The sequence below is a fragment of the Rhodospirillaceae bacterium genome (assembly GCA_028819475.1).
Classification (GTDB): Bacteria; Pseudomonadota; Alphaproteobacteria; order Bin65; family Bin65; genus Bin65.
Genome location: JAPPLJ010000065.1, coordinates 87,803 through 144,812, shown reverse-complemented (window position 1 = coordinate 144,812; position 57,010 = coordinate 87,803). Strand labels below are relative to the sequence as shown.

General features: G+C 66.6%; 52 protein-coding genes and 2 pseudogenes (1 of these 54 only partly in view). 42 read left to right on the top strand and 12 right to left on the bottom strand.

The window, feature by feature from the left end:
• Together OXM58_19975 and tauA are read right to left on the bottom strand one after the other, a co-directional pair.
• On the bottom strand, nt 1-436 hold the 5' portion of the coding sequence (locus OXM58_19975) for a taurine ABC transporter ATP-binding protein (GenBank protein ID MDE0150641.1). Its footprint begins 332 nt before the window's first position; only the first 436 of its 768 coding nucleotides appear in the window; it begins with the start codon at nt 434-436; the stop codon falls past the left edge of the window.
• 196 nt (nt 437-632) lie between these two features.
• Nucleotides 633-1,631, bottom strand: coding sequence for a taurine ABC transporter substrate-binding protein (gene tauA / locus OXM58_19970; protein MDE0150640.1), 999 nt, complete (start codon nt 1,629-1,631; stop codon nt 633-635).
• Nucleotides 1,632-1,850: 219 nt separating this feature from the next.
• Here tauA and OXM58_19965 point away from each other — a divergent pair.
• Nucleotides 1,851-2,012: pseudogene (locus OXM58_19965) on the top strand (helix-turn-helix domain-containing protein).
• A 148-nt stretch (nt 2,013-2,160) separates the two neighbouring features.
• Here OXM58_19965 and OXM58_19960 read toward each other — a convergent pair.
• Together OXM58_19960 and OXM58_19955 are read right to left on the bottom strand one after the other, a co-directional pair.
• Complete coding sequence (locus OXM58_19960) at nt 2,161-2,811, bottom strand: uracil-DNA glycosylase (protein ID MDE0150639.1); 651 nt, start codon at nt 2,809-2,811, stop codon at nt 2,161-2,163.
• Between the two features lie 62 nt (nt 2,812-2,873).
• A complete protein-coding gene (locus tag OXM58_19955) occupies nt 2,874-3,512 on the bottom strand; it encodes an NYN domain-containing protein (protein MDE0150638.1) in 639 nt (212 codons plus the stop codon).
• Nucleotides 3,513-3,599: 87 nt separating this feature from the next.
• Between OXM58_19955 and folK the strand changes: the two genes are divergently transcribed.
• The 9 genes and pseudogenes from folK to OXM58_19910 all read left to right on the top strand — a co-directional run bounded on the left by folK (nt 3,600) and on the right by OXM58_19910 (nt 13,315).
• Nucleotides 3,600-4,160 (top strand): 2-amino-4-hydroxy-6-hydroxymethyldihydropteridine diphosphokinase, encoded by a 561-nt coding sequence (gene folK, locus OXM58_19950; GenBank protein ID MDE0150637.1) that lies wholly within the window; start codon nt 3,600-3,602, stop codon nt 4,158-4,160.
• Nucleotides 4,161-4,373: 213 nt separating this feature from the next.
• A pseudogene (gene rpoZ / locus OXM58_19945) lies at nt 4,374-4,667 on the top strand (DNA-directed RNA polymerase subunit omega).
• A gap of 328 nt (nt 4,668-4,995) precedes the next feature.
• Nucleotides 4,996-7,161: a bifunctional (p)ppGpp synthetase/guanosine-3',5'-bis(diphosphate) 3'-pyrophosphohydrolase gene (locus OXM58_19940; protein MDE0150636.1), complete on the top strand. Its 2,166-nt coding sequence runs from the start codon at nt 4,996-4,998 to the stop codon at nt 7,159-7,161.
• A 24-nt stretch (nt 7,162-7,185) separates the two neighbouring features.
• Complete coding sequence (locus OXM58_19935) at nt 7,186-7,950, top strand: pyridoxine 5'-phosphate synthase (GenBank protein ID MDE0150635.1); 765 nt, start codon at nt 7,186-7,188, stop codon at nt 7,948-7,950.
• Between the two features lie 47 nt (nt 7,951-7,997).
• On the top strand, nt 7,998-8,408 hold the full coding sequence (gene acpS / locus OXM58_19930; GenBank protein MDE0150634.1) for a holo-ACP synthase: 411 nt from the start codon (nt 7,998-8,000) through the stop codon (nt 8,406-8,408).
• Between the two features lie 198 nt (nt 8,409-8,606).
• Nucleotides 8,607-9,425, top strand: a complete 819-nt coding sequence (lepB, locus tag OXM58_19925; protein MDE0150633.1) for a signal peptidase I — start codon at nt 8,607-8,609, stop codon at nt 9,423-9,425.
• Nucleotides 9,426-9,524: 99 nt separating this feature from the next.
• A complete protein-coding gene (gene rnc / locus OXM58_19920) occupies nt 9,525-10,235 on the top strand; it encodes a ribonuclease III (GenBank protein MDE0150632.1) in 711 nt (236 codons plus the stop codon).
• Nucleotides 10,236-10,274: 39 nt separating this feature from the next.
• Nucleotides 10,275-11,210, top strand: coding sequence for a GTPase Era (era, locus tag OXM58_19915; GenBank protein ID MDE0150631.1), 936 nt, complete (start codon nt 10,275-10,277; stop codon nt 11,208-11,210).
• Nucleotides 11,211-11,389: 179 nt separating this feature from the next.
• On the top strand, nt 11,390-13,315 hold the full coding sequence (locus OXM58_19910) for a PhoX family phosphatase (GenBank protein MDE0150630.1): 1,926 nt from the start codon (nt 11,390-11,392) through the stop codon (nt 13,313-13,315).
• Between the two features lie 81 nt (nt 13,316-13,396).
• Here the strand turns inward: OXM58_19910 and OXM58_19905 are convergent, their stop codons facing one another.
• The gene (locus tag OXM58_19905; GenBank protein MDE0150629.1) at nt 13,397-14,710 is read right to left on the bottom strand and encodes an aminotransferase class III-fold pyridoxal phosphate-dependent enzyme; all 1,314 of its coding nucleotides are present in this window, start codon (nt 14,708-14,710) and stop codon (nt 13,397-13,399) included.
• 279 nt (nt 14,711-14,989) lie between these two features.
• On the opposite strand from OXM58_19905, the gene ald reads away from it, so the two are divergent.
• The 7 genes from ald to OXM58_19870 all read left to right on the top strand — a co-directional run bounded on the left by ald (nt 14,990) and on the right by OXM58_19870 (nt 21,980).
• Nucleotides 14,990-16,108 (top strand): alanine dehydrogenase, encoded by a 1,119-nt coding sequence (gene ald, locus OXM58_19900; GenBank protein ID MDE0150628.1) that lies wholly within the window; start codon nt 14,990-14,992, stop codon nt 16,106-16,108.
• Nucleotides 16,109-16,213: 105 nt separating this feature from the next.
• Nucleotides 16,214-16,462 carry a hypothetical protein gene (locus tag OXM58_19895; GenBank protein MDE0150627.1) on the top strand — a complete coding sequence of 83 codons (249 nt, stop codon included), beginning with the start codon at nt 16,214-16,216 and terminating at the stop codon, nt 16,460-16,462.
• A gap of 6 nt (nt 16,463-16,468) precedes the next feature.
• The gene (locus tag OXM58_19890) at nt 16,469-17,191 is read left to right on the top strand and encodes an ABC transporter substrate-binding protein (protein ID MDE0150626.1); all 723 of its coding nucleotides are present in this window, start codon (nt 16,469-16,471) and stop codon (nt 17,189-17,191) included.
• A gap of 86 nt (nt 17,192-17,277) precedes the next feature.
• Nucleotides 17,278-18,165 (top strand): ABC transporter ATP-binding protein, encoded by an 888-nt coding sequence (locus OXM58_19885; protein MDE0150625.1) that lies wholly within the window; start codon nt 17,278-17,280, stop codon nt 18,163-18,165.
• Complete coding sequence (locus OXM58_19880) at nt 18,158-19,024, top strand: ABC transporter permease subunit (GenBank protein ID MDE0150624.1); 867 nt, start codon at nt 18,158-18,160, stop codon at nt 19,022-19,024. Before OXM58_19885 ends, OXM58_19880 begins: the two co-directional genes overlap by 8 nt.
• A gap of 95 nt (nt 19,025-19,119) precedes the next feature.
• Nucleotides 19,120-20,439: a cytochrome P450 gene (locus OXM58_19875; GenBank protein MDE0150623.1), complete on the top strand. Its 1,320-nt coding sequence runs from the start codon at nt 19,120-19,122 to the stop codon at nt 20,437-20,439.
• Between the two features lie 164 nt (nt 20,440-20,603).
• A complete protein-coding gene (locus OXM58_19870; GenBank protein MDE0150622.1) occupies nt 20,604-21,980 on the top strand; it encodes an aspartate aminotransferase family protein in 1,377 nt (458 codons plus the stop codon).
• A 4-nt stretch (nt 21,981-21,984) separates the two neighbouring features.
• Here the strand turns inward: OXM58_19870 and OXM58_19865 are convergent, their stop codons facing one another.
• Nucleotides 21,985-22,296, bottom strand: coding sequence for an NIPSNAP family protein (locus OXM58_19865; GenBank protein ID MDE0150621.1), 312 nt, complete (start codon nt 22,294-22,296; stop codon nt 21,985-21,987).
• A gap of 50 nt (nt 22,297-22,346) precedes the next feature.
• Here OXM58_19865 and wrbA point away from each other — a divergent pair, with 50 nt between their 5' ends.
• From wrbA to OXM58_19815, 10 genes are all read left to right on the top strand, one after another.
• Nucleotides 22,347-22,964 (top strand): NAD(P)H:quinone oxidoreductase, encoded by a 618-nt coding sequence (gene wrbA, locus OXM58_19860; protein ID MDE0150620.1) that lies wholly within the window; start codon nt 22,347-22,349, stop codon nt 22,962-22,964.
• A gap of 77 nt (nt 22,965-23,041) precedes the next feature.
• Complete coding sequence (locus OXM58_19855) at nt 23,042-23,617, top strand: Uma2 family endonuclease (GenBank protein ID MDE0150619.1); 576 nt, start codon at nt 23,042-23,044, stop codon at nt 23,615-23,617.
• A 93-nt stretch (nt 23,618-23,710) separates the two neighbouring features.
• The gene (locus OXM58_19850; GenBank protein MDE0150618.1) at nt 23,711-25,042 is read left to right on the top strand and encodes a Rieske 2Fe-2S domain-containing protein; all 1,332 of its coding nucleotides are present in this window, start codon (nt 23,711-23,713) and stop codon (nt 25,040-25,042) included.
• A 2-nt stretch (nt 25,043-25,044) separates the two neighbouring features.
• Nucleotides 25,045-25,602, top strand: coding sequence for an aromatic-ring-hydroxylating dioxygenase subunit beta (locus OXM58_19845; protein ID MDE0150617.1), 558 nt, complete (start codon nt 25,045-25,047; stop codon nt 25,600-25,602).
• Nucleotides 25,603-25,654: 52 nt separating this feature from the next.
• Nucleotides 25,655-25,942, top strand: coding sequence for a BrnT family toxin (locus tag OXM58_19840; protein MDE0150616.1), 288 nt, complete (start codon nt 25,655-25,657; stop codon nt 25,940-25,942).
• A complete protein-coding gene (locus tag OXM58_19835) occupies nt 25,935-26,171 on the top strand; it encodes a BrnA antitoxin family protein (GenBank protein MDE0150615.1) in 237 nt (78 codons plus the stop codon). The genes OXM58_19840 and OXM58_19835 overlap by 8 nt, the downstream gene beginning before the upstream one ends.
• Before the next feature lie 54 nt (nt 26,172-26,225).
• A complete protein-coding gene (gene glcF / locus OXM58_19830) occupies nt 26,226-27,623 on the top strand; it encodes a glycolate oxidase subunit GlcF (protein MDE0150614.1) in 1,398 nt (465 codons plus the stop codon).
• Between the two features lie 25 nt (nt 27,624-27,648).
• Nucleotides 27,649-29,163 carry an FAD-binding oxidoreductase gene (locus OXM58_19825; GenBank protein MDE0150613.1) on the top strand — a complete coding sequence of 505 codons (1,515 nt, stop codon included), beginning with the start codon at nt 27,649-27,651 and terminating at the stop codon, nt 29,161-29,163.
• Nucleotides 29,164-29,185: 22 nt separating this feature from the next.
• A complete protein-coding gene (locus tag OXM58_19820) occupies nt 29,186-29,878 on the top strand; it encodes an aspartate/glutamate racemase family protein (protein ID MDE0150612.1) in 693 nt (230 codons plus the stop codon).
• Between the two features lie 34 nt (nt 29,879-29,912).
• Complete coding sequence (locus OXM58_19815; GenBank protein MDE0150611.1) at nt 29,913-31,547, top strand: acyl-CoA synthetase; 1,635 nt, start codon at nt 29,913-29,915, stop codon at nt 31,545-31,547.
• An 88-nt stretch (nt 31,548-31,635) separates the two neighbouring features.
• Here the strand turns inward: OXM58_19815 and OXM58_19810 are convergent, their stop codons facing one another.
• Nucleotides 31,636-32,634, bottom strand: coding sequence for an alpha/beta fold hydrolase (locus OXM58_19810; protein ID MDE0150610.1), 999 nt, complete (start codon nt 32,632-32,634; stop codon nt 31,636-31,638).
• Between the two features lie 115 nt (nt 32,635-32,749).
• On the opposite strand from OXM58_19810, the gene OXM58_19805 reads away from it, so the two are divergent.
• Genes OXM58_19805 through OXM58_19795 form a run of 3 tightly spaced genes read left to right on the top strand, consistent with a single transcriptional unit; the run spans nt 32,750 to nt 37,586 of the window.
• A complete protein-coding gene (locus tag OXM58_19805) occupies nt 32,750-33,949 on the top strand; it encodes a CoA transferase (GenBank protein MDE0150609.1) in 1,200 nt (399 codons plus the stop codon).
• A complete protein-coding gene (locus OXM58_19800) occupies nt 33,946-36,360 on the top strand; it encodes a penicillin acylase family protein (protein ID MDE0150608.1) in 2,415 nt (804 codons plus the stop codon). The genes OXM58_19805 and OXM58_19800 overlap by 4 nt, the downstream gene beginning before the upstream one ends.
• Complete coding sequence (locus OXM58_19795) at nt 36,357-37,586, top strand: threonine ammonia-lyase (protein ID MDE0150607.1); 1,230 nt, start codon at nt 36,357-36,359, stop codon at nt 37,584-37,586. Before OXM58_19800 ends, OXM58_19795 begins: the two co-directional genes overlap by 4 nt.
• A 36-nt stretch (nt 37,587-37,622) precedes the next feature.
• Here OXM58_19795 and OXM58_19790 read toward each other — a convergent pair whose 3' ends face one another.
• The 3 genes from OXM58_19790 to OXM58_19780 all read right to left on the bottom strand — a co-directional run bounded on the left by OXM58_19790 (nt 37,623) and on the right by OXM58_19780 (nt 41,437).
• Nucleotides 37,623-38,327 (bottom strand): RlmE family RNA methyltransferase, encoded by a 705-nt coding sequence (locus OXM58_19790; protein ID MDE0150606.1) that lies wholly within the window; start codon nt 38,325-38,327, stop codon nt 37,623-37,625.
• Nucleotides 38,328-38,337: 10 nt separating this feature from the next.
• Nucleotides 38,338-39,750 carry a pyridoxal-phosphate dependent enzyme gene (locus OXM58_19785; protein MDE0150605.1) on the bottom strand — a complete coding sequence of 471 codons (1,413 nt, stop codon included), beginning with the start codon at nt 39,748-39,750 and terminating at the stop codon, nt 38,338-38,340.
• A 655-nt stretch (nt 39,751-40,405) separates the two neighbouring features.
• The gene (locus OXM58_19780) at nt 40,406-41,437 is read right to left on the bottom strand and encodes a LacI family DNA-binding transcriptional regulator (protein ID MDE0150604.1); all 1,032 of its coding nucleotides are present in this window, start codon (nt 41,435-41,437) and stop codon (nt 40,406-40,408) included.
• Nucleotides 41,438-41,565: 128 nt separating this feature from the next.
• Between OXM58_19780 and OXM58_19775 the strand changes: the two genes are divergently transcribed.
• From OXM58_19775 to OXM58_19735, 9 genes are all read left to right on the top strand, one after another.
• Nucleotides 41,566-42,570: a putative sulfate exporter family transporter gene (locus OXM58_19775; GenBank protein ID MDE0150603.1), complete on the top strand. Its 1,005-nt coding sequence runs from the start codon at nt 41,566-41,568 to the stop codon at nt 42,568-42,570.
• A gap of 474 nt (nt 42,571-43,044) precedes the next feature.
• Nucleotides 43,045-44,562 carry a tripartite tricarboxylate transporter permease gene (locus OXM58_19770; protein ID MDE0150602.1) on the top strand — a complete coding sequence of 506 codons (1,518 nt, stop codon included), beginning with the start codon at nt 43,045-43,047 and terminating at the stop codon, nt 44,560-44,562.
• Entirely contained in the window at nt 44,559-45,095 is a 537-nt protein-coding gene (locus OXM58_19765) for a tripartite tricarboxylate transporter TctB family protein (protein MDE0150601.1), read from the top strand. Before OXM58_19770 ends, OXM58_19765 begins: the two co-directional genes overlap by 4 nt.
• A 65-nt stretch (nt 45,096-45,160) precedes the next feature.
• On the top strand, nt 45,161-46,117 hold the full coding sequence (locus OXM58_19760) for a tripartite tricarboxylate transporter substrate binding protein (GenBank protein ID MDE0150600.1): 957 nt from the start codon (nt 45,161-45,163) through the stop codon (nt 46,115-46,117).
• 150 nt (nt 46,118-46,267) lie between these two features.
• The gene (locus OXM58_19755; GenBank protein ID MDE0150599.1) at nt 46,268-47,725 is read left to right on the top strand and encodes an aldehyde dehydrogenase family protein; all 1,458 of its coding nucleotides are present in this window, start codon (nt 46,268-46,270) and stop codon (nt 47,723-47,725) included.
• A gap of 21 nt (nt 47,726-47,746) precedes the next feature.
• A complete protein-coding gene (locus tag OXM58_19750; protein MDE0150598.1) occupies nt 47,747-48,913 on the top strand; it encodes an acetate--CoA ligase family protein in 1,167 nt (388 codons plus the stop codon).
• Nucleotides 48,910-49,788 carry a CoA-binding protein gene (locus tag OXM58_19745; GenBank protein MDE0150597.1) on the top strand — a complete coding sequence of 293 codons (879 nt, stop codon included), beginning with the start codon at nt 48,910-48,912 and terminating at the stop codon, nt 49,786-49,788. The genes OXM58_19750 and OXM58_19745 overlap by 4 nt, the downstream gene beginning before the upstream one ends.
• A 28-nt stretch (nt 49,789-49,816) precedes the next feature.
• Entirely contained in the window at nt 49,817-51,595 is a 1,779-nt protein-coding gene (gene xsc / locus OXM58_19740) for a sulfoacetaldehyde acetyltransferase (protein MDE0150596.1), read from the top strand.
• A gap of 202 nt (nt 51,596-51,797) precedes the next feature.
• Nucleotides 51,798-52,556, top strand: coding sequence for a DUF2182 domain-containing protein (locus OXM58_19735; protein MDE0150595.1), 759 nt, complete (start codon nt 51,798-51,800; stop codon nt 52,554-52,556).
• 3 nt (nt 52,557-52,559) lie between these two features.
• Here the strand turns inward: OXM58_19735 and OXM58_19730 are convergent, their stop codons facing one another.
• A complete protein-coding gene (locus tag OXM58_19730; protein ID MDE0150594.1) occupies nt 52,560-53,207 on the bottom strand; it encodes a DUF1326 domain-containing protein in 648 nt (215 codons plus the stop codon).
• A gap of 83 nt (nt 53,208-53,290) precedes the next feature.
• On the opposite strand from OXM58_19730, the gene pta reads away from it, so the two are divergent.
• On the top strand, nt 53,291-54,247 hold the full coding sequence (pta, locus tag OXM58_19725; protein MDE0150593.1) for a phosphate acetyltransferase: 957 nt from the start codon (nt 53,291-53,293) through the stop codon (nt 54,245-54,247).
• Nucleotides 54,244-54,774 carry a hypothetical protein gene (locus OXM58_19720; protein MDE0150592.1) on the top strand — a complete coding sequence of 177 codons (531 nt, stop codon included), beginning with the start codon at nt 54,244-54,246 and terminating at the stop codon, nt 54,772-54,774. Before pta ends, OXM58_19720 begins: the two co-directional genes overlap by 4 nt.
• Here the strand turns inward: OXM58_19720 and OXM58_19715 are convergent.
• Entirely contained in the window at nt 54,759-55,844 is a 1,086-nt protein-coding gene (locus OXM58_19715; protein MDE0150591.1) for a hypothetical protein, read from the bottom strand. The genes OXM58_19720 and OXM58_19715 overlap by 16 nt on opposite strands.
• A gap of 267 nt (nt 55,845-56,111) precedes the next feature.
• On the opposite strand from OXM58_19715, the gene OXM58_19710 reads away from it, so the two are divergent.
• Nucleotides 56,112-56,966, top strand: a complete 855-nt coding sequence (locus OXM58_19710; GenBank protein MDE0150590.1) for a DNA cytosine methyltransferase — start codon at nt 56,112-56,114, stop codon at nt 56,964-56,966.
• The last annotated feature ends 44 nt before the right edge of the window (nt 56,967-57,010 follow it).

Here is a 57,010-nt window from a genome sequence, read left to right as displayed (position 1 = left end):
CCGGGTCGCAGGTCAGCGCCCGCGCCAACCCGACCCGTTGCTGCATCCCACCGGAAAGCTGGTAGATCGGATAGTTTTCGAAGTCCGACAGGCCGACCAGGGCGAGGTTCTCGCGCGCCCTGATGCGCCGCTCGGCGCTTGCCACGCCCTGAAGCTTGAGCCCGAATTCGGTGTTCTGAATGACGTTGAGCCACGGAAGCAGGGCGTGTTTCTGGAAAACGACGCCGCGATCCCGGCCCGGCCCGCTGATCGGATCGCCCTTGTGCAGGACCTGGCCGGATGTCGGCGGCAGAAACCCGGCGATGACGTTCAGCAACGTGGTCTTGCCGCAGCCCGAAGCGCCGAGCGCGACAACGAATTCGTTTTCCCGGAACTCGAAGTTCACGTCTTCGAGCGCCTTGACGCTTCCCAGCCCTTGCAGGGCGGGAAACACCATGGCGACGTGATTGAGGCTGATGACCGCGGTCATGGGTGCCTGCCGATGTACGGCCGGTCCGGGCGCTCATGCGAAGGACGGTTCGGGAAACGCGCCCTTCCGAGCGGTTGAAGCCGGACGCCGCCATCCCGGCCGGAACCGGCGCCCATCGCCGGTTCCGGCCGAAACGACATTTGTGTGCGGCAGTCCTCGGCGCCTAGCAGCCGCCTTCCAGCGCCATCTTGGCGAATTTCGGGTTCGCCGAATCCGCGTAGCTGTCCAGCACCTTGTCGAGCTTGCCCTGGGCCTTCAGGAACTCCGAGGCCGCCTTCAGCGCGTTCTGCACGCCGCCGCCCAACCAGGTTCCGGAAATCTGCTGCTGGAGCGTCGGGTAGTCGTACAGGGCCAGCACGCCGCCGACCTGGCTCTCGTCGCCGGAGACCGCGGCCGCGATCCCCTTGGCGTTGGCGGTGCCGGGGCCGTACTTGCCGGGGTTGGCGCGATAGTCGGCGTCAGCCGCTGCCACCATCTTCACCCACTGGCAGGCAAATTTCGGATTCTTGTCGGTGAAACCCTTGCGCGCGACCATGGCGTCGAACGTGGCCTTGCCCCAGTTGCTGAGGTCGCCGGAGGTCAGCAGAACCCGCCCCTTCTTCTTCATGCGGCCGAGCGCCGGATCCCAGACGAATCCGCCGTTGATGTCGCCGCGTTCCCACGCCGCAACCATATCCGGCGGAGACATGTCGATGACCTTCAGTTCCTTCGGCGAGATTCCGAACTGCTCCAGGGCGAACATCATGTGGAAATGGGTCGTCGAGCCGAATGGCACGGCAATCGTCTTGCCCTTGAGGTCTTGCGGCGCAGTCACCGACTTGTCGACGACCAGGGCTTCGGCATCGTTGATGTTATCGTAGATGTAGATGACCTGCAGGTCGACGCCCCGGCTGTAGCCCGCCGCCGTCGGCGAGGAACCGTTCAACGAGATATCCACCGAGCCCGACGCCATGGCGTTGATCACCTCGGTTCCCGAAGTGAACTTGACGAACTCTATGCTCTTGCCGCCCAGGCCGTTGGCTCTGAGTTCTTTCATCTTGGCTTTCCAGGGCCCGTAAACGAGCTGATAGCCGACCGTCACGTCGGCGGCCTGCGCGGTTCCGGCAATGCAGAAAGCCGCAGCCGCAAACGCAAGCGCAGTCTTGCGCAGGTGCTTCTTCATGGTCGATTTCTCCCTGATTTCAGTTTGGTCAGACATACGGATCCCGAAGCTGCGTCCCGAACTATTTCCGTTTCTTCCTCCGGACGCGAGGCACTAAAATAAATATAAATTTATTCATAATTCAACACCAGAGAAGTCTGTCATTGAGTGAATCTTAAGGGATTTCCTCAATTTTGGGGATATGATTCAAGCTATCTACTGTGGAGGAGGCCAGCTTGAATGACGCGCCCCTATTCCAATGATCTTCGCGAGCGTGTTGTCCGGGCCCATCTGGCGGGCGCGCCGATCCGGTCGGTAGCGGCGCGATTCGGTATCGGTGTTTCCTGTGTTCCGCGCTGGACGGCGCGCTATCGCAGGACCGGTAGCGTGGCGCCGGGCAAGGCCGTCCGCCATGCCATCCGCAGCGCCGACACCCATCTCCGGTTCCTGCCGGCCCACTCGCCCGACCTCAACCCGATCGAGCTGGCCATTGGACCGGCTAACGATGAGCAGCCGGTCGTACCAGGATCGGGGTCGCTTTCGATCCGGCTCAGTCCAGGCGCGCCCGGATTTCGGCAAACACCGCCCTGAACATTTCAGGCGTCAGACGGCCGGTGTTGGTGTTGTAGCGGGAGCAATGATAGCTGTCGGCGAGAGTCAGCCCGTTTGCCACCGGGTGAAAGGCGCCGTGGCGAAAGGCGAAGGCGGATTTCTTCAGGCCGAGCGCTGCGAGCGTCATGCCGTGAGCGATTCCGCCGAGCGCCAGGATGGTATCCAACTGCGGCATAGCCCGGATTTCTTCTGTCAGAAAAGGCAGGCAAGCCCGGCTTTCGGCGGTCGCCGGGCGGTTCTCCGGCGGCACGCAGCGCACGGCGTTGGTAATCCGGCAATCGGCCAGAACGAGTCCGTCGTCCCGGCGGCGGTCGTAGGTTCCGCTTGCAAAACCGTAGCGGATCAGGGTGTCGTACAGCAGGTCTCCGGCCCAATCCCCCGTGAAGGGCCGGCCGGTCCGGTTGGCGCCGCGCAATCCCGGCGCAAGGCCGACGATCAGGAGCCGGGCGTCGATTCCGCCGAAGGACGGCACCGGCGCGTTGTGCCATGCCGGCTCGCGGATGCGCCATTCGCTTCGGAATGCGGCGAGCCGGGGACACAGGGCGCAATCGCGGCCGGGCGTATCCCCAGGCGTATCCGGGGCCGCCATCGCGAAGACGCTGCTACGGCTTCGAAGGGTCTGCCGACCCGGCTGAGACCGGGACCGGCGCCTCAGCCTTCCCGGTCGAATTCATCGTCGGCAAAGGCTTCGTCACCGTCGCGCTCGTCGCGCTCGAAGCGGTCGCGGCGCGGCGGCGGCCGGTCGCGCGGATCGCGCTGGATGTTCTCGGACAGGTCGGCCAACTCAAGGAAGATATCGGCCTGGCGGCGCAATTCGTCGGCGACCATCGGCGGCGACGTCTTGACGGTGCTGATAACGGTCACGCGCACGCCCTTGCGCTGCACGGCGTCGACCAGGCGGCGGAAATCGCCGTCGCCGGAAAACAGGACGACATGGTCGAGTTTTTCGGAGAGCTCCATCATGTCGATGGCAAGCTCGATGTCCATGTTACCCTTGATCTTGCGCCGGCCCTGGGAGTCCGTGAACTCCTTGGTCGGCTTGGTAACCATGGTGTAGCCGTTGTAGTCGAGCCAATCGACCAGCGGCCGGATCGGCGAATATTCCTGATCCTCGATGAGGGCCGTGTAGTAGAAGGCGCGCACCAGGATGGCGCGGGTGCGGAAGAACTCGAGCAGCCGCTTGTAGTCGATATCGAAGCCGAGGGTCCGGGCCGCCGCGTAGAGGTTGGAACCGTCGATGAAAATCGCAATTTTCTCGTCGGAATAGATGCTGAGGTTGCGAACTGTCATTGCCACGTCCTGTAATTGTTATCGATTATATAGCGTCCCGGCGCCCGGGGTAATCACCTGTCCCGCAGGAAATCACGAGATAGTGCGATGGGCGTAACAGCGCAGCCCGCGGCCGGACCGCACCCGATCTATGTCGCGGTCGGCGGAAATCTTCCGGGCCCCGGCGGCAGCACGGTTGCTCAGACCTTTGCCGAAGCCGCGGCGTGGCTGGGAACGGTCGGCGTCGAACCTGTCGAACGCAGCAGCCTCTATGTCTCGCCCGCGTGGCCGCCCTCGGATCAGCCCGACTACATGAACGCGGTGTGGCGGATCGAACCCGGCCGGTCCTCCGCACCCGGCTCCGCCGGCGCCTTGATGGAGCTTCTGCACGCCGTCGAAAGTCGTTTCGGGCGGCAGCGCGAGGGCGCAACGGCGAACGCTCCCCGCACCCTCGATCTGGATCTGATCGACTACCGGGGGCAGGTGTCTGCCGGCCCACCCATCCTGCCGCATCCGCGAATGGACACTCGCGCTTTCGTCTTGCTGCCGTTGGCGGAGATCGCCCCGGGCTGGCGTCATCCTGTCACCCGCCGGACGGTGGCTGACCTGGTCGCGGCACTGCCGCCCGATCACGGCTGCGTTCGCCTGGACCCCGGGAATCAGGCCTGAGTTCGGATTTTCCCTGCGTCAGCCGGAGCGCTTGCTTCGCGCCTGTGGCAAAATATATTGCGCTGCAATCCTGTCCGGCATCGGCCATTCGCACCGAACCCGAAAACCGGTTCGGTGCCGGGCGGGGAAGATCGCCGAAACCGGTTCCGGGCCGGGACTGCTTCGGAAGGCAGCCGCCGGCGTCCTGGAGCCTCGTTGCCGGGAGACCGCCGCATGGCGCGCGTTACCGTAGAAGACTGCATCCTCAAGGTGCCGAACCGTTTCAATCTCGTGATGTACGCATCGCAGCGCGCACGGGATATCTCGTCAGGTGCGGCGGAGACGCTGGACCGTGACAATGACAAGAATCCGGTGATCGCCCTCAGGGAAATAGCCGAAGATACGCTGTCGTTCGACGAGCTCCAGGAATCGCTCATACTCGGCCTGCAAAAGCAGCAGCCGAGCGACGATCTGGAAGAAGATCTGGAAGTTGCCGAGGCGCTGACCCGGGAGTCGATCGTTCTGGGCGCAACGCCGGTGGACGGCGGTGTCGCCGACCAGCAGGCCGCGAACGCCGCGGTCGCTGACGCCGCAATCGCCGATGCCGGAGAAACCGGTGCGATCCAGGATGCTGCCCCCGAAGCGGTGGCAGAGGCGGATACGGGCATCCTGCTAGGCGGTGAGGAGCTCAAACCGGAGGAACCGGAAGAACCGGAGGGCTGACGCTGGGCCGGACGCGCGTTCCCCGCCGAATTCTCCGGCGCGCCTGCCGGAACGGGCCCTGCCTGTCGCGCGGCAGGCCGGGGGCTTCCGGCCGAAATTTGTTCGGTCCTGTACTGTCGCAGAGCGTTTCGCGATGATGCGGCAATACGAACTTGTCGAGACCGTCAAGCAATACGATCCGTCGGCCGACGAGCAGGCGATAAACCGGGCTTACGTGTTCTCGATGAAGGCGCACGGTGCGCAGAAGCGCGCCAGCGGCGATCCCTATTTCTCCCATCCGGTCGAGGTCGCGGGCATCCTCACCCACTATCGTCTGGACGGTGCCTCGATCATCACGGCGCTGCTCCACGATACCGTCGAAGATACCCGCGCGACCCTGCCGGAAATCGAAGACCTGTTCGGCACGGAGATCGCCAAGCTGGTCGACGGCGTCACAAAGCTGTCCCAGCTCGAAATTACCGGTTCGGAAGCCCGGCAAGCGGAGAATTTCCGCAAGCTGCTGCTCGCCATGTCGGAGGATCTGCGGGTCCTGCTGGTCAAGCTGGCCGACCGGTTGCACAACATGCGCACGCTCGATCACATCCGGGACAGGGAAAAGCGCAAGCGCATCGCCAGCGAAACGCTCGAAATTTACAGCCCGCTTGCCGAGCGTATCGGCATGCGCGAATTGCAGGACGAGCTGGAGGATCTGGCCTTCGCGCATATCAACCCGGATGCGCGGACGTCGATCATGAAGCGGCTCGAGTTCCTTCGGACAGCCGGCGAGTCGCTGGTGCCGCGGATCATCGATTCGCTTTCCAGGACGCTTGAGGACGCCGGCCTGAAGCCGGACGTAGGCGGCCGGGAAAAATCGCCCTATTCGATCTGGCGCAAGATGCAGCGCAAGGATGTCGAGTTCGAACAACTCAGCGACATCATGGCTTTTCGTGTCCAGGTCGGGACGATCGAGGAATGCTATCGGGCGCTCGGCGCAATTCACGGCGCCTGGCGGGTCAGCCCCGGCCGTTTCAAGGATTATATCAGCCTGCCGAAGCCCAACGGCTACCGCTCGATCCACACGGCCGTGATCGGGCCCGACGGCTACCGGATCGAGATCCAGATCCGCACTGGTGAGATGCACAACCTCGCCGAGAACGGGCTGGCGGCCCACTGGTCGTACAAACAGAAGGCCGCGAACGGCAGGGGCGAGGCCGATACGCCGCAATACCGCTGGCTGCGCGAGCTGCTCGACATCATGGAGCAAGCGGAGGGGCCGGATGAGTTTCTGGAGCACACCAAGCTCGAGATGTTCCGGGACCAGGTTTTCTGCTTCACGCCGCGCGGCGACCTGATCGCGCTGCCCCATGGCGCAACGCCGGTCGATTTTGCCTATGCGGTCCATTCCGAGGTCGGCGACCGGTGCACCGGCGTCAAGGTCAACGGCCGGATGGTGCCGCTGCAGACGGGCCTGGTGAACGGCGACCAGGTCGAAGTGCTGACCTCGAAGTCCCAGAAACCGTCGCCGGACTGGTTGCGCTTCGTTGCGACCGGCAAGGCGCGGGCCCGGATCCGGCGTTTCATTCGCATCCAGCACCGGCACGAATACCGCGAGCTGGGCCGCGGCATCCTCGACAAGGCCTTCCGGCAGGAAAACCGGCGCCTGACCAAGAAGGCGATCGCCCGCGCCGTCGAGCTCTTCCAGGTCCAGGACGAGGACGACCTGTTGATCCGCATCGGCGAGGGGCGGCTGTCCGGTCCGGAGGTCGTCAACAAGCTCTTTCCGGCGCATGCCGAAGGGAGCGAGACCGGCAAGGCGCGCAAACAGACGGCCCGCCGAAAGAAAGGGAATGGCGCGGCGTCGGCGGAGACCGGCATCAGTATCCGCGGCCTGATCCCGGGGATGGCCGTTCATTACGCCCGCTGCTGCCATCCGCTGCCCGGCGAACGTATCGTCGGCATCGTCACGACCGGCAAGGGCGTGACGGTCCACACCGTCGACTGCGATACCCTGCAGCGCTTCAACAGCATGCCCAGTCACTGGCTTGACCTGTCCTGGGATGTCGACGGGTCGCCCGAGGAGAGCCACATTGCGCGGATAAAGGTGTTTCTGTCGAACGAGCCCGGCACGCTGGGCGACCTTTCCACCATCATCGGCAAGAATGGCGGTAACATCACCAACCTGCGCATCGCCAACCGGTCCATCGACTTTTTCGAGATCCATCTCGACATCCAGGTTGACGATGTCCGCCACCTGACCGAGATCATCGCGGCATTGCGCGCCAGCCCGATCATCACCTCGGTCGACCGGGCGCGCGGCTAGACGGGAACGAACGGGATATCAGCGATGCGCCATCTGCGGCTCGGCGTGAATATCGATCATGTGGCGACCATCCGGAACGCCCGGGGCGGCCGGCATCCGGACCCGGTGCGCGCTGCCCGGGCTGCGGCAGCGGCCGGCGCCGACGGCATCACCGCCCATCTGCGCGAAGACCGCCGCCATATCGCCGATCCGGATATCGTCCGGCTGGTCGGGGAGATCGACCTGCCGCTCAACCTGGAAATGGCGGCTACCGGGGAGATGCTGGCGATCGCCCTGCGCCACGGCCCCCACGCGGCCTGCATCGTTCCGGAAAAGCGCGAGGAGCGCACGACCGAAGGCGGCCTGAACGTCGTTCAGGGCCACAATCACCTGGCGCCATATGTGCGTGCGCTTCAGAAAGCCGGCATCCGCGTCTCCCTGTTCATAGAGCCGGACCGGGAAGCGCTCGATGCCGCGGTTGCGCTCGGCGCGCCGGTCGTCGAGTTGCACACCGGCTCGTTCTGCGAAGCGGACATCGACGGCGACGCGGCGGCCCGGGCCCGGGAGTTGCGCCGGCTGGAGGAAGCGGCCGCCCATGCCGAACGGCTCGGCCTGGAGTGTCATGCCGGCCACGGACTCACCTTCGATACGGTGGGCGACGTCGCAGCCATTCCGACTCTGGTCGAACTCAATATCGGCCATTTCCTGGTCGGCGAGGCGATATTCGGCGGGTTTGAGAGCGCGATCAAACGGATGCGCAGCCTGATGGACAAGGCCCGCGCCGAGGCGACCGGCGCCCGCAGCGCCTGAACGGCAGTTCCGGTGTCCGGCGGCCCGAAAATGACCCTCCGGGCACCATGATCGTCGGCGTAGGCAGCGACCTCATCGATATTCGCCGGATCCGCAATACGCTGGACCGGTTCGGCGACCGGTTCACCCACCGGTGTTTCACGGATGTCGAACGGGCACGGGCGGACGGCCGCCGCCGGCGCGCGGAGACCTACGCCAAGCGGTTCGCCGCAAAGGAAGCCTGCGCCAAGGCGCTGGGTACGGGTTTCCGGCGCGGCGTCTACTGGCGGGACATGGGCGTTGTGAACCTGCCCGGCGGCAAGCCGACGATGACGCTCACCGGCGGCGCGGCCCGGCGGCTCGCCGAACTGCTGCCCGACGGCATGGAGGGCCGCATCGACGTTTCGATCACCGACGAGCCGCCGCTCGCGCAGGTGATCGTCGTAATTTCCGCGGTGCCGGAGGAGAATGGTTCCTGACCGGGTTTTCCGGACTGCAAGTCGCCTTTTCCCCTGCTGTCGCGGCAGAAGCATGAGCCGACGACCGCCGGTGGACGGTTGTGGGGGCCGGGCAGACGGGGTACAGCGTGCAGGCGCGGCGGCGGCCCGGTTGCGCTTGCGCCGTTTCTCCCCAAATCGGGCTGTAGCCGAGGTTCGAAGGACCCGAGGAGGCGCCCTGTGCGCAAAGCCCAAGCAGCGCAAAAAAAATCTGCCCGAAAGTCCGATACCGGCGGTGCGCTCAAGACGATCCTCTACGCCGTGCTGATCGCATTGGTCGTGCGCACTTTCCTCTACGAGCCCTTCAACATTCCGTCGGATTCGATGTATCCGGGCCTGCACAAGGGCGATTACCTGTTCGTCTCGAAGTTCAGCTACGGCTATTCGAACTATTCGGTTCCGTTCAGCCCCGACATTATCGAAAGCCGGCTCCTGACGGGCGAGCCGGAGCGGGGCGACGTGGCGGTCTTCCGGCAGCCGACCAACACCAAAGTCGATTTCATCAAGCGCGTGGTCGGGCTCCCCGGCGACCGTATCCAGGTGCGCAGCGGCCGCCTGCATATCAACGGCAAGCAGGTCCGCCGCGACGGGCCGCTGACCCGCACCGACATTTCCGGCGGACACGCCCTGAAGGCTTATGACGGTCTGACCGGGAGGGAATGCACGAGCCACAGCGGCCTGCCGGCGCCGGCAAAACTGTATCGCGAAATCCTCCCGTCGGGCCGGTCCTATACGATCTACGAATGCAGCGACCATGTGCCGGGCTCCGACAACACCGGAGTCTATACCGTACCTGCAGGCCACTATTTCATGATGGGGGACAACCGGGACAATTCGAGCGACAGCCGCTTTTCCGGCGTCGGCATGGTACCGTTGCGGAATTTTATCGGCCGGGCGCAGTTCCTGTTCTTCTCGGTGAACGGCTCGGCAAGCATCTGGGAGGTCTGGAAATGGCCGGGCTCGATCAGATGGAGCCGGCTGTTTCAGGGAATTGACTGAACCAAATACATCAAAAACACGATAAACCTTATTGAAAATTAATGAGTATTCGTTTTTCGATTTTCGGATTGTCAACGGGTTCTCGATAAGGCGATTCAGGTGAAAGTCGTCGAACGGCCCATCGCCGGCCTGATTGCGGAACTGGGGTATGAATTCCGGCAGCCGGAGCTGCTGGAGGAAGCATTGACCCACCAGAGCGCCACGGATGGCGAGGGCCGCGGCAAGCGTAACCTGGAGCGGCTGGAATTTCTCGGCGACCGGGTATTGGGCCTGGTCGTCGCGCGGCTGCTGATGGATGAATTTCCGGACGAAAAGGTCGGCCAGCTCGCCCGCCGGCATGCCGCGCTGGTCCGCGCAGAAGCGCTGACCCGCATCGGGCAGCAGCTCGGTCTCGGCGACCATATCAGAATGTCACGCGGCGAGGAGGAGCAGGGCGGACGCACAAAGCCGGGGACGCTGGCGGACTGCTGCGAGGCGGTGGTCGCCGCGCTGTATCTGGACGGCGGACTTGAAGCGGCCGATTGCATGATCCGCCGCTACTGGCTGCCGATGATGCGCGAAGCCGCCAGTCCGCCCCAGGATGCAAAGACCGGTTTGCAGGAGTGGGCGCAGGCCCGGTCGCTGCCGTTGCCGGTCTACACGGTCGTGCGCCGGGAGGGCGCGGCGCACGAGCCGCTCTTCGATGTGGAGTGCGCAGTCAGCGGGCTGCCCCCGGTCCGGGCCGAAGGCCGCTCGAGACGGGCTGCAGAACAGGCTGCAGCCGGCCGGATGATCGATCTCATCGAAAGCCGCGGCTTCGATGGCAGTTAGGGGCGCAGTGCGGCGCAGCCCGTCGCATGGGGGCGGTCCGTGACCGGCCGGGACAGTTCGGTCGGGCCGCGCTGCGGTTTCGTCGCCCTGCTCGGCGCGCCCAACACCGGAAAATCGACGCTGGTCAACGCGCTGACCGGCGCCAAAGTCTCCATCGTATCCCCCAAGGTGCAGACGACGCGGACGCGCGTGCTCGGTATCGTTATGGCCGGGGACGGCCCCGGCGCCGCCCAGGTCGTCCTGGTCGACACGCCGGGCATATTCCTGCCGAAACGCAGGTTGGACCGGGCCATGGTGGCCGCCGCCTGGCAAGGCGCCGCGGATGCCGATCTGGTCGCGCTGATCGTCGATGCACGGAAGTGCGAACGGCAGACCGACACCGATACCGGGCGCATTGTCGAAGGCCTGGTGCGGGAGGACCGCCGGGCGATCCTTCTGCTCAACAAGATCGACCTGCTGAAACGCGACCGGTTGCTTGCGCTTGCCGACCGGATGAGCGGGGAGGGACCGTTCACAGATATTTTCATGATCTCGGCCCTGACCGGAAGCGGCATCGGCGACTTTCTCGCCCATTGCGCCGCCCGCCTGCCGGCCGGGCCGCACCTGTTTCCCGAAGACCAGCTGTCCGACATGCCGGAACGGCTGCTCGCCGCGGAAATCACCCGGGAGAAACTGTATCTCAACCTGTATCGGGAACTGCCCTATGCGCTGACGGTCGAAACCGAGACCTGGGAAGATCGGGGTGATGGCGGCGTGAAGATCGAACAGACGATCTATGTCCAGCGCGATAGCCAGAAGAGCATCGTGCTCGGCAAAGGCGGACAGCAGATCGGGAAGGTCGGTGCGTCGGCGCGCGAGGAACTGGAGCAACTGTTCGGACGCCGCGTCCATCTGTTCCTGTTCGTCAAGGTGCGCGACAAGTGGCAGGACGATCCGGCGCGCTACCGGGACTGGGGGCTGGATTATTCGGCCTGAGGCGGCTTACATGCAGCGGTCGTGCGCTATCGGGGAACTACCGCGCTTCAAGACGGCGTCATGTTTCTATCACACCGGTGAAACATCCGGACATCAGGCGACGGCGGAACCCGGCTCACCGGGCGATCACCGCCGCCGATGCCGAAATCGGCGCCGAATTTCCGATAACGGGAGAAACCATGTCCGAACGCCATGTCGATACCGGCGCGCCCGCTGCCGACGATACCGAACTTTCCTTCGACGCCTTCGATGAAAGCAACGACCCAAGGCCGGAAGAAACCGGTTTCGACCGGGTGGTCGAAGATGCCGTTTCCCGCCGCGGATTTCTCGGCGGTGCGGTTGCCGTCGGAACCGGTGCCTTTCTGACCGGCACTGCGGCGCTGAACGCAGGCGACGCCCGTGCAGCCGGCAGCCGCCTCGCCTTCAGGCCGGTTGCGGCGGGCATCGGCGACACGGTGCGCGTGCCGGATAGCTACAGCTGGCACGTCGTCGTGCGCTGGGGCGATCCCCTGTGGAGCGAGGGCGAGCCATTCGATCCCGAGACCCGCGGCACGGGCGCGTCGCAGGAACTGGCATTCGGTGACAATACCGACGGCATGGCCCTGTTCCTGGCCGGCGGGCGCAGCATCCTGGCGGTCAACAACGAATATACCAACCGCTCCATCATGTACGGCATGCGCGATTCGATGAAGCCGGAAACCGCAGACGACGTGCGCAAGGGCAAGGCGGCCCACGGCGTCTCCGTCATGGAGGTCGCGCAGGCCGGCGGCAAGTGGCAGGTCGTGAAGGACTCGCCCTACAACCGCCGTATCACTGCCGATACGCAGATGGAGATCACCGGTCCGGCGGCCGGCCACGACCTGCTCAAAACCAAAGCGGACCCGGCCGGGCGGCGTTCGCTCGGCACCTGGAACAATTGCGGCAACGGCCGCACTCCCTGGGGCACCTACCTGACCTGCGAGGAGAATTTCAACGGCTACTTCTCGTCGAGCGACAAGGCGCTGGCGCTTTCGCCCGGCTTCAGGCGCTACGGCATCCGGCACAAGGACTGGGGCTATGCCTGGGCGACGGCCGACGAGCGCTTCGATATCGCGAAACATCCGAACGAGCCGAACCGGGCCGGCTATATCGTCGAGATCGATCCGCTCGATCCGAAATCCACGCCGAAGAAGCGCACGGCCCTGGGCCGTTTCAAGCACGAGAACGCCGAGCTGGTGGTCGCCGCTAACGGCCGGATCGTGGTTTATATGGGCGACGACGAGCGCGGCGAGTATCTCTACCGCTACGTCTCGGACGGCGTGTATGCGGCCGGCGGCAAAAACGGCGACCTGCTCGACCGGGGCACGCTCTATGCCGCGCGCTTCAACGCCGACGGCGCCGGCGAGTGGCTGGCGCTGACGCCGCAGACGACCGGCATGGCGTCCCTCGCCGAAATCTGCATCCACACGCGCATGGCGGCCTCCGCCGTCAGGGCGACGACGATGGACCGCCCGGAATGGGTCGCCGCCAATCCGCACAAGGCAGAAGCCTATTGCGCGCTCACCAACAACAAGAACCGCGGCCGGAAGCCGAACGCCGGCGGCGATCCGACGCCGGTCGGCGGCCCGAATCCGCGCGCGGGCAACAAATACGGCCAGATCGTGCGCTGGCGGCCGGCGAATGGCGACCACACTGCCCGGAAATTCAGCTGGGACCTGTATGTGCTCGCCGGCAACCCGGCGGTGCACAAGGACGACCGCAAGGGCTCGGACAACGTCAATCCCGGCAATTTCTTCAACTCTCCGGACGGCTTGGCCTTCGACAACCGGGGCCTGCTCTGGATCCAGACCGACGGCAACTATTCGAACGCGAAGGACTTCGCCGGGATGGGCAACAACCAGATGCTGATCGGCGATCCGGAGACGGGCGAGATCAGGCGCTTCCTGGTCGGGCCGAAGGAGTGCGAGGTTACGGGTCTTGCCTTCAGCGGCGACCGCCGGACCGTCTTCGTCGGCATCCAGCATCCCGGCGAGCGGGGCAACAGCCATTGGCCGGGCGGCGGCGATTCGGTGCCGCGCTCCGCCGTTATTGCGATTAACCGCGACGACGGCGGAGTGATCGGCTGAAACACGGCCGAACTGTCGCGAAAAAAGGAAAGGCGGCCCCGCTGGCCGCCTTCCTTTACGTCTGTCGCATCACTGCGCTGTTCAGGAATACTCCAGCAGCGTGCGGCGCAGGATGTCCATCATCTCGTCGATATCGTCTTTCGTCGAGATAAACGGCGGCGCGATAATGCCGGCGTCGCCGGTGAACTTGACGTGCAGCCCGTTCCAGAACAGGCGTTTCTGCACCTGCGGCCCCAGGGCCCCGGGCTTCGCGCCCGGTTTCAGGTCGAAGCCGGCGATCAGGCCGTAGCCGCGCACGTCGGTGACGATGTCCATCTCCTCCAGGGCGTAGACCGCGTCCTGGAAATGGTCGATCAGCGCGGCGCCCTGCTCGAACAGCCCGCCGTCCCGGTAGAGCGTCTGGGTCGCGATGCCGGCGGCGCAGGCGGCGGGATGGGCGGAATAGGTGTAGCCGTGGAAGAACTCGATGGCGCCGTCCGGCGACGCATCGACCACCGTGTCGTAGATATCGTCCTTGACCGCAACGGCGCCCATCGGCTGGCAGCCGTTGGTGAGCGCCTTTGCCATCGTCATGATGTCCGGCGTCACGCCGAAGGCCTCGGCCGCAAACGGCGGCCCGAGCCGGCCGAAGCCCGTGATGACCTCGTCGAACACCAGCAGAATGCCGTTGGCGTCGCAGATCTCGCGCAGCCGCTCCAGGTATCCCTTCGGCGGCACGAGCACGCCCGTCGACCCGGCGACCGGCTCGACGAAACAGGCGGCGATCGTGTAGCCGCCATAGGTATCGCAGAAGCGCTGCAGGTCGTTGGCGAGGTCTTCGCCGTTCTCCGCCTGGCCGCGGGTGAACCGGTCCTCCGGCCGCCAGGTGTGCCGCATGTTCACGACATAGGGCATGCAGACAGAGAAGATGTCCCGGTTCTTGACCATGCCGGACAGCGACACGCCGCCCATGTTGACGCCGTGATAGGCGCGCTCGCGCGAGACGAAACGCTGGCGCCGGTGGTCGCCGCGGGCGCCGTGATACGCCATGCAGATTTTCAGCGCTGTATCGATCGACTCCGAGCCCGAATTGGTGAAAAAGACGTGGTTGATCGGCTCCGGCGTAATCGCCGAGACCATCCTGGCGAGCTGAAACGAGCCCGAATGGCCGAGATTGAACGGCGCGGTGTAGTCGTTCTTCAGCAGCTGTTCGTGGACGGCGTCGGCGATCTCGCGCCGGCCGTGGCCGGCCGGCACGCAGAACAGGCCGGACGAACCGTCGAGCACCGTGCCGCCACGGTGATCGACCAGGCGGATACCGCTGCTCTTCTCCACCAGCCGCGGTTCTTCCTTGAACTCGCGGTTCGGCGTGAACGGCATCCAGTGTTCTTCGAGCGAATTCGCCGTGAAATCCATATCCAAACCCTCCAGCGGGGAAATTTCCAGCCGCTTCCGGCGGCCCCGAAAACACATCACCCGCTGCCCCCGGCATTTGCAGGCGGCGCGGATCGCTGTCGAGAGCCTATAGAGACATATCGATGAACCTCGGAAAAGACCAAAATCCCCTCGAAAGCCATCAGCGATTTTGCGCATCGCGAGTATGTTATTAGGAAGTCGCCGCGGTTCGGGGTTATCGACCGGGGTGAGGGGAATGCATCGATTTTGCCGGGGACGGCCGCTGCGGAGCGAAGTGACATGCTGATTGGCGTTCCGAAGGAAACGAAGATTCACGAATACCGGGTCGGGTTGATTCCGGGCAATGTCCGCGAACTCGTCGCGCACGGTCATCAGGCCGTCGTCGAGAGCGGGGCCGGTGCGGCAATCGGCATGACCGATGCGCACTATGAGGAGGCCGGCGCGTCGATCGTGTCTTCGGCCGCCGCGGTCTTCGCCGAAGCCGAAATGATCGTGAAGGTGAAGGAACCGCTGGCGCCGGAACGCGCGATGCTGCGGGCCGGGCAGATCCTGTTCACCTATCTGCATCTTGCGCCCGATCCCGAGCAGACCGACGATCTGATCGAGAGCGGCGCGACCTGCATCGCCTATGAGACCGTGACGTCGCCGTCCGGCGGCCTGCCGTTGCTCGCACCGATGTCGGAAGTCGCAGGGCGCATGGCGGTCCAGGCGGGCGCCTATTACCTGGAGAAGACCCATCACGGCCTGGGTATCCTTCTCGGCGGTGTGCCGGGCGTCGATCCGGGCAAGGTCGTGGTGATCGGCGGCGGCGTCGTCGGGACCCACGCCATCCACATCGCCCTTGGCATGGGCGCCGACGTTTGGGTGCTGGACCGTAACGTCGACCAACTGCGGCGGCTCTGGCGCCAATTCGGCCGGCCGCTGAACACCGTATTCTCGACCCGTGACGCCATCGAGCGGCACTGCATGGCGGCGGACCTGGTGATCGGCGGCGTGCTGGTGCCAGGCGCTGCGGCGCCGAAACTGGTGTCCGCCGAGCTCGTAAGTCGGATGAAGCCCGGTTCGGTCGTCGTCGATGTCGCGATCGACCAGGGCGGCTGTTTCGAGACATCCAGGCCGACGACCCATGACGACCCGGTCTATGTCGTGGACGACGTGGTGCACTATTGCGTCGCCAACATGCCGGGCGGCGTCCCGCGCACCTCGGCCCAAGCGTTGAACAACGCCACGCTGCCCTATACGCTGGCCATCGCCGACAAGGGCTGGCGCCAGGCACTGGCCGACGATCCGCACCTGATGAATGGGTTGAACGTCCATGCCGGCAGCATTACCCATGCTGCAGTCGCCGAAAGTCTCGGCTACGAATTTCGCGATCCGGAGGAAGCGATCGCGCACTAACCAGCCGGAAGCGAAACCGGGCGGGGGGCTTCCCGAGACCCGGAACAATTGGGACAGGACACCGCGAGGGTGTTCGGGACTTCACCATCTAGGAAGGGTAACACCATGAAACTTCTCCACAACCTCGCTCTGGGCGCAGCGGTGCTGGCCGTCGCGGCTCCTGCCGCGCACGCCCAGCTCAAGGAAATCACCGTGGCTTATTTCCAGGAATGGCCGACGGCCAATCAGGTCGCCCAGCTGGACAAAACCTACGACAAGGAAATGGGCGTGAAGGTCAACTGGCGCGCCTTCGGCAACGGCAACGAAATGTCCGCCGCCATGGCGTCCGGCAAAGTCCAGATCGCCTACAGCTAGGGCCTCGTGCCGTTCGTGGTCGCGGTCTCGAAGGGCCTGAAGCTGAAACTGATCGGCGTCGCCGTGTCCTATGCCGAGGCCGACAATTGCGTGGTCAGCAAGGCTTCGGGCATTACCAAGGCCAATGCCAAGCAACTCGAGGGCAAGAAGGTCGGCACGCCGATCGGCAACGTGACCCACTACAAGCTGCTACGCATGCTGGACCATCTCGGCGTCGACGCCACGAAGGTGAACATGGTGCAGATGAACGGCGCCGATGCTGCCGTCGCGTTCGCCCGCGGCGACATCGTCATGGGCTGTGCCTTCGGCGGCCCGATGCTGCGCATGAAGGAACGGGGCGAATACCTGATGACGGCGAAGGAGCAGGAAGCCATCGGCATCCGCGTTTTCGACGTGATCTCGGCCAACGAGGACTTCATCAAGAAGCACCCGAAACTGGTCCAGAAATTCATGGACGTGACGGACGCCGCCAACGGCGCATACGGCAAGGACCCGAAAGCGGCACTGCCGAAGATCGCCAAGGCTGCCGGCATGGACAACGATGCGACGGCCAACATGATCCGGATGTTCTCTTTCCCGTCCAACAAGGCGCAGGCCTCGGCGGCCTGGATGGGCGGCACCGTCCAGAAATTCATGAAGGAAGTCGCCGATTTCTTCGTGCAGCAGAAACAGCTGGAAAAGGCGCTCGCCAGCTATAGCGGCACGGTCGACGCCAGTTTCCTGAAATAACCGCTCAGCGGGCGCGGTCCTTCGGGACCGCGCCTTTTTCTTTACTCCCGCATCGCTCCGGTGCGGCGAGGACAGAGGGAGAGGCCATGAAAGCGCTCTCGATCCAGGACGTTTCGATGGTCTTTACGGTTCCCGGCGGCGACCCGGTGCGCGCGCTCGACCATGTGTCGCTCGACCTTCAGCCCGGGGAACTGATGTCGGTACTTGGACCGTCCGGTTGCGGCAAGACGACCCTGCTTAACATCATCGCCGGATTTCTTTCGCCCACGGCGGGCCGGGTCGTCCTGCAGGACCCGCAGCCCGATGGCGCGGCCTCGGTCGTCACCGGGCCGGGCGCGGACCGCGGTATGATCGCCGATGCCGACGCTTCGGTTGTCACGGGTCCGGGCGCAGAACGCGGCATGGTCTTTCAGCAGGGCGCCCTGTTCGAGTGGCTGACCGTCGAAAAGAACATCGCCTTCGGTCCGAAAATGGCGGGCAAAGCGTCCGCCGATATAAGAGTTACGGTCGAGCATCTGCTTGAGACGGTCGGCCTCCAGGACTTTGCCAAAAAGCCGGTCTACCAACTCTCCGGCGGGATGCAGCAACGCGTGGCGCTGGCCCGCTGCCTGGCGAACGATCCGGAAGTCATTCTTATGGACGAGCCGCTGGGCGCGCTCGATGCGCTGACGCGCGAAAAAATGCAAGGTCTTGTGCTCCAGCTCTGGGACGAGACCCGGAAGACGATCATCCTGATCACCCATTCGGTGGAAGAAGCCCTTTTCCTGGGCGAGCGTCTGATCGTGATGGCGCCGCGGCCGGGACGGATCGAACGGGAGTACCGCCTGCCGTTCGCCAAGCGGGGACTGAACGAAAGTCCGCGGGACATCAAGGCCTCGCCGGACTTTATCGAAAAACGCGAAGAGATCCTTTCCATGATCTGGGAAATGGAAGAGGAGATCATGGGACGCGGAGAGGGAGTGGGCCATGGCTAACAACAATCAGCCGTCGCGCTGGATGATCTGGTTGGGTCTGGCCGACAACAGCTTCACCCGGCAGAAAACCGTCAAGTTCGGCGACGCATCGGCAGTCAATTCCGGGCGCGGTTATGGCATTATCTCGGTTCTTGCCTTCATAGTCCTCTGGTGGTTGGCGACTGTCGGAGACTGGATCAATCCGATCTACTGGCCGGGGCTCGACGCCGTGTTCGAGCGCGTCGGGAAACTGGCGAACGAGGGTTTCCGCAACGTCGCTCTGTGGGACCATATCTGGATCAGCGTCTACCGGGTGCTGTCGGGCGTCGTGTACGGCGCCGTGATCGGCATTCCGCTCGGCTTTGCCATGGGGCTCTGGTCCGTCGCCAAAGGGATTTTCGATCCGATCGTCGAGTTCATCCGTCCCATCCCGCCGCTGGCGCTGATTCCGCTCATCATCCTGTGGTTCGGCATTGACGAATTCGCCAAGATCTTCCTGCTGGCACTGGCCTCGCTGTTCATCATGATCATCGCGGCCCGCGCCGGCGTGAGCAGCGTGCGCGTGTCCAAGGTCCACGCGGCCTATTCCCTGGGTGCGACCAAGTTCCAGGTGCTGACCCGGGTGGTCCTGCCGAACGCGCTTCCGGAAATCTTCACCGGCCTGCGCACGGCTATGGGCGTCTGCTGGGGCACCGTGGTGGCGGCGGAACTGGTCGCAGCCGACCGGGGCATCGGCTCGATGATCATGATCGCCAAGAATTTCCTGAATACGGATATCGTGGTGATCGGCATCGTCATCATCGGTCTGATCGGCTTTGCCATCGAAATCCTGATGCGGATACTCGAACGCCGGCTCATTCCCTGGCGCGGGAAAGGGTAGGCCGAGGCGGCGTCCTGCAAAAAGGAGCAGCGGAAACGGCATCGCCGGGCCGGCAAAACGGCTCCGGCTGATTGCGCAACTGCTGAAGGTGTAAAATGGAAGACAAGCCGGCATTCGGCATGTTCCAGTCCGATCCGGAGGAAGACACCGTACCGGCGGGCGCTGTGTGCCCGGTTACGGCAGCCGGCGAGGCGTTCCTGCCGTTTTCGGACGAATATATCGACAATCCCTACAAGTTCTTCGCCGAGATGCGGGAGGCGGAGCCGGTCTTCTACTGTCCGGAAATGAAATGCTGGGTCGTGATGAAATATGCTGACTGCGTCGGCGTGTTCCGCGATCCGGAGACATTCTCGCCGGCCGTGGCCCGGCATCCGGTGCGCTCGCTCTGCCCGGCGGCGGCCGAGGTGCGCGACCGGCTCGACATCGGGATCGAGCCGTCCCTGGTCGACGAGGAGATCGAGACGCACCGGGCGCACCGCAAGATCTTCGGCGACGCCTTCACGCCCAAGCGGGTGAACGAGGTCGAACCGCGGGTGCGCGAGATCGTAACCCGCTACATCGACCGGTTTGTCGACGACGGCGAGGCCGAACTGGTCGGCCAGATGCTGTACGAGATTCCGGCCCTGGCGATCTTCATCTTCCTCGGGGCGCCGGACGACAAGGCCGTCATGGTCAAGGAGCTCGGCTCCAGGCGCGCCATCGTCAACTGGGGCTTTCCCAGCGACGAGGAACAGGTCGAAATGATGGCCGATATGGGCGCGTCGTGGGATTTCACGGTCGAACTCGTCGATAACGCCCTGAAGAACCCGGGCGACAACTATCTCGGCGACATGGTGCGCCTGTATCGCGAAGACCCGTCGCGCTTCTCGGTCAACTATCTGCGCAACGTCATGTTCCTGATGCAGTTTGCCGGGCACGAGACGACGACCCAGGCGTCGGCCAACGGCCTCAAGAAGCTGCTCAGCGACAGGGAGCCCTGGAAGCGGCTGGTCGCCGATCCCTCTCTGATTCCGAACGCCGTCGAGGAAATCCTGCGCTACGACAGTTCGATCTTCGCCTGGCGGCGGATCGCGACGAAAGACACGGCAATTGCCGGGATGCCGATCCCGAAGGGCGGCAAGGTGCTGATCCTGATGGGCTCCGGCAACCGCGATCCCGAGGTATTCGAGGATCCGGAGACGTTTGATCCGTCGCGCCGGAATGCCCGGCGCCATCTGGGCCTTGGGCACGGCGCGCATTTCTGCATGGGCGCGCCGCTCGCCCGCATGGAGATGAAGGTGATCCTGGAAGAGCTGGTTCGCCGCCTGCCGCATATGCGGCTGAAACCCGATCAGCAATTCAGCTATATCCGGACCCTGTCCTTCCGCGGCGTCCAGAGCCTCGAAGTCGAATGGGACGCGAGCGCCAATCCGTAGGCCGGGCAGTTGCAACGGGCGTATCGACGGCGCGGCGGCATCCGGGCTACAAACCGCCCCCGTAGACATTCAGAACGCGAGGCGAAGGCCGTACACGAGGCGAGGACCGCTGCACCGGAGCGGCGCGCCTGCGGCCGACCATGCCAGGCAGGGGGCCTGATCCGATGCTGGACATCCCGAGTTCGAACTTCCTGAAAGAGAACAACGCCAAACAGGTCTGGCACCCGATGGCCCATCCCAACGAGATGGAGGCCGTCCCGCCGCGGATCATCGTTTCGGGAGAAGGCGTGCGAATCACGGACCTCGACGGCGCCACGGTGGTCGACGCGGTCGCCGGCCTGTGGAACGTCAATCTCGGCTATTCCTGCGAGCCGATAAAGCAGGCGGTCGCCGACCAGCTGGCGCGCCTGCCCTACTATGCCGGCTTCCGCGGCACGACCCATCCCGGCATCATCGAACTGGGTTACCGGCTGGCGGAAATCCTGGCGCCGGAAGACATGCGCCGGTCGATGTTCACCTCGGGCGGCTCGGATTCGGTCGAATCGGCGCTGCGGATCGCCCGGCAGTACTGGAAGGTGCAGGGGAAGCCCGACCGGACCAAGTTCCTGTCCCTCAAGAAAGGCTATCACGGCACCCATTTCGGCGGCGCGTCGGTCAACGGCAACAGCCAGTTCCGCCGGGCCTACGAGCCGCTGATGCCGGGCTGCTTCCACGCTCCGGCGCCATTCGCCTATCGCAATCCCTTCGACGAGACCGATCCCGAGCGCCTGGCCGACCTGTGCCTGGCCGCGCTGGAGGACGAGATAAAGTTCCAGGACCCGGAGACCGTCGCGGCCTTCATCGCCGAACCGGTGCAGGGCGCCGGCGGCGTGATCGTCCCGCCGCCGGGCTACTGGCCGAAGCTGCGCGAACTGCTCGACCGCTACGGCATCCTGCTGATCGCCGACGAGGTGGTCACCGCCTTCGGGCGCACCGGCAACTGGTTCGGCAGCCGCGGCTGGGGCGTGAAGCCAGACATGATGTGCATCGCGAAGGCGATCACCTCCGGCTATTTCCCGCTCGGCGCCTGCGTGGTGAACGCCCGGATCGAGGAGGCGTTCCGGAACAACAAGGACATGCTGGGCGCCATCTTCCACGGCTACACCTATGCCGGCCATCCGGTCGGCTGCGCCGCGGCGCTCGCCTGCCTGGACGAGACCTTCAAGCTGGACCTGCCGGGCAATTCCCAAGGCGAGGGCGATTACCTGCTGGCCCGGCTGCGCGACCTGCAGGCGAAGCACGAAACCGTGGGCAACGTGCGCGGCAAGGGACTGATGCTGGCGCTGGAATTCGTCAGCGACCGGGAGTCGAAGACTCCGGCCGGACTGAAGTATGTCGGCGAGGTTGCAAATCTGGCCTACGAGAACGGCGCCCTGGTCCGGGTGGCCGGAAATGTCATGATCCTGTCGCCGCCGCTGGTCATCGAGCGGGCGGATTCCGACGCCATCGTCGACGCCATCGAGGCCGGGTTGAGCCTCAACAGGCTGGATCCGGCAGCCTGAGCCGTCACGCCGGCAGGAGAAGGCGGCTTTCCTCGCTCTGGATCAGCGGCGCGGCCTCGCGCAGGAAATCGATCCAGCCGGGCGCTTCGAGCAGGGCGGCGCGGCGGGTGTCGCGCGCGGCGTGGTCGGGGTATTCCCACAGCAGGATCACCTGGTTCATCGGGCCGAACTCGGTGCGGTACAGGCCAAGCAGCCCGCCCTGGATCGGCTCCTGGATCGGCAGGCCCTTCTCCCGGTAGAGCGCGACGAAGGCGGCGGCCTTGCCGACATGGGCGGTGTAGATGCGCATTTCGATAATCGTGGCGTTCGCCGGCATGACGTGCTCCCGGTTTCCTTCCGTCGCGTGCTGGGGCATAGACTAGCGCCATGAGCGGCCCCCGCATCCTGGTTTTGTTTCATTCCACCGGCGGCGCGACCTGGAAGATGGCGCAGGCCGTGGCCGAAGGCGCGGCGGCGGCCCGCGCGGCCGTGACGCTGAAACAGGTGCCGGAGATTGCCGAAGCGCCGGCGATCCAGGGCCCGGATTATAGGGAGAAGCGGGCGGCCTTCGCCGACGTGCCGGTCGCCGAACCGGCGGACCTGCTGGCCTGCGACGGGCTGGCGCTCGGCACGCCGGTGCATTTCGGCTCGATGAGCGCGGCGTTGCGGGTCTTCCTCGACCAAACGGGAAAAATGTGGTTCGACGGCGCGCTGATCGGCAAGCCGGCGACCGTTTTCGCCGGGGCCGGCTCCGGCGGCGGACGGGAAAGCGCGATCCTCTCCCTGTGGGCGCTGCTCGGCACCCACGGCATGACCATCGTGCCGCTCGGCCTGCGCGCCGCCGAGGTCATGGACCTGTCCACGGTCCACGGCGGCAGCCCGCTCGGCGCCGGCACGGTAACCCGCGGCGCCGGCGACCGGCCGAGCCCGGCAGAACTGGCAATGGCCCGCGTTCAGGGTGCGGCGCTCGCCGAAACCGCTGCGGCGCTGGCGAGGGGCGGTTGAAGGATCGCTGCGGCGGCCTTACCGTTCCCGGGCTGCCATGCTAGTTTCGATGGCTCGCTTGCCGGGAGACCCTTGCGATGGCCCGATCCCAGGCCGCCCTCGAACGATCCGAACGCCGCGCGACCTACCAGGACGTGCTGGAAGCGCCGGCGCACATGGTCGCCGAGGTCGTCGAAGGGGCGCTCTACACCCATCCGCGACCGGCGATGCCGCATGCGCTGGCGTCCTCTGCATTGGGGGCCAAAATCGGCGATCCTTTCAACTTCGGGAAAGGCGGCCCCGGCGGCTGGTGGATCATCGACGAACCGGAGTTGCATCTCGGCGAGGACATCTTGGTGCCCGACCTCGCCGGCTGGCGGCGCGAGCGGATGCCGGACTTTCCCGAAACGGCCTTCGTCACCCTGGCCCCGGACTGGGTCTGCGAGGTGCTCTCGCGTTCGACGCGCGATCTCGACCGCCACGGCAAGCGCCCGGTCTACGCCCGCGAAGGCGTCGGCTATCTCTGGTTCATCGATCCCGAAGCGCGTGACCTGGAGGCTTTCGAACTCCGCGATGGCGATTGGGTCCTGATCGCCACGGCGCGCAACGACGACCCGGTCTCGATCCCGCCCTTCGACGCGATCAGCTTCCCGCTGGAAGCCCTCTGGCCGTAAGACCGGGCGGGAAACGAGGTCTTTGCGCTTGCCGGACCCTTTCGCGTCCGGCATCTTCATTGCCGGACCGCGACACGGCGAAGGAGGGATGCTGTGCGCAACGGCGATCGCGATATTTCCCGGCTGGTCGAGCCCGACCGGGTCCACCGGCTGTGCTACACCGATCCGGACATCTTCGAGCAGGAGATGGAACGGATCCACGAATCCTTGTGGGTCTATGTCGGCCACAAGAGCCAGGTGAAGGCGCCCGGCGACTACTACACCGCGCAAATCGGCCGCCAGCCGATGATCATGGTGCGCGGCAAGGACGGCGAAATCCGCGTCTTCTACAACCGCTGCCCGCACCGCGGCGCCATGCTGTGCTCGGACCGCAGCGGCAATGCCGGGCATCGCTTCCGCTGCTCCTATCACGCCTGGATGTACAATTTCGACGGCACCATCGCCAGCATCCCGGCGACCAGCGGCTACGACGGCACGCGGATGAACCTCGCCGAGGGCGATGCCGGGCTCAAGCCGGCGGCGCGGGTCGACGAATACCGCGGCTTCTACTTCGCCTCCCTGTCGCCCGACGGGCCGGACCTCGAGACCTTTCTCGGCGGCGCGACGCTGACCTTCGACCAGCTGGTCGACCGGGCGCCGGACGGCGATGTCGAGGTGGTCGGCGACTGTTTCCGCATGATCCAGAAGTCGAACTGGAAGATCTTCCTGGAAAACCAACTCGACGTCTCGCACCCCTCGGCGACCCACGAATCGACCGGCGTCGCGGCCGGCCAGGTCGAGCGCGAGATGGAAAAGCGCGACGGCCGCAAGGCGCCGCTCAGCTACAGCTTCATCTCCGCCTTCAAGACGCCGATCGAGGACTGGGTCAAGTTTGACACGGTCGGCCATCCCTACGGCCACTGCTTCCTCGCCGGCTATATGGGCCTGCGCCCGCAGGACCCGGACACGGTGGAATACGAGACCCTGCTCAAGAAAGCCCACGGCGAGGAGAAGGGTGAGGCCATCCTCTCGACCGACCTGCACCATGTCCTGGTCTATCCCAGCCTGTCGGTGCAGCCGCCGCTCCAGCAGCTGCGCGCGATCCGGCCGCTCGGCGTCGACCGCACGCTGACGGAAATCTGGCATTTCCGGCTCAAGGGCGCGCCGGAAGCGATCTACCGCCGGGCGCTCGACTACTACTATCTGGTCAACTCGCCCTCGACGATGGTGAATGCCGACGACCTGCACAATTTCTGGAAATGCCATCAGGGGCTGTCGACCGAGGGCGGCGACTGGGTCAGCCTGCACCGCAACTACGGCTCGGACAGCGAGCGCGATGGCGTGCTCTACAGCGCCCCCGGCACGATGAGCGAGATGCCGCTGCGCCACATGATGCAGGCCTGGGCCGGCTATATGGGCGCCGGCAACGGGGCAGGGGGCCGCTAGGGATGCCGGACGCCGATGCGAGAGCCGCCGCGGGGGCCGCCGCCCCGCTGACCGCCGCGCAGGTCGATGCCGACACCCAGCGCGCCGTCGAGGCCTTCCTTTACCGCCAGGCGGAAATCCTGGACGACGGCCGGTGGGACGACTGGCTCGCCCTGTTTACGCCGGACGGCCGCTACTGGATGCCGGCCCGCGCCGACCAGGCGCAGGGCGACGGCGTGCCCAACATCTTCTGGGAAGACCTCGACCTGATGCGGGTGCGCATCCGGCGCAACACCCATCCCCACGCCTGGTCCCAGAGTCCGCCCAACCGGCTGAGCCATGTCGTCTCGAACGTCGTGATCGAGAGCGTGGCGGCGAACGGCGACCTGACGGTGCGCTCGAAATTCCATTGCTCGGAATATCTGCGCTACGAGGTTCGCCATTTCGCCGGCAAGTACCGCCACGAACTTGTGCGGGGCGCGGACGGAGAAGGGGAGGGCGCCTACCGCATCCGCCTCCAGCGCGTCGACCTCCTCAACGCCGAAGGTCCGTTCGACTATGTGATCCAGTGGTGGCTGTAGGAGTTGACAACCCAATAAATTCACTACATTTGTATATACGATAAAAATATTGATGTATCGCTTCGAGTGGGATGAAACCAAGAATGTCGCCAATCGGCACAAGCACGGCATCGGTTTCGAGGAAGCTGCGGAAGTCTTCGACGGACCGGTCCTTACTCGCATCGACAACCGGGCAAACGGCGAGATGCGCGAGATCAGCTTTGGCTTTCTCGGAAGCGGAATTGTTGCTGTTGTTGTCCATACCGACCGCGATGGCGTCATCCGGATAATCAGCGCCCGAAAGGCTACTGGACAGGAAAGGATTCGTTTCCGTGCCTATCTCGAAAAAGCGCTTGGCTGAAATAGCGGCGATTCCCGACGCGGAAATCGACACGTCGGACATTCCGGAAATGGATGAAGAGTTTTTTGCGACTGCCCGACTGGTCATGCCGCCAGGTGCTTCGAAGAAAGCGGTATCGCTTCGTGTGGACGAGGACGTGTTCGACTGGTTCAAGGCGCAGGGCAAAGGACATCTGAGCCGGATGAATGCCGTTTTGCGTGCCTACATGCTCGCCAATCGGGGCGGATAAGGCGCACGATTCTGTCGCCCGTGGCAGTTCGGGCGGTAACCCACGCCCCCGCCCATGAAAACCGCCTTCACCGCTGACCAGCTTGCCGAGCCGGAGATTGCCGCGGCGGACGGCATTTTGCGGGTCTGCGTGCATTACGGCTTCTGTACGGCGGTGTGCCCGACCTATGTGCTGACGCGGGACGAGAACGAGGCGCCGCGCGGGCGCATCGACCTGACCCGCGCCATGCTGGAGAAGGGCGGCCGGCCCGATGCGAAGACGGTCCGGCATATCGATTCGTGCCTGTCCTGCAACGCCTGCATGACGACCTGCGCCGTCGACGTCGACTATCTCCATCTCGCCGACATCGCCCGCGCCTATATCGAGGAGAACTACCGGCGGCCGCTCGCCGACCGGCTGCTGCGCCGGCTGGTTGCCCGCACTGTCACCGACCCGGCGCGCTTCGCCCGCATGACCCGGCTTGCAAGGCTCGCCCGGCCGGTTCGGGCGCTGCTGCCGGGCCGCCTGCGCACCCTGGTCGGACTCGCGCCGGCTGCCCTGCCGCGGGCGCAGGATCTTGCCGGCGTCCATCCGGCCGAAGGCGCGCGCCGGATGCGGGTCGCGCTGCTGCAGGGCTGCGTCCAGCAGGCCCTGGCGCCGGAGATCAACGCGGCGACGGTCCGGCTGCTGACCCGCCATGGCGTCAAGGTCGTCGTGCCGCCGGAGGCCGGTTGCTGCGGCGCCTTCACCCTGCATATGGGCAAGGCGGACATGGCGCGCGGGGCGGCGGCGCGGACCGTCGACGCCTGGCACGCCGAACTGGAGGCCGGCGGGCTGGACGCCGTGGTCGTCAACGCCTCGGGCTGCGGGACGGTGGTCAAGGACTACGCCCGGCTGTTCGCCGGCGATCCGATGCGCCGGGAACGGGCTGCCTCCGTAGCCGCCCTCGCCCGGGACGTGACTGAACTGCTGGCGCCGGACGATCTGTGCTTGCCGGAAACCGTGGTGCCGCTCGCCGTCGCGTATCACGACGCCTGCTCGCTCCAGCACGCCCAGAAGATTCGCAGCCGGCCGCGCGCCCTGCTGCGCGCCGCCGGCTTCGATGTGCGCGACGTGCCGGAAGGCCATTTCTGCTGCGGCTCGGCCGGCGCCTACAACATGCTCCAGCCGGAGATGGCGGAGGCCCTGGGGCGGCGAAAGGCGGGCCATATCGAGAGCACCGGCGCGGCGGCGGTTGCGGCGGGCAATCTCGGCTGCCTCGCCCAGCTCGGCCGCTTCACCGGCCTGCCGATGCTCCACACCGCCGAACTGCTCGACTGGGCGACCGGCGGGCCGCTGCCGGAAGCACTGCGCGGCACCCCGCTGCCGGAACCGGTCGCCCGGAAGCAGGCGGCGGCCCCGACCGAAACGCAGGGCACACCGCCGCCCCCGGATGCGTCTTCGGGCGGTTCTCCCGGCACCGCCATCTGGTAGAGTGAGGCTGCGGGAGGAGAACACGATGAGCATGGACGCCTTTCTGAACGACGCTGCGGGCGGCCTCGGCGCGGAGCATGTCAACACCGCGGAAGAGACGCTCGTCCGCTACGGCGAGAATACCATGCCGGGCGGCGACCGGCGGCCGGCCGCGGTGCTCTATCCCGGCTCGACCGACGAGGTCGCGGCGCTGGTGCGGCTCGCCAACCTGCACAAGGTAGCGCTGTTCCCGACCTCGACCGGCAACAATATGGGCCTCGGTACACGCTCGGCGCCGGCCGCGGGCATGGCGGTGCTCGATCTCGGCCGGCGCATGAACCGGATCCTCGAGATCGACGACAGGCTGGGCTTCGCCGCCGTCGAGCCCGGCGTCAGCTTCCAGATGCTGGCCGACGAACTGAAGCGGCGCGGCGGCCAGTGGATGAACTCCACAACCTCGGGCCCGCCCCAGGGCGGCATGATCGGCAACGCCCTCGACAAGGGTGCCGGCTACGGCCCCTATTTCGACCATTTCGGCTTCAGCTGCGGCATGGAGGTGGTGCTCGGCACCGGCGACGTCATCCGCACCGGCGACGGCTCGATCGAAGCCGATAATCTGGTCAACTGGCACGTCTCGAAATATTCCTTCGGCCCGATCCTGGACGGGCTGTTCGCGCAATCGAACTACGGCATCGTCACCCGGCTCGGCGTCTGGCTGCTGCCGCGGCCGCCGGCGATCCGCTCCTTCCATTTCGCCTTCCCGGACGATAGCGACCTCGAGGAAATCGTCGAACTGTGCCGGCCGCTCAAGATGTCGAACTTCGTGCCGACCCTGTTCCGCGTCGCCAACGACCTGTACCTGATCGGCAGCGAGGTCCCGAGTCCGGCCTATGCGGCGTCCGGCGGCAAAGCGTCGATAAGCGACGAGGCGCGCAAGGCGCTGCAAAGCGAGCACGGGCTGGGCGCCTGGACCGTCTCCGGCGCCTTCTACGGCCCGTCGATGGACGCGATGGAGCCGCAGATCGGGCGAGTCGTCGACCATTTCTGCGCCTCCGGCAAGGCGACCTACATCCCCCACGAAGCAGCGCTGGAGAAGCCGTCGCTGGCCTGCGCCGTCGCTTCCTTCTCCGGCGAGCCGACGCTGACCGAGCTCGGCCTGCTGAAATGGCGGCCGGGCGGCGGCAACGCCTGGTTCACGCCGGGCACGCCGATGGACGGCAAGACCGCCAACGAATTCCAGAAGCTGGGCCGCGCCATCTACGAGGCCAATGGGCTCGACTATCAGGTCATGAACGTGGCCGGCCCACGCTTCGCCCGCGGCCTGCACGTCATTTCCTTCAATCGGGAGGACCCGGACGAGTGCGCGCGGGCCGACGCGGCCTACCGGGCGCTCGCCGACGCCTTCTACGCCCGCGGCGTCGCGGTCGGCCGGGCGCCGGTCGACTGGCAGGATTTCCACATGGACAAGCTGATGCCGTCCTTCCGCGACGCCTGCGCCGCGATCAAGCGCGCGCTCGACCCCAACGGCGTCATCGCGCCGGGCCGCTACGGCATCTATTGAGGACTTTTGAGGCAGGGCACCCATGCATATCGGACTGATCGGCGGCATCGGACCGGCCGCGACGGAATTCTACTACCGGCACCTGGTGCGGCGCCACGAAGCGGCGGGCCAGCCCATGGAGCTCACTATCGTCCACGCCCATGTGCACACGCTGGCGGCCAACGCGATTGCCGGCAGGGCCGAAGCGCAGGCCCGGGAGTACGCGGCGCTGACGGCGCGGTTGAAGGGGGCCGGCGCCGAGGCGGTGGCGATCACCTCGATCGGCGGGCATTTCTGTTTCGACGAATTCGAACCGGTCTCGCCGCTGCCGGTGCTCAACGTGGCGCCGGCGATCGCGGCCGGACTGCGCGCGCGCGGTATCCGGAAGATCGGCCTGATCGGCACGGCGGTCGCGATGACCAGCGGCATCTACGGCGCCTTGTCCGATATCGGGACGGTGATCCCGGAAGGCGACGATCTGCAGACGACCAACGACGTCTACATCGCACTGGCCAGGGCCGGCGCGGTCAGCGAAGAGGGACGCGCGACCCTGTTCCGGATCGGCCGCGACCTCGTCGAGCGCCAAGGTGCCGAAGCGGTCCTGCTGGCCGGCACCGACCTGTTCGTCGCGTTCGACGGCCGCGATCCCGGCTATCCGACCATCGACGGCGCGCTCCTCCACGTCGACGCCATCGCCCGCGCCTCGATGTTTGGGCTTGCGGCCTATCCGGGCTAAGTTCGCGGCAGCAGTTTGCCTCAGGGAGGATCGGATGAGCGCAGCCGGCAGGAACCCGTTCGAGACCGATCTCGACAAGAACCCGGCCAATTATATGCCGATGCATCCGAGCCGGTTCCTGGAGCGGGCGGTGGAAACCTATCCCGGCCGGACCGCGATGATCCATGGCGCGCGGCGCTTCACCTATGCCGAGCAGCACGAGCGCTCGGTCAGGCTGGCGAGCGCGCTGGCGAAGCGCGGGATCGGCGTCGGCGATACGGTGGCGTTGATGGGCGCGAACACGCCGGAGAGCCTGGAGGCGCATTTCGGCGTGCCGATGATCGGCGCCGTGCTCAATCCGCTCAACATCCGGCTCGATGCGGCGATCATCGCCTTCATTCTCGATCATGGCGGCGCGAAAGTGCTGCTGACCGACACCGAATTTGCGCCGACAATCGAGGCCGCCCTCGGGCTGGCCAAGGTCAGGCCGCTGGTGATCGATATCGACGACAGCGAGGGGCCCGGCGGCAAACGGCTGGGCGATCTGGACTACGAAGCGCTGATCGCGGAAGGCGACCCGGATTTCGACTGGCCCGGCATCGAGGACGAATGGCAGGCCATCGCGCTGTCCTACACCTCCGGCACCACGGGCGACCCGAAGGGCGTCGTCTTCCACGCCCGCGGCGTCTACATGGAGGCGCTCGGCAACGCGGTGACCTGGGCGATACCGCACCGGCCGGTCTATCTGTGGACCCTGCCGATGTTCCACGCCGCCGGCTGGTGCTTCCCGTGGAGCGTCGCGATCATGGGCGGCACCCATGTCGGCCTGCGCAAGGTCGAGGCGCGGGCGATCTTCCAATCCATCGCCGACAACGGCGTCACCCATATGTGCGGCGCGCCGATCGTGCTCTCCACCCTGATCAACGCGCCTGAGGAGGACCGGGTGCCGTTCGATCAGTCCGTCAAGGTGTACACCGCGGGTTCTGCGCCGGCGCCCGCGGTCCTCGAAGGCATCGCGAAGCTGGGCTTCGACGTGACTCATGTCTATGGCCTTACCGAGGCGTTCGGGCCGAGCGCCCACTGCGCCTGGCAGGAGGACTGGGAGGGCCTTGCCGCCGGCGCGCTGGCCGAGCGGCAGGCGCGCCAGGGCGTCGCCTATCCGACCATGGACGGCGGCATGATCGTGGCGGACCCGGAAACCCTGGAGCCGGTGCCGCGCGACGGGAAGACGATGGGCGAGATCCTCCATCGCGGCAACTCGATCATGAAAGGCTATCTCAAGAACCCGAAGGCGACCGAGGCCGCGTTCAGGGGCGGCTGGTTCCATACCGGCGACCTCGCGGTCTGGCATCCCGACGGCTATGTTCAGATCCGCGACCGTTCCAAGGACATCATCATTTCCGGCGGCGAGAACATCTCCTCCATCGAGGTCGAGGCGGCGCTCTACGCCCATCCCGACATCGCCGAGGCCGCGGTGGTCGCCAAGCCGCACGAGAAATGGGAGGAGACGCCCTGCGCCTTCGTCGGGCTGCGCCCCGGCGCGACGCTGACCGAGGCGGAGGTCATCGAATGGTGCCGCGGCCGGCTGGCGCACTACAAGTGCCCGACCGCCGTCGTGTTCGGCGAACTGCCCAAGACCTCGACCGGCAAGATCCAGAAGTTCAGATTGCGCGAACAGGCGGCGGGGTGAGCCCGGACGCCAGCGCGGAGTCGACTTCCGAGGACGTAGGGGAGGGTTTCAAACCCTCCCCTACAGAATTCGGCCAGTCCTGAAACGCCTACGGCGCGCAGGCGTCGAGCAGGGCGACGATATGCCGGTCGTGCCAGGTCTCCCGGCTGCCCCGGCCGTGGAAGCCGACATGGCCGCCGCTGTCGTGCAGGCAGGGGATCAGGGCCGGCGCGTCCGCCCAGCGGAACCGCTCGTAGGGTTCGGGCGCAATCCAGGGATCGTCGCGCGCGTGGACGATCAGCGTCGGGACGCGGACCGCCGGCATGAAGCGCGTCGCCGAGCATTCGGCATAGTAGCGCTCCGCCGTGCCGAACCCGTAGCGCGGGGCGATGTAGCCGGCATCGTAGTCGCGGATCGTTCGGGCGCAGCGCACCGGTTCGCGCCAGCGCTCGGGCAGGCCGCCCCGCGCCCGGAGCGCGTCCATCTTCATCCGATCGAGCAGGTAGCGCTTGTAGAGCCAGTTGCGCGGGCGGTGGAACCGGCCGCAGGCCGCGGAAAGATCGATCGGTACCGAAACCGCGGCCGCCGCGCAAAGCGATGCGGCCCGGCCTTCCTCGCCAAGGTATTTGAGCAGCATGCTGCCGCCCAACGAATAGCCGACCGCCGCCAGGCCTTTGCGGGCGAACCGGTCAGGGATCTGCCGCAGCACCGCCCGGAAGTCCGCCGTGCGGCCGGCGTGATATTGCTCGTGGCACAGGCCCACGGTCGGGCCGGCGCCGCGCAGGTTGAGGCGGAGGGCCGGATAGCCGGCCTGCAAGAGGGCGCGGGCGCTGGCCCGGACATGGATGCTGTCCTCGCAGCCGGTCAGGCCGTGGATCAGGATGACCAGCGGGCGGTCCGCCGCGTCGTGCGGGACCGCCAGCGTGCCGGTGAGGACATCGCCGGAGCCGTCCGGCATCTCGAAGCGCAGGGTCTCCTCCGGCCAGGGCGACAGGTCGATGCGCTGGAGGACCAGCACGTTGCGCAGGGTCTGCAGGTCGCCGCCCCACCAGGGCGGCCGGGGCCGGAAATTGGCGATTGTGCGTACGGCGGTTGCAGAGCCATCCATGCCGCCTATATGGCACGGCTGCCGCCCGAGTCGAATGCCCGGGTTGACCGGTGCGCGGCGCCGGCTGCCGCCGAAGGGCATGGCGGCCGCTCCCGCTTCGCGTTATGGGAAGCCCATGACGGTACCCCAGGAAAATGACTCCCGGCCCGAAGCTGTGGGTCCTCTTGCCGGCCCGCTCGCCGGCGTCACGGTGATCGACCTGACCCGCGCGCTCGCCGGGCCCTACGGCACCATGCTGCTCGGCGAGCTCGGCGCGCGGATCGTCAAGGTCGAGCCGCCGGGCGGCGACCCGGCGCGCGAGATCGGGCCGCATGTCGCCGGCCGGAGCGCCTATTTCATGTCGCTCAACCGGGGCAAGGAATCGATCGTCCTCGATCTCAAGGATGCCGCCGACCGCCGGGTCTTCGAGGCGATGGTCCGGCGCGCCGACGTGCTCTACGAGAACTACCGCGCCGGCACGATGGAGAAGCTGAGTTACGGCTGGGACGCCCTGAAGGGCCTGAACCCGCGCCTGGTCTACGCCGCGACCAGCGGCTTCGGCCAGACCGGACCCTACCGCCACCGCCCGGCCTACGACATGGTGGTCCAGGCCATGGGCGGCATCATGAGCATCACCGGCCATCCCGGCGGCCCGCCGACCCGGGTCGGCGCCTCGATCGGCGATATCGCGGCCGGCCTGTTCACGGCGCTCGGCGTCGTCTCCGCCCTGCAGCACCGCGACCGGACCGGCGAAGGCATCATGGTCGACGTCGCCATGCTCGACAGCCAGGTCGCCCTGCTGGAGAACGCCGTCGCGCGCTACAGCGCGACCGGCGTCGCGCCCGGTCCGCTCGGTGCGCGGCACCCGTCGGTCGCTCCGTTCGACGCCTACCGCACGGCCGATGGCCACATCGTCGTCGCCGCCGGCCACGAAGACAGGTTCCGGCGCTTCTCCGAGACGGTCGGGCAGCCGCACTGGCCCGACGATCCGCGCTTCACGACCCTGGCCGACCGGCTGGACAATGTCGATGCGTTGAAGACGGAGATCGAGGCCGCTCTCGCAATCGGGACAACCGCGCACTGGCAGGCCCTGCTGGAAGCGGCGGACATCCCCTGCGGGCCGATCAACGCCGTGCCGGACCTGTTCGAAAATGCGCATATCGCGGAACGCAACATGATTGTATCGGTCGACGATCCGGACGCCGGCAGCATGCGGCTCGCCGGCCTGCCGATCAAGATGTCGGCCTACGCGGACCGGCCGGCCCGGCGGCCGGCGCCGCGGCTGAACGAGCATGGCGACCGGTTGCGGGCTGAATTCGACGAGGCTTCCCGATGATCCGTCTGTTTCTGCGCTGGACGCTGCGGATTGCGCTGACGCTGGCCGTCGTGCTGGCGGTTGCCGGCGTCGTCATGTTTTTCTGGTTCCGCACTTCGCTGCCCCGGCTGGACGGTTCGGTGACGGTTGCCGGGATCGAGAAGCCGGTCAGCATCGTGCGCGACGGGCGGGGCATCCCGTATATCTACGCCGAAACCGAAAGCGACGCCTGGTTCGCCCTCGGCTATGTCCATGCCCAGGACCGGCTGTTCCAGATGGAAATGCAGCGCCGCGCCGGGCAGGGGCGGCTGGCGGAAATCATTGGCCCGCCCGGCCTCAGGGCCGACCGGCTTTTCCGCACCCTCGGCCTCTATCGCCGGGCGCAGGACAGTGTGAAACATCTAACGCCCGGCCAGTTGAAAACGCTTGAGGCCTATGCCGCCGGGGTGAACCAGTGGATGAAGACCCGCAAGGGCACGCTGCCGCCGGAATTCAACCTGACCGGCCTGGAATTCGAGCCCTGGAAACCGGCCGACACGCTGGTCTGGGGCAAGCTGATGGCGGTGCGCCTCTCGACCGACTGGCGAGGCGAACTGTTGCGTGCCCGGATCATGCAGAAAGCCGGCAAGGATGCGATCCCGGTGCTCTTCCCGCCCTATCCGGGCGATGCGCCGGTGACGGTCGGGCCGCAGAGGGAAGGCTTGCTGAAGGGCGTGGACTTCGGCGCCCTGTTCGCCGCTTTGCCGTCGGACCTGCACCGCGGCGGCGCCTCCAATGTCTGGGCGCTGCGGCCGGAGCGGACGACCACCGGCGCGGCAATCCTGGCGAGCGATCCGCATCTCGGCATGAACGCGCCGGTGCTCTGGTATCTCGCCCATATCAGCGCGCCGGGCCTGAAGCTGAGCGGTGCCACGGTGCCCGGCGGGCCGCTGCTCATCATGGGCCATAACGGCCATATCGCGTGGGGCGTCACGACCACCTACATCGACACCGACGACGTCATCCTCGAGAAGCTCGATCCGTCCGATCCGAACCGCTACATGGCCGACGGCGATTCCGTGCCGTTCGATATCCGCACGGAGACCGTCAAGGTCCGCTTCAGCGCGGACGTCACGCTCACGATTCGCGAGTCGCGCAACGGACCCGCGCTGGATTTCGACGAAGAGTTGGCGGAATTCGGCCGGAAGAACGGGCGCGTCGCCGTTCTGCGGGCGCCCTGGCTGAGCCGCGCCGACACCAGCGCCGCTGCCTTCGCCGGGATTAACAAGGCGAAGAACTGGACGGAATTCAGAAAAGCCCTGCGCCTGTTCATCGGCCCCGTGCAGAACTTCGTCTATGCCGACACGGCCGGCAACATCGGCTATCTGGTGCCCGGCGCGATCCCGGTGCGCAAGCGGCCCGACGCCGGATATCTGCCCCAGGACGGCGCGGACCCGGAAACCGCGCTCGTTGGGTACATTCCCTACGATTCGCTCCCGCAGAGCCTCAACCCGCCGGACGGCGTGCTGATCAACGCCAACAACCGGATCGCCGGCAGCGACTATCCCTATTTCCTGTCGCAAAGCTGGGGCGACCATTATCGCGCCACGCGGATCGCGCAGATGCTGGCGGCGAAAGAGCGCTTCACGCCGGACGAGGTCGCCCGGATGCAGGCCGACCATGTTTCGCTCGCTGCGCGCGCTACCCTGCCGCTCCTGCTGAAAATCGAACCCGCCGACGACCGGCAGCGGCGTGTGCTGGAGATGTTGAAGGCGTGGGACGGCGCCATGGCGCTGACCCGGCCGGAGCCGCTGATCTACACCGCGTGGGTCCGGGAGTTGAACCGCCGCCTCTACGCCGACGAGCTGGGCGAGGTGGCCAAGCGCTACGTTTCCAACCGGCCGGACGTGGTCACCGGCATCCTGACGAAGCACCACAAATGGTGCGACGATGTCGGGACGGACGCGATCGAGGACTGCCCCGCAATTCTCCGGGCGAGTCTCGCGGCTGCGCTCGACTTCCTGTCCGACCGGCTGGGCGACGATCCGCTGGTCTGGCGCTGGGGCGATCTGCACTACGCCGAAATGCGCCATCAGGCGTTCGGCCCCATTCCGCTGCTCGGCCGCCTGACCACGATCCGGATCGCCGCCAACGGCTCGCGCTTCACGGTGACCAAGGCGCCGGTCAATTTCCGGTCCGGTAATTCCTACGCAACGCGGCAGGGGCCGGGCTTCCGCGGCGTCTACGACTTTTCCGATCTTTCGGAGTCGCGCTTCACGATCAGCAGCGGCCAGTCCGGCAATCCCTATTCCGAATACTACGACAACCTGGTGCAGGAATGGCGCGACGTGCGCCACTGGCGCCTGGCGCCGGACGAGGCCACGGCACGGCAGAACGCCGCCGGCGTGCTGGAACTCAAGCCGCGACCGGACGCGACGGAGAACAGGCAATGACCGTTACCGCGCACGACATCCGCGAGGCGGCCGGGCTCCTGGACGGCCAGATCGTACGCACGCCGACGCTGCATTCCCGAACTCTGTCGGAGATCGCGGGATGCGGGATCTGGCTGAAATTCGAGAACCTGCAATATACGGCGTCGTTCAAGGACCGCGGCGCCTATGTGAAACTCGCGTCGCTCGACGAGGGCGCGCGCAAGGCCGGCGTCATTGCCGCCTCGGCGGGCAACCATGCCCAGGGCGTCGCCTACCACGCACGGCGTCTGGGCATTCCGGCGACTATCGTGATGCCGGCGCAGACGCCGTTCAACAAGGTGCGGCAGACCGAACATTTCGGCGCCAGGATCGTCCTGCATGGCGCCGATCTCGCCGAGAGCTACGACCACGCGCTGGAGATCGCGCCGCGCGAAGGTCTGACCGTCGTCCATCCCTACGACGACCCGAAGATCATTGCAGGGCAGGGAACGGCGGCGCTCGAGATGCTGGAGGACGCGCCGGACCTTGACACGCTTGTCGTGCCGATCGGCGGCGGCGGCCTGATTGGCGGCATGGCGCTGATCGCGTCCGAAATGAAGCCCGGCATCGAACTGTTCGGCGCGGAGGCGGCGCTCTATCCGGCGATGAAACAGTGTCTGGCCGGCGAGGAAATCCGGACCGGCGGCACCACGATTGCCGAAGGCATCGCCGTCAAGCGGCCCGGAGAGATCACTCGCGAAATCGTTCGCCGGCACGTCTCCGAAATTCTGCTGGTCGATGAGCCGGCGCTGGAAGGCGCCGTTCTGATGCTGCTCGAAATCGAAAAGTCGGTGGTCGAGGGCGCCGGCGCGGCCGCGCTGGCCGCCGTCCTCCAGAACCGGGACCGCTTCGCCGGCCGCACTGTCGGCGTCGTCGTCTCCGGCGGCAACATCGATTCGCGCGTGCTCTCCGCCATCCTGATGCGCGGCCTTGTGCGCGATGGACGGCTGGTCCGCCTGCGCATCGACATCCAGGACCAGCCCGGCGTGCTCGGGTCGGTCGCCCGCCTGATCGGCGAGGCCGGCGGCAATATCGTCGAGGTCTATCACCAGCGCCTGTTCCATAACGTGCCGCTGAAACAGGCCGAACTCGACATCGTCGTCGAAACCCGCGACGCGGACCATGTCGATGCGATTCTGAAGTCGCTGTGCGAGGCCGGCCACCCCGCCACCATGCTCAGCAGTGCCACCGGCGCCAAGGTCGATTGACGCCAAAAGGTCGGGCCGCCGCCTCGGCCAAAGCCGTCAGGCCGGCGCCTGCGGCCGGCAGCCCTGGGCAACCAGGTAGGTCTCCGCCGAATCGGCGCGGCTCGCCGGCGGCTTGACGTGGCGCACGGTCTCGAAACCCGCCCGCACGCGCTTGAGCAGGTCGGCGTCCGCGCCGCCGCGGAAAACCTTGGCGACGAAGCCGCCGCCCGGCTTCAGAACCCCTTCCGCGAAGGCAAGCGCGTCTTCGGCCAGAGTTACGATGCGCAGATGGTCGGTCGCCCGATGGCCGGTCGTGGACGGCGACAGGTCGCTCAGGACGAGGTCGGCCCGCGCGCCGCCCAGCGTTTGTTCCAGGCGCACCAGCGTTGCGGCATCCTGAAAATCGCCGAGCAGGATTTCCGCACCGGGCACCGGTTCGATCTCCAGCCGGTCCAGCGCAATAACCCTTCCGCCTGTCTCGGCGGCCCGCGTCCGCTCCAGCGCCACCTGGGTCCAGCCGCCGGGCGCGGCGCCCAGGTCGATCACGATCAGCCCCGGCCGGAGCAGCCGCAACCGGTCGTCGATCTCGATGAGCTTGAAGGCGGCGCGCGAGCGGTAGCCGAGCTGGCGCGCCTCGGCAACGTAGGGGTCGTTCAGCTGGCGGTCGAGCCACCGGGTCGAGGAGGCGGGGCGCCGGCGCGCCGTCTTCACCCGGACCTTCTTCTCGCGGCGGCCGCCGCGGCGCGACGAGTTCCGGGGCATGAGCGCCGGCTCAGGCCGCCGGGCGGTTGCGGCGCAGCCAGTTCAGCAGGTCGGTCCGGGTGACCAGCCCCCAATACTGGCTCTCGTCCCGGATCAACGCGACGAAGCCCTTGTCGAATGTCGCTTTTACGTCGGCGAGGCTTGCGCCCGGCGGCAGGGTTTCAAGTCGTGTCGTCATTGCTCCCGAAACCGGATCGCCGAAATTGCCGTTCATGTCGGGGTTGGCGAGCACCCGCTGCAGCAGGTCCGATTCGTCGATCAGGCCGATGATGCGGTCGTCCTGCACCACGGGAAGCTGGGAGATGTTGAACAGCCGCATCTTGCCGAGGGCGATCGCAAGCGTGGCGTCGGGCGGGACGGTGATGTCCTCGTGCTCGTCGTGCCGGCGGGCGATCAGGTCGCGCAGGTCGCCATAGGTCTTGCGCTCGATGAAGCCTTGGTCCGCCATCCAGTGGTCGTCATACATCTTGGAGAGATACTTGTCGCCGCCGTCCGGAACGATGGCGACGACCCGTTTGGCTTCCGTCTGCCGGCGGCACCAGTCGAGGGCCGCGGCGACGATGGTGCCGGTCGACGAGCCGCCCATGATGCCTTCGGCCTTCAGCAGGTCGCGGGCGGTCAACAGGCTGTCCCGGTCGCTGACGACGATGGCCTCGTCGATCAGCGACATGTCGCCGACCGGCGGCAGTTCGTCCTCGCCGATACCCTCGACGACCCAGGCGCCGGGCTCGGTCAGTTCGCCGGTCTGGACATAGGGCGCGAGCAGCGAGCCCACGGGATCCGCCAGGATCATCTTCAGGCCGGGCGCTACCCTGCGGAAATAGCGGCCCAGCCCGGTCATGGTGCCGGCGGTCCCGATACCGCCGACGATGGCGTCGACATCGCCATTCATCTGGCGCCAGATTTCCGGGCCGGTCGTCGCTTCGTGGACCGCCGGGTTGTCCGGGTTGTAGTGCTGGCGGATGTATAGCGCGCCCGGCGTGCGCGCCTCGATGTCGGCGGCCATGGTCTGATATTGAAGGGGATGGCCCGGCGGCACATCCGTCCGGGTAACGATCACCTCGGCGCCCAGGGCCCGGCACTGCTGGATTTTCTCCCGGCTCATCTTGTCCGGGATGATCAGGATCATCCTGTAGCCCTTGAGCGCGGCGACCAGGGCGAGGCCGATGCCGGTGTTGCCGGAGGTTGCCTCGACGATGGTGCCGCCCGGCTTCAGGCGCCCGTCGCGCTCGGCCGCCTCGACCATGCCGAGCGCGATGCGGTCCTTGATCGACCCGCCGGGGTTGAACAGCTCCAGCTTGGCAAACAGCCGGCAGGGCCCGGTATCCAGGTTGCGCAACTCCACCATCGGCGTGTTGCCGATGGCGGCGAGCATCGAAGCGCCGTTTCCGGCTCCGGTCTGCATATTATCCGGTTCGTTCATGCGGTCCCTTTCGGCGCCGACCGTAGCAGCCGGCCCGCGCCGCCACAATGCGCCGCCCCCTTCGACAGGCTCAGGACAGGCTTTCGATACGCCCCGCCCTTCGATACGCCCCGGCCGGGGGCCGGGGCTACTCAGGGTGAGGGCAAAAAATGTCAGGGTTGAGGAAGACCCAATTTCCCCTCATCCCGAGTAGGCGCGCCAGCGCCGTATCGAGGGACCGGTCGAACCCTGTGTCCGGATCGGCCGATGTGCTCCGCTGCCCGGAGCCTGTCAGGTCTTCACGGCGCCGCCCGCGCAGCGGCGCACGCCCGAAGCCCGTCGAAAGGGCCGGCTCTGCGATTGCCGAAGTGGGCGTCAGAGAAAATAGGAATTTTTACATTTTTTTACGATCACTCATTTTCGTTGTTTTCGCGGAAATCTGCCGTTTTCCAACCGTCCGAAAATAAACAGACCGGTCTAGGCACCGTGTTTTTTCGCCACCGCGCCCGCCGAGCCGGCGGTGTAATTGTTCATATAATGTTCTTTTTCTCCGCTGTCAAGCCCTTCCCGTACGCGGACCGGGAATCGCAGGGCTGGGCTAAATTGCCGCTCTGCGATTCGGGCTTGTCGAAGGGAGCCGGCCTGTCCCGGCGGTGCCGACAGGCACGGAACGGCTCTAGACCGCCTTGCACGTTCCCCGCACGATCAGTTCGAGCGGGCAGCAATGTTCATGGTGGAAGTCCGCCTCCGGCCAGTCGATCATCTCGACCAGGGCGTCGGCGGCGAGCCGGCCGATCCGGCGCGCCGGGATGCGGACGGTGGTGAGGCCCGGCTCGAACGCGTCGGAGCCGCGGAAATCGCCGATACCGATGACGGACAGGTCGTCCGGCACCCGGATGCCGAGGGAGGCTGCGGCGAACAGGGCCCCCTGGGCGATCACGTCGTTGCCGGCGAGGACGGTGGTCGGCCGGCTGCCGATCTGCAGGGTGCGGGCGATCAGCTCCTTCGACAGGAGGATGTCGTAGGGGCAGGCGATGCGCCGGCGGTCCGGCACCGGCAGACCGGCGCGGCGGGCGGCCTCCAGCGCGCCGGTGCGCCGGCCGGCGGCCCGGTCGTTGGACCGCTCCTCGCCGATCGCGAACAGGATGTCGCGATGGCCGAGCGCCAGCAGGTGCTCCGCCGCCATCCGGCCGGCGAGTTCGTTGTCGAAGCCGATGCAGGGCCAGTCCCGATCCGGCCGGTAGTTCCACAGCATCGCCGCCGGAATGCCCTGGCGCTCGATCTGCGCCAGCGTCTCGGGCCGGTGCTCGAGCCCGATCAGCGCCAGCGCGTCGACCCGTTGCTCCGAGAGCGAATGGACCAGCACGGCCTCGCGCGCCAGGTCATAGCCATGGGCCGCGATCAGCATGGTCCGCCCGTGGGTTGCCAGGGCGGAGGAAAAGGCCTGGAGCATTTCCGAGAAGATCGCGTTGTCGATGGTCGGGATGACGAGGCCGATGCAGCCGGTGGCGGCGCCGACCATGCTGCGCATGGCGCGGTTGCGGACGTAGCCGAGTTCGTCGACCGCCTTGCGGATGCGCTCCCGTGTCCGGTACCGAACGATATCGGGATCGTTGAAATAGCGCGAGACGGTGGCGGGCGAGACCTTCGCCAGGTTGGCGACATCGACGATGCCCGGCAGCCGTCCGCGTTTCCCTGGTCGTGCCATGGCGGTTATGAAAACATTTGCAAACGGGTTTGCATTACTACCCTGCCGTTCGCGCAGTCTTCAAGGTTCGTGCAGTCGGCCCGGCAATCGTCGCCGGCGCACCGCCGGCTGATCCTGGAGGTTTTCCGGTGAACCTTTCCCCGGTCCGGCAACGAATTTCGGTCTACGGCCCCGGCGTTCTGCTGTCGGCCGTCCTGGCGATCGCGGCGCAGTTCCTCTCGGACCACTACGGCGCGCCGGCGATGCTGCTCGCCCTGCTGCTGGGCATCGCCTTCGGCTTTCTCGCCGAGGAGGGGCGCTGCGTTCCCGGCATCGACCTGTCGGGCCAGACGATCCTGCGCATCGGCGTGGCGCTGCTCGGGGCGCGCATCAGCGTGGATCTGGTCGTCGGCCTGGGATGGGAACCGATCGCCCTGGTTATCGCAGGGGTTTTCGCCACAATCCTCTTCGGGCTGGCCGGCGCCCGGATGCTGGGCCGGGGCTGGCGCCTTGCGCTGCTCACCGGCGGGGCGGTCGCGATCTGCGGCGCATCGGCCGCCATGGCCATCGCATCAATCCTGCCGAAAAACGAGAATTCGCAGCGCAACCTGACCTTCACGGTCCTGGGCGTGACCGTGCTGAGCACGCTGGCGATGATCGCCTATCCGATCGCCGCCGACCTGCTGGACCTGGGCCAGACGGCGACCGGCGTGTTCTTCGGCGGCACGATCCACGATGTCGCCCAGGTGGTCGGCGCCGGATTTTCCGTATCGGAAACGGCGGGGGAAACCGCGACGGTGGTGAAGCTCATCCGGGTGACCATGCTCGCACCGGTCATCCTGATCTTCGGCCTGTGTCTGGCCGGTTTCGGCGTCGAACGGCAGGCCGGGGAAAGGCCGCCCCTCGTGCCCGGTTTCATCCTCATGTTCTTCGCCCTGGCCGCCGTCAACTCGTTCGACCTGATCCCCGCGGTCGCGCGCGACCTGCTCGCCGATATTTCGCGCTGGGCGCTGCTCACCGCCATCGCCGCGGTCGGCATGAAAACGTCGCTGCGCAAGATCGCCGAGGTCGGCACGAAGGCGATCGTCCTGATCTGCGCCGAGACGCTGTTTCTCGCCGCTTTCATTTGCATCGGAGTGCGCGTCCTGATGTAGCGCACGGCGCTCCCGCTCCCCTTTGGGATTCCTCTGCGAAGGCCGCAAGTATCCGCCAACGGACGCTTTCCTATTCCTCCCCCTCTTCAGAGGGGGAGGCCCGGACAAGAATCGGGGTGGGGGTGCAGTAGCGTCAGGCACGGCCCTACAGGCACGGCACCCCCATCGACCTCGCTGCGCTCGGCCACTTCCCCCTCTGAAGAGGGGGAAGGACAAGTTTGCGGCGGCCTGGCTCTTTTCGCAGAGGAATCCACCAAGGGCAGTCGATCGGCGAACCTGCGGGCAAGGCTCCGGAATCGACGCAGCAATCCGCGAAGCACACGTCAAAATGAAAACGTTTGCAAAACTATTTTCATTCATTAGCGTGGTCCGGAAGCGGATTTCGCAGGGCCCGCCCGCCGCGGGACGGCAAGGCAAATTCCGGGCGCCGCCCGGCGCGCTGCGCGCCGGATTCGAACGAAGCAGGACGCAGGTTTGGAATTTCTCGACCATTTCGGTGCGGTCTTCACATGGTCCTCCATGCTGATCCTGTGCGCCGGCACCATCGGCGGCCTTTTGCTCGGCGCGACCCCCGGCCTGTCGCCGACCATGGCGGTCGCCCTGCTGATCCCCTTCACCTTCCACATGGACCCGGCCCAGGGCCTGATGCTGCTGGGCGCGGCCTATACCTCGACCGTCGCGGGAGGTGCGGTCAGCGCCATTCTGCTCAACATTCCCGGCGCGCCGGCCAACATCGCGACCGCGCTCGACGGCAACATCATGGCGCGCAAGGGCGCCGGTGCGCGCGCCCTGCAGATCTGTTTCATCTCCTCGGCGATCGGCGGCGTGCTCGGCATCCTGGTGCTGATCTTCCTGACGCCGGTGCTGGCGAGCTGGGCGCTGAAATTCGGGCCCTCGCACCTGTTCTGGGTCGCCATCCTCGGCGTGACGATCATCGGCACGCTGGATTCGAAATCCGTGGTCAAGGGGCTGCTCGCCGGCTGCATCGGCCTGTGGATCGCCATGATCGGCTCGGACTCGATCCAGGGCGTCGAGCGCTTCATCTTCACCGAGGAGCTGGAAGGCGGCGTCCATATCATCGCCGCCCTGATCGGCCTGTTCGCCATCCCGCAGGTCATCGAGATGCTGGAAGGCGGCCGCAAGGATCCGCGGCGGACGGTTTTCGAAGTCCGGCGGGCCAATGTCTGGCGTTCGGCGCTGGAGACGGTGTCCAAGGTGAGGGCGCTGGTGATCGGCGGCGTGGTCGGCACGGTCATCGGCCTGATCCCCGGCGCCGGCGGCCAGATCGCCGGCCTCGTCGCCTACGACCAGTCGCGGCGTTTTTCGCGGAACAGCGCGAAATACGGCACCGGTGAGAGCGAGGGCGTCGTCGCGGCCGAAAGCGCGAACAATGCGATGGTCGGGCCGTCGCTGGTGCCGCTGCTCACGCTTTCGGTGCCGGGCAGCCCGACGGCGGCGGTCCTGCTCGGCGGGCTGCTGATCCACGGCATCTTCCCGGGGCCGGACCTGTTCCAGAAACACGCCGCGGTCGCCTTCTCCTTCATCAATTCCATGCTGATCGGCCAGATCCTGATGCTGATCTTCGGCCTGGCGATCGCCGGCCTCGCCGCCAAGGTGATCGAGGTCAAGCCGCCGATCCTGGCCGGCGCCATTCTCGTCCTCGCGGTGTTCGGCAGCTACAGCGTGCAGAATTCGATGGCCGACGTGGCGATCATGCTCGTCCTCGGCATCGGCATGTATTTCCTGGCGCGATACGGCTTCAGCCCGGCGCCGCTGGTGCTCGGGATCATTCTCGGGCCGATCGCAGAGCACAACTATGTCCAGGGCCGGATTATCGGCGAGGCGCAGGACGGCATCGCCCCCTATTTCCTGACCGGCTGGCTGAACATCCTGCTGATCGCCTTCGTCGTGCTGTCGCTGGTCTACAGCATCGTCTCCGAAATCCGCGTAAAGCGGCAGGAGCGGGCCGCTGCCGCGGAGGCTGCATCATGACCGGCAAACCCGAAAACGCGGCCCCGGCCGGCGCCGCGCCCGACAGCGGGCCGGATACCGCGCCCGCGCCGGCGGTCGCCGGCAGAGTGCAGCAGTCGGCTGCCGCCCTGATCATCCTGGCGGTCGCCTGCTGGGTCGCGATCGTCAGCTTCGATGTCGAGGATCCGCAGCCCTACCTGTTCCCGCAGCTTCTTTCCGGGTTCATGGTTGCGCTGTCCCTGATGGCCCTGCTGCGCGCGCTGCGCGGGAAGAACCGCACCGGCGCCGGCATCGGCAGCCGGCAGTTCCTGAACATCGCGGCCGGCCTCGCCATCATGCTGGTCTATGTCTTCGCACTGGCCGATTGGCTCGGCTTCTACAGCGCGGCCTTTCTCGCCATGCTCACCCTGTACAGCCTGTACGATCCGCAGCCGCACGACAGCGTGCGGACATGGGCGGTCAGGCTGGCCGTCACCGTCGGCTTTGTCGCCGTCATCTATGCCGTTTTCGCCCTGGGCCTGAAGGTGCAGACCCCCGAGGGCATCCTGTTCTAGCCGTGCCGCCGGCCCGGCTGTCAACCGGCGTTCGCGCCATCGAATCGAAGTGGAGGAAACCGAAGATGAAGAAAATTGCAATCGCCGCGGCGGCGCTGGCCGTCGCGTTGCCGGCGGGGCACGCCGCCGCCGCCGACTATCCCACCAAGCCGGTCAGCCTGACGATCGCCTACAGCCCGGGCGGCGCGACCGATTTCCAGGCCCGCATCGTGACCATGGTTGCGGCCAACAAGGGCCTGCTGGGCCAGCCGATCGTGATTCTCAACCGGCCGGGCGCCGGCGGCAAGGTGGGCTGGAACCACTTCGCCTCCAAGGCGTCGACCGACGGCTACCAGATGGCGGCCTATAACGTGCCGCATTTCATCGCCCAGTCGATCAAGTTCAAGACCAAGTACAACATCGACAATCTCGAGCCGATCGCCAACTGGGGCGCCGATCCGGCGGTCCTCGTCGTCAACAAGAACAGCAAGTTCAATTCGGTGAAGGACCTGGCGGCCTGGGCCAAGGACAATCCGGGCAAGGTGACGGTCTCGGGCGCCGGCCTGTTCGTCGGCCACCACATCGCCTACCTGCAGATCGAGAAGGCGCTGGGCGTGAAGCTGCGCTACGTCCCCCACAAGGGCGGCGCACCGGCCTTGAAGTCCGTTCTCGGCGGCCAGGTCATGGCGGGCGTCAACAACCTGTCGGACTCCTACCGCAGCCGCTCCAGCCTGAAGATCCTCGGCATCGCCGATCTCCAGCGGGACAAGCAGTTCCTGCCGGACGTGCCGACCTTCAAGGAGCAGGGCTTCGACGTCGACGATTCGTCGGTCAACTTCCGCGGCATCATGGTCCGCAAGGGCACGCCGCAGGCGGTGATCGACAAGCTGGCCGCGATCATGCCCAAGATGTTCGCGAACGCGCGCGTCGCCAAGCAGATGCGCAACGGCGGCTCGCCGATCCGCATCATGGACCGCGCCGCGGTGCAGAAGATGTGGAAAGAGCGTCAGAAGTTCCTGACGGGCCTGCTGAAGGACCTGTAGTCCGCGCCTCCCGGACGCCCGCCGCCGTCCGCCGGATCGGTCTGGACGGCGGCGGGGCCGGGCGAATTGGCGGCCTGGTTTCCGGAGCCGCCCGATTGACAAGCCGGGGAACCGCCTTGCGCGGCGCCTCCGGCATGGACGGAGAACGAGGTGACGGAAGAGTCTGCACCGGCTGCGGTCCTGCCGCTATCGGGCGACGGGGCGCCTCCCGATCGTGACCCCGAAGCGATCGTCGCCGGCTTGGTCGACCGGGCGCGGGCGGCGATGGCCGCCTACGAGAACCACGATCAGGCGCGGGTCGACGAGGCCGTGACGGCGCTCGCCTGGTCGATCTACAAGCCGGAAAACGCCAGAATGCTGGCCGAACTCGCGGTCGAGGACACCGGCCTCGGCAACGTCGAGAGCAAGGTCGTCAAGAACACCCGCAAGACGTTCGGCACCCTGCGCGACCTGATGCGGGTCAAAACGGTCGGCGCGATCGAGGAACTGCCGGAGCGCGGCCTGGTGAAATACGGCAAGCCGGTCGGCGTCGTCGGCGCGGTCTGCCCATCGACCAACCCGGCGGCGACGCCGGTCAACAAGGCCATGATGGCGCTCAAGGGCGGCAACGCCGTCATCGTCGCGCCGTCGCCGGGCGGCCAGAAGACAACGATGGAGACCGTTCGCCTGATGCGCGCGGAGCTGCGCAAGGCCGGCCATCCCGAAGACCTGGTCCAGGTCCTGCCGCCGCCGGTCGACAAGGCCATGACCCAGGCTTTGATGGATATGACCGACCTGGTCGTCGTCACCGGCAGCCAGAACAATGTCCGCCGCGCCATGAAGTCCGGCACGGTGTCCATCGGCGTCGGGCCGGGCAACGTGCCGGTGATTATCGATTCGAGCGCCGATCTGAAGGATGCGGCGCAGAAGATCTGCGCCTCGAAAATCTTCGACAACGCAACGTCCTGCTCGTCGGAAAACGCCGTCATCATCCTGGACGATGTCTATGAGGCGGCCGTGGCCGCGCTGGTCGAAGCCGACGGCTACCGCTGCACCCTGCGCGAGAAAGCGGCGATCGAGGGCGTGCTCTGGCAGGGCGGCGTCCTGAACCGCCGCGTCATCGCCAAGGATGCCGATATCGCCGCCCGGGTCTTCGGCCTGCCCGAGGCCGCAGAGCGCGCGAAATTCTTCATGGTCGAGGAGGCGGAAGTCGGCGGCAAGCACTCCTTTGCCGACGAGAAGCTCTCGCTGGTCCTGACGGTCTACCGGGCGCGGGATTTCGCCGACGCCAAGCGCATCGCTAGGGATATCCTGCACGTTACCGGCCTCGGCCATTCCGTCGGCATCCACACGAAAAACATGGACCGCGCCCGCGATCTGGCGGCATCGACCGACGTCGTGCGCGTACTGGTCAACCAGGCCCACACCTTCGGCAACGGCGGCAGCTTCGACAACGCCATGCCGTTTACCCTGTCGATGGGCGGCGGCACCTGGGCGGGCAACACGATCTCGGAAAACCTCAACTGGTCCCATTTCATCAACGTCACCCACCTTGTGACGACGATCCCGGAAGACCGTCCGGGTGAGGAAGAGATGTTCGGGAACCACTGGGCGAAATACGGGCGCTAGGCACGCCCGCGGCGAAGAAGCATGAATTTCGAGGAACATGCCTCCAAGGCGCTGTTGAAGGGCCGCGGCCTGCCGGTGCCGGACGGCTTCGTGGCGGGGAGCCCGGAAGCGGCGGCCGACGCGGCGCGCGCGCTCGGCGGGCCGTGCGTCGTCAAGGCCCAGGCGCCGACCGGCAAGCGCGGCAAGGCCGGCGGCATCCGGCTCGCGGCGTCACCGGACGAGGCCCGCGCGGCGGCGGCGGACATTCTCGGCATGACCATCGGCGGCCACCGGATCGAGCGCCTCCTTGTCGAGGAGCAGGTGCCGCTCGCCGCCGAACTCTACGCCGCGGTGCTGAGCGACCCGGCAAGCCGGGGGCCGGTCGTGCTGTTCTCGGCGACGGGCGGCATGGAGGTCGAGGAAATGGCCGCTGCGGATCCCGATGCGATGCGCCGGGTCGAGGTCGATATCGCCGCGGGCCTGAGCGCGGGGCGGGCCGCCGCTGCGCTCGCCGGCCTCGACCTGAACGGGCAAGCCGGTGCAGTCGCGGACTTGCTGGCGGGCCTTTACGCCAGCTACCGGGCGCTCGATGCCGAGCTTCTGGAGATCAACCCGCTGGCGCTCACCGGGGACGGGCGGATCGTCTGCCTGGACTGCAAGTTTACGCTGGACGATGCCTCGGCCGGCCGGCAGGCGGTGGCCGCTCAAACCGGATCGCCAGACCCCATGACTGCACTGGAGGCGGAAGCCCACGAGGCCGGCCTGAAATATATCGAACTGGACGGCAGCATCGGCGTGCTGGCCAACGGCGCCGGGCTCACCATGGCGACCATGGACGCGATCACCCACTTCGGCGGCCGGCCGGCGAATTTCCTCGAGATCGGCGGCGAGGCCTATACGAAGGCCGAAACGGCGCTCACCATCCTGCTCGGGAACCCCAACATCCGCGCCCTGCTGGTCAATTTCTGCGGCGCATTCGCCCGCACCGACGTGATGGCGGAGGGCGTGGTCCGGGCGTGGCAGAAGCTCGATCCCGGTATCCCGGTCTTCTTCACCATCCACGGCACCGGCGAAGACGAGGCGATCGCGCTGGTCGAAAGCGAACTGGGCCACCGTCCCTACGACCTGATGGACGATGCGGTGCGGGCGGCGGTCCGGGCGGCGGTCGGCGCGGCCGGTGGCGGCGCGGCGCGGGAGGCGGCGCCATGATCCTGCGCAAGGGCCACCGCATCCTCGTCCAGGGCGTGACCGGCAAGCAGGGCACCTTCTGGACCCGGGCGATGATCGGCTACGGTGCGGCCGTGGTCGGCGGCGTCAACCCGCGCAAGGCCGGAACGGTCCATCTCGGCCTGCCGGTCTACGCCTCGGCCGCGGAAGCCGCCCGCGAAGCGCCGTTCGACGTGGCGCTGATGTTCATTCCGCCGGCGATGGCGAAAGACGCGGCCTTCGACGCCTGCGAGGCCGGCGCCAGGCTGCTGGTCTGCCTGACCGAACACATCCCGGCCCACGACGTAATGGAGATGATGGCTGCGGGCCGGGCGAACGGCACGAGGATCGTCGGGCCGAACACCGCCGGCCTGGTGACGCCCGGCGAGACTTTCGCGGGCATCCTGCCGGCCTTCAACCCGCGGGTGTTCCGGCCCGGCGGCGTCGGCGTGATCTCGCGCTCCGGCAGCCTGGGCACCCTGCTCAGCCTGGTGCTGACCCAGAACGGCTTCGGCCAATCGGCGGTCTACGGCGTCGGCGGCGATCCCATAATCGGTACGACGACGCGCGAGGCGCTCGAAATCCTCGACGCTGATCCGAAGACCGAAGCGGTCGTGATCTGCGGCGAAATCGGCGGCAGTGCCGAGGAAGACGCCGCGGACTACGCCGCCGGGATGGCCAAGCCCGCCGTCGCCTTCGTGGCCGGCCGGGCCGCGCCGCCGGGCAGGAAGATGGGCCATGCCGGCGCCATTGTTTCCGGCGGCAAAGGCGATTACCAATCGAAGCGAAAGGCGCTGGAAGCGGCGGGCGTCGCCGTCGCCGACGTGCCGAGCGACATTCCGAAACTGCTGTCGGCGCGCCTGAGGGCGGCGGCCTGACGCAAGTGCACTCTGCGAGGACAGACCGATGAAGATGACGACCGAAGAAGCCTTTGTGAAGGTGCTGCAGATGCACGGCATCGAGCATGCTTTCGGCATTATCGGCTCGGCCATGATGCCGATCTCGGACCTGTTCCCGAAGGCCGGCATCGCCTTCTGGGACTGCGCCCACGAATGCAATGCCGGGATGATGGCCGACGGTTATTCCCGCGCGACCGGCAAGATGAGCATGGCGGTCGCCCAGAACGGCCCCGGCATCACCAATTTTGTGACCCCGATCAAGACGGCCTACTGGAACCACACGCCGATGCTGCTGGTGACGCCCCAGGCGGCGAACCGGACGATCGGCCAGGGCGGTTTCCAGGAAATCGAGCAGATGGCCGTGTTCGAGGACATGGTCTGCTACCAGGAGGAGGTGCGCGATCCGGTGCGCATCGCCGAGGTGCTGAACCGGGTGATCGAGAAGGCGTGGCGCGGCAGCGCGCCGGCGCAGATCAACGTGCCGCGCGATTACTGGACCCAGGTGATCGATATCGAACTGCCCCAGATCGTGGGGCTGGAGCGCTCGCCCGGCGGCCGGGCCGCCATCGAGACCGCTGCCGCGCTGCTCTCGGAGGCGAACTTCCCGGTCATCCTGAACGGCGCCGGCGTGGTGCTGAGCGGCGCTATCGACGCCTCGCGCCGGCTGGCCGAACGGCTGGGCGCGCCGGTCTGCTGCAACTACCAGCATAACGATGCCTTCCCCGGCAGCCACCCGCTCTCCGTCGGGCCGCTCGGCTACAACGGTTCGCGCGCGGCGATGGAGCTGATTTCCAAAGCCGATGTCGTGCTCGCGCTCGGCACCCGCCTCAACCCCTTCTCGACCCTGCCGGGCTACGGCGTCGACTACTGGCCGAAGGCGGCGAAGCTCATCCAGGTCGATATCAACCCGGACCGCATCGGCCTGACCAAACCGGTGGCGGTCGGCATCGCCGGCGACGCGAAGCTGGTCGCCGAACAGCTCCTGGAGAATCTTGCGTCCGACGCCGGCGACACCGACCGCGAGGAGCGGCTCTCGACAATCCACCACACCCGCTCGGCCTGGCTCCAGGCGCTGAGCGGCATGGACCACGAAGACGACGATCCCGGCACGACCTGGAACGAGCGCGCCCGCGCCCGCGAGCCGGAGCGGATGAGCCCGCGCATGGCCTGGCGCGCCATCCAGTCGGCGCTGCCGGCCGACGCGATCATCTCGTCGGACATCGGCAACAACTGCGCCATCGGCAACGCCTACCCGACCTTCGAGCAGGGCCGGAAATATCTCGCGCCCGGCCTGTTCGGCCCATGCGGCTACGGCTTCCCGGCGATCGTCGGGGCCAAGATCGGCTGCCCGGACACGCCGGTCATCGGCTTCGCCGGCGACGGCGCCTTCGGCATCTCGATGAACGAGATGACCGCCTGCGGCCGGAAGGAATGGCCGGCGATCACGATGGTGATCTTCCGCAACTACCAGTGGGGCGCCGAGAAGCGCAACACCACCCTGTGGTTCGACGACAATTTCGTCGGCACCGAACTGGACCTCGACGTGCACTATGCGCGGATCGCCGAAGCCTGCGGCCTCAAGGGCGTGCAGGTTGCGACCATGGACGGGTTGACGGCGGAGTTGCAGAAGGCGGTGGACGCCCAGATGAAGGAGGGCGTGACCACCTTCATCGAGGTGCTGCTCAACCAGGAGCTGGGCGAACCGTTCCGCCGCGACGCCATGAAAAGGCCGGTCGAGGTCGCCGGCATCGACCCCGCCGACATGCGCCCGCAACAGGCGGCGTAGCGGAACGGCGGCCGGACGCAAACGGCCGGGGCGACACAGCGGTATTTTCAAGGGCGATTGCGGACCCAAGGTGTAGGGGAGGGTTTCAAACCCTCCCCTACGATGCCGGACGGCGCTGCTCCGTTCTGCCAGTCAAAATCTGCGTACCGCGAGCGTCGGTGCTAGATTCGCCTGGTGCTCACCCATCCGGGAACGATCGGCCATGCACGCGCTCGCCCGCCGGCTTCTTCGCCACGCTGAAATCCTGACGGCGCTGGGGCTCGTCTTCGTGGCGGGCTGGGCGTTCGTCATCTGGATGACGGTCGACATGTCCCATCCGGCCGTCCGGCTGGCGATGCCGCTCGACACGGCCTGGTCCCCGGCGACGGCGGTTGCCGTTTTCGTCATGTGGGGCGGCATGATGGTGGCGATGATGCTGCCCTCGGCCGCGCCGATGATCCTGACGTTCGACGCCCTGGAACGCCGCAACGCGCCGGCGGGGCGGGCGACGCCGCGCTCGCTCGCCTTCGCCGGCGCCTACCTGCTCGTGTGGATCGGATTTTCCGCGCTCGCCGCCGGCGCGCAGTGGGCTTTGCAGGCCGGCGGCATGCTGATGCCGATGATCGTCAGCCGTTCCGATGGGCTGACCGCCGGCCTGCTGATCCTCGCCGGCCTCTACCAGCTGACGCCGCTGAAGCAGGCCTGCCTGAAATACTGCCGGACGCCGCAGGGCTTCCTGCTGGCGGAATGGCGCGACGGCACGGGCGGCGCCTTCGCGATGGGCCTCAGGCACGGCCTCTACTGCGCCGGATGCTGCTGGGCGCTCATGCTCCTGCTGTTCGTTGCCGGCGTCATGAACCCGGTCTGGATCGCCGTCCTCACCGTCGCCGTGGCGCTCGAGAAATGGCCGCAGCTGCCGGCGTGGCTGACCTGGGTCTACAGCGCGGCCCTGCTGGCCGCCGGCGTCGCAATGTTGCTTTGACCGCTACGGGCCGGTCCAGTCGAACGGGATGTGCTTGGAGGAGTTGACGTCCCAGGAGAACTTGAAGCCGAAGGCATCGACATTGCACACGGTCGACTTCCCCCAGGTGACCAGCTGCGGGCCGGGCCCGGTCTCCGATCCCGGCGCGTTGGCCAGCCGCGGGTATTCGCCCGGATTGCTGGTCGGTCCGGTCAGCGCCTCCGCCCACGCCTTGACCTTGCCGGCGACCTCGACGCCCCAGCGCGACTGGTTCGGCGTAATCTCGAAGGAGATTTTCGCGCGTTCGACGCCGATCACCTTGCGGCCCCCGGTGAACAAGGCGTTCACCTTGCCCATGAAACCGCCCGCGCGGCCGCCGATGATGGCCGTCAGGGCCTCGGCCTGGGCGTCGTCGGCGCGGTCGTCGACGAAAACGCCAGCCTTGCCGCTGACCTTGCCGGCCCACAGGTCGCCTTCCCAGCGGCCGACCCGCACGAAGGCGAGGTCGTCGAGCACGGTGTCGCCGTAATGCCCGTGCTTGACGTGCCAGAAGAGGACCCCGTCGCAAAAGCCGTTGTCCGGCGGCTGCGCGAAGGTGCAGGGGCAGGCGACGGCGCAACTGCAATTGTCGAACCAGTCGCCGACGATGTGCCAGTTCGGCGTATCCGCCATGAGAGCCTCCGAAGCCGTCGCAATCTCAATGCGGATAGTATTGAATAGCGGCCGGACTGCACAACAGGCTTTGCGGCGATATCGTGTCCGTTCTCGAAACCCTTGCCGACCGCGCCCGGGCGCTGCGGCCGCATATCGTACTGCCCGAGGGCGGCGACCCGCGGATCGCCGGAGGCGCGGCGCGGGCGGCGGCCGACGGACTGGCGCGGATCACGCTGCTGCGCGACGGCGGCGGGGCCGGAGAGGGGGTTGAAATCGTCGATCCGGCGGTGTCGCCGGACGCGGAGCGGCTGGCCGAAACCTACTGGACCCTGCGCAAGCATCGCGGCGTCGACCGGGATGCGGCGCGCGCGGCGGTGCGCCATCCGCTCACCTTCGCCGCCCTGATGGTCCGGGACGGGCTGGCCGGCGGCACGCTCGGCGGCGCGGTGGCGACCTCGTCCGATACCGTCCGCACGGCGCTTCAGGTCATCGGCAAGCACCCGGATTACGCCCTGGTCTCCAGCTTCTTCCTGATGGTCTGGCCGGACCGGGCGCTGATCTTCGCCGACTGCGGCCTCGTCGTCGCGCCGGACGAGGAGGAACTCGCCGCCATCGCCCGGGCGTCGGCGCAAAGCTACCGGCAACTGGTCGGCGGCACGCCGCGGGTTGCCATGCTCTCCTTTTCCACCAAGGGCAGCGCCCGGCACGGCAAGGTCGCCGCCGTCCAGAAAGCGACAGCGCTGGTCCGGGAGCAGGAACCGGGGCTCGACATCGACGGCGAATTGCAGGTGGACACCGCGCTGGTGCCCGATGTCGCGGCGTCCAAGGCGCCGGGATCGCCGGTCGCCGGCCGGGCCAACGTGCTGATCTTCCCGGACCTCAACGCCGGCAATATCGGCTACAAGATCGCCCAGCGGCTGGGCGGCGCGGTCGCTCTCGGCCCGACCCTGCAAGGCCTCGCCCGGCCGGCCAACGACCTGTCGCGGGGCTGTACAGAAGACGATGTCTATCACATGATTGCCGTGACAGCGGCGCAAGCGGCGGACGAGACGACATGATGGACCTGGAAACCCTGGCGCAGCGATTGCGCGACGCTATGAAGGCCTCGCCGGTCCCGGACGGGGCGGCGGCCTTGTGCGGCATTCTCGGCGAAGCCCTGAAAGACCGCGCGTTCACGGCCGCTATGCTGCCCGACCGCAAGGACGGCGAGCCGGTGCGCGAGATTCTGTACGAGGATCCGGAGCTCAGCTTCTGCATCTGCGGCCATGTCAACGCCGGGTCGTCGGTCGGCAAGCCCCACGATCACGGCACGACCTGGGCGATCTACGGCCAGGCCGAGGGCACGACCGAAATGACCGACTGGCGCATCGTCGACCGCGGCGGCGATGGCAGGCCCATCCGCGTCGTGCCGGACCGGACCTATACGCTCACGCCCGGCGACGCCCATTTCTACGGCGTCGGCGCCGTCCATTCCCCGAGGCGGACACGGCCGACGCGGCTGATCCGCATCGAGGGCGCTAACCAGGATTTCATCCCGCGATCCCACATCGTGGCCGCGGAAGAGGCGCTTCAGTCCGCGGGATAGTAGCGCGCGACGTTGTCCGGATAGCTGCGCGCGAAATAGTTCCAGAGCTGCTCGCCGTAGGTGCCGGGATGGTGCCTGCTCTGCATGTCGCCGACTCCGGCCTCGGTCTCGTCGCGCTGCGCCATGAAGCCGGCCCCGGCGTGGCGCGGGCTGCGGGCGACGGCTTCGGCGAATTCCGGCGCCAGCGGCAGCGGATCGAGCGCCATGTCGAGCGACGGCCCGTGGAAATAGCCGGCCGACAGGCGCGGTTCGCGGGTGACCACCCGGTGCGGCGTGGCGACGAAATAGTTGCCGGTCATCTTCTGCAGGACCTCGCCCAGGTTGAGGACCAGGGAACCCGGTACGATGGGCACCGGAATCCAGTCGCCGTTGGCGTTCTCGATCTCCAGGCCCGGCGTTTTGCCCGGCGCGAGCAGGGTCAGGAAGCCGGCGTCGTGGTGGGCGTTGACGCCGAACTGGCCGGGCGGCGTCTCCGGATAGCCGATCAGCTTGGTGAGCGACATGCGCTCGGCGCCGAACAGGGCGTCGAAATGGCCCTCCTCCAGCTCCAGGCTGAGAGCGAGCAGGCGCAGCAGGTCGTCGGCCAGGTCCGACATGTCGGCGAACCAGCGCTCGAGCGCCGGCCTGAAGCCGGGCGCCACGTCTTCCGGCGGCCACTGGTTCGGCCCGAGCAGGCGCAGGTAGCGGGGCGTGGTGTCGATCGGCCGGGCCGGATGGTCGGTCCACAGGTCGATCTGCTCGCGCATGTCCGGCCGGTTGTTGGTGTATTCGCTGCCGACCGGTTCCCAGCCGCGGAAATGGCGCGAATTGCGCTTGTCGATGCAGCGCTTGTCGGCCTCGGGCAGGGCGAAGAAGCGGGCAATCTTCGCGAACACGGCGTCGATGACGTCGGGCGCGATGCCGTGGTTGGTGACCACGGCGAAACCGACATGGTGGCAAATGCCGCCCAGCCGGTCCGCCAGTTCCCGGCGCGCCGCGGCGCTTTCCGCCCGGCTGCCGATATCGACTACCGGAACGGCGGTAAAGGCGCCGGGGTCGACGCTGTCGGGAGCAGGTGTGGCAATGTTCATGATGCTTACCCGGACGATTGCAGTGGCGAGGCGCGGGAGGCCGGCGCGCAAGGCACACTATACGATCTCGAGGGCTCGCACCAAAGCCGTTGTCGCGGCGATACACGAGGCAAGAATTCGGTTGGCGGTGGTGAACGAAAGGTCCGAGGATCGCTCGACCTTGTGGCCGAGCAGAAAATGTGCGATTCGCGAGGACGAACTGGTCCAGCGGGCGGGACAGGTTCACTGGCCGCTCCTCTACAACGCGCGGGGCAAGTGTCTAGCACTTTGAATTTCATAGATCTTTTCGCCGGAGGCGGAGGGCTTTCCGAAGGATTCATTCAGGAAGGCTACGAGCCGGTGGCACATGTGGAAGCCGACTTGGCTGCCTGCAACACGCTCCGTACCCGCATGGCGTATCACTGGCTGAGGACCACTGGCCGCGAGGACCTGTACGCGGACTACCTGACAGGCGAGATTGGCAGGGAACAGTTGTATGCGGAAGTACCGCGGAGCGTGGCGCAGTCCGTCGTCAACGATGAAATCAGACCGGATACCTTGGGGCGATTATACGGCAAGATCGACTCGCTGCTGAATGGGCGCGAACTCGATGTGCTCGTAGGTGGACCGCCTTGCCAAGCGTATTCCGTAGTCGGGCGTTCCCGCGATCCCGACCGGATGGTGGAGGACAAGAGAAACTATCTCTACAAGTGCTACGCGGAATTCCTCGGAAAATACCGTCCAAGGCGGTTCGTGTTCGAGAACGTGACGGGCCTACTGTCGGCGAAGGACAGCGACGGCCGGGGCTACTTTGAGGCCATGCGGCAACTCTTCCGGCAAATCGGTTACGAGACTGAGTACTCGACGTTGTGGGCTAGGAACTATGGGGTACTGCAGAACCGGAAACGGGTGGTGCTGGTCGGTTGGCGGGAGGGCACGGGCGGCACTTACCCTGAGCCCGAGCAATGGATCCCGGACGTGAAGGTGAGCGAGGTATTCCGTGATCTGCCAACGCTCGGAGCGGGCGAGGGCACGGTTCGGCCGTGCAACCGGCTGCCATGCGAAAGCAAGTGGCAGGAGGATGCGGGAGTTCGGAGCACAGCACCCGTGACGTGGCACGTCGCCCGGCCGCAGACGGACTAGGATCGCGAAATTTACCGCATCGCCGTTGGGCAGTGGAACGAACA

Excerpts from the sequence above, each read along its gene's own strand:
- tauA (MDE0150640.1), bottom strand. The coding sequence starts at position 1,631 with ATGAAGAAGCACCTGCGCAAGACTGCGCTTGCGTTTGCGGCTGCGGCT.
- OXM58_19960 (MDE0150639.1), bottom strand. The coding sequence starts at position 2,811 with ATGGCGGCCCCGGATACGCCTGGGGATACGCCCGGCCGCGATTGCGCC.
- OXM58_19955 (MDE0150638.1), bottom strand. The coding sequence starts at position 3,512 with ATGACAGTTCGCAACCTCAGCATCTATTCCGACGAGAAAATTGCGATT.
- folK (MDE0150637.1), top strand. The coding sequence starts at position 3,600 with ATGGGCGTAACAGCGCAGCCCGCGGCCGGACCGCACCCGATCTATGTC.
- OXM58_19940 (MDE0150636.1), top strand. The coding sequence starts at position 4,996 with ATGATGCGGCAATACGAACTTGTCGAGACCGTCAAGCAATACGATCCG.
- OXM58_19935 (MDE0150635.1), top strand. The coding sequence starts at position 7,186 with ATGCGCCATCTGCGGCTCGGCGTGAATATCGATCATGTGGCGACCATC.
- acpS (MDE0150634.1), top strand. The coding sequence starts at position 7,998 with ATGATCGTCGGCGTAGGCAGCGACCTCATCGATATTCGCCGGATCCGC.
- OXM58_19910 (MDE0150630.1), top strand. The coding sequence starts at position 11,390 with ATGTCCGAACGCCATGTCGATACCGGCGCGCCCGCTGCCGACGATACC.
- OXM58_19905 (MDE0150629.1), bottom strand. The coding sequence starts at position 14,710 with ATGGATTTCACGGCGAATTCGCTCGAAGAACACTGGATGCCGTTCACG.
- ald (MDE0150628.1), top strand. The coding sequence starts at position 14,990 with ATGCTGATTGGCGTTCCGAAGGAAACGAAGATTCACGAATACCGGGTC.
- OXM58_19895 (MDE0150627.1), top strand. The coding sequence starts at position 16,214 with ATGAAACTTCTCCACAACCTCGCTCTGGGCGCAGCGGTGCTGGCCGTC.
- OXM58_19885 (MDE0150625.1), top strand. The coding sequence starts at position 17,278 with ATGAAAGCGCTCTCGATCCAGGACGTTTCGATGGTCTTTACGGTTCCC.
- OXM58_19880 (MDE0150624.1), top strand. The coding sequence starts at position 18,158 with ATGGCTAACAACAATCAGCCGTCGCGCTGGATGATCTGGTTGGGTCTG.
- OXM58_19875 (MDE0150623.1), top strand. The coding sequence starts at position 19,120 with ATGGAAGACAAGCCGGCATTCGGCATGTTCCAGTCCGATCCGGAGGAA.
- OXM58_19870 (MDE0150622.1), top strand. The coding sequence starts at position 20,604 with ATGCTGGACATCCCGAGTTCGAACTTCCTGAAAGAGAACAACGCCAAA.
- OXM58_19865 (MDE0150621.1), bottom strand. The coding sequence starts at position 22,296 with ATGCCGGCGAACGCCACGATTATCGAAATGCGCATCTACACCGCCCAT.
- wrbA (MDE0150620.1), top strand. The coding sequence starts at position 22,347 with ATGAGCGGCCCCCGCATCCTGGTTTTGTTTCATTCCACCGGCGGCGCG.
- OXM58_19855 (MDE0150619.1), top strand. The coding sequence starts at position 23,042 with ATGGCCCGATCCCAGGCCGCCCTCGAACGATCCGAACGCCGCGCGACC.
- OXM58_19845 (MDE0150617.1), top strand. The coding sequence starts at position 25,045 with ATGCCGGACGCCGATGCGAGAGCCGCCGCGGGGGCCGCCGCCCCGCTG.
- OXM58_19840 (MDE0150616.1), top strand. The coding sequence starts at position 25,655 with ATGTATCGCTTCGAGTGGGATGAAACCAAGAATGTCGCCAATCGGCAC.
- glcF (MDE0150614.1), top strand. The coding sequence starts at position 26,226 with ATGAAAACCGCCTTCACCGCTGACCAGCTTGCCGAGCCGGAGATTGCC.
- OXM58_19825 (MDE0150613.1), top strand. The coding sequence starts at position 27,649 with ATGAGCATGGACGCCTTTCTGAACGACGCTGCGGGCGGCCTCGGCGCG.
- OXM58_19820 (MDE0150612.1), top strand. The coding sequence starts at position 29,186 with ATGCATATCGGACTGATCGGCGGCATCGGACCGGCCGCGACGGAATTC.
- OXM58_19815 (MDE0150611.1), top strand. The coding sequence starts at position 29,913 with ATGAGCGCAGCCGGCAGGAACCCGTTCGAGACCGATCTCGACAAGAAC.
- OXM58_19810 (MDE0150610.1), bottom strand. The coding sequence starts at position 32,634 with ATGGATGGCTCTGCAACCGCCGTACGCACAATCGCCAATTTCCGGCCC.
- OXM58_19805 (MDE0150609.1), top strand. The coding sequence starts at position 32,750 with ATGACGGTACCCCAGGAAAATGACTCCCGGCCCGAAGCTGTGGGTCCT.
- OXM58_19800 (MDE0150608.1), top strand. The coding sequence starts at position 33,946 with ATGATCCGTCTGTTTCTGCGCTGGACGCTGCGGATTGCGCTGACGCTG.
- OXM58_19795 (MDE0150607.1), top strand. The coding sequence starts at position 36,357 with ATGACCGTTACCGCGCACGACATCCGCGAGGCGGCCGGGCTCCTGGAC.
- OXM58_19790 (MDE0150606.1), bottom strand. The coding sequence starts at position 38,327 with ATGCCCCGGAACTCGTCGCGCCGCGGCGGCCGCCGCGAGAAGAAGGTC.
- OXM58_19785 (MDE0150605.1), bottom strand. The coding sequence starts at position 39,750 with ATGAACGAACCGGATAATATGCAGACCGGAGCCGGAAACGGCGCTTCG.
- OXM58_19780 (MDE0150604.1), bottom strand. The coding sequence starts at position 41,437 with ATGGCACGACCAGGGAAACGCGGACGGCTGCCGGGCATCGTCGATGTC.
- OXM58_19765 (MDE0150601.1), top strand. The coding sequence starts at position 44,559 with ATGACCGGCAAACCCGAAAACGCGGCCCCGGCCGGCGCCGCGCCCGAC.
- OXM58_19760 (MDE0150600.1), top strand. The coding sequence starts at position 45,161 with ATGAAGAAAATTGCAATCGCCGCGGCGGCGCTGGCCGTCGCGTTGCCG.
- OXM58_19750 (MDE0150598.1), top strand. The coding sequence starts at position 47,747 with ATGAATTTCGAGGAACATGCCTCCAAGGCGCTGTTGAAGGGCCGCGGC.
- OXM58_19745 (MDE0150597.1), top strand. The coding sequence starts at position 48,910 with ATGATCCTGCGCAAGGGCCACCGCATCCTCGTCCAGGGCGTGACCGGC.
- xsc (MDE0150596.1), top strand. The coding sequence starts at position 49,817 with ATGAAGATGACGACCGAAGAAGCCTTTGTGAAGGTGCTGCAGATGCAC.
- OXM58_19735 (MDE0150595.1), top strand. The coding sequence starts at position 51,798 with ATGCACGCGCTCGCCCGCCGGCTTCTTCGCCACGCTGAAATCCTGACG.
- OXM58_19730 (MDE0150594.1), bottom strand. The coding sequence starts at position 53,207 with ATGGCGGATACGCCGAACTGGCACATCGTCGGCGACTGGTTCGACAAT.
- OXM58_19720 (MDE0150592.1), top strand. The coding sequence starts at position 54,244 with ATGATGGACCTGGAAACCCTGGCGCAGCGATTGCGCGACGCTATGAAG.
- OXM58_19715 (MDE0150591.1), bottom strand. The coding sequence starts at position 55,844 with ATGAACATTGCCACACCTGCTCCCGACAGCGTCGACCCCGGCGCCTTT.